General features: G+C 71.0%; 51 protein-coding genes, 1 tRNA gene and 1 riboswitch (2 of these 53 cut by a window edge). Of the genes, 30 read left to right on the top strand and 22 right to left on the bottom strand.

Going from position 1 to position 55,530, the window contains the following annotated elements; genetic code table 11:
- The 4 genes from ACFZDJ_RS40375 to ACFZDJ_RS40360 all read left to right on the top strand — a co-directional run.
- Window positions 1-299, top strand: partial view of a hypothetical protein gene (locus ACFZDJ_RS40375; RefSeq protein ID WP_168509069.1) — the 3' portion only. 19 nt of this gene lie to the left of the window's left edge; only the last 299 of its 318 coding nucleotides appear in the window; the start codon falls outside the window, past its left edge; it ends in the stop codon at window positions 297-299.
- Window positions 300-389: 90 nt separating this feature from the next.
- The gene (locus tag ACFZDJ_RS40370; RefSeq protein ID WP_391066610.1) at window positions 390-1,031 is read left to right on the top strand and encodes a hypothetical protein; all 642 of its coding nucleotides are present in this window, start codon (window positions 390-392) and stop codon (window positions 1,029-1,031) included.
- Between the two features lie 260 nt (window positions 1,032-1,291).
- Complete coding sequence (locus ACFZDJ_RS40365; RefSeq protein WP_390930121.1) at window positions 1,292-1,951, top strand: SurA N-terminal domain-containing protein; 660 nt, start codon at window positions 1,292-1,294, stop codon at window positions 1,949-1,951.
- Between the two features lie 192 nt (window positions 1,952-2,143).
- On the top strand, window positions 2,144-3,130 hold the full coding sequence (locus ACFZDJ_RS40360; protein WP_390930119.1) for a nucleoside triphosphate pyrophosphohydrolase: 987 nt from the start codon (window positions 2,144-2,146) through the stop codon (window positions 3,128-3,130).
- A gap of 62 nt (window positions 3,131-3,192) precedes the next feature.
- On the opposite strand, the gene ACFZDJ_RS40355 is transcribed toward ACFZDJ_RS40360, so the two are convergent.
- Window positions 3,193-4,404: a globin domain-containing protein gene (locus tag ACFZDJ_RS40355; protein ID WP_391066607.1), complete on the bottom strand. Its 1,212-nt coding sequence runs from the start codon at window positions 4,402-4,404 to the stop codon at window positions 3,193-3,195.
- A 202-nt stretch (window positions 4,405-4,606) separates the two neighbouring features.
- Between ACFZDJ_RS40355 and ACFZDJ_RS40350 the strand changes: the two genes are divergently transcribed.
- The 9 genes from ACFZDJ_RS40350 (at window position 4,607) to ACFZDJ_RS40310 (ending at window position 15,572) form a co-directional block, all read left to right on the top strand.
- A complete protein-coding gene (locus tag ACFZDJ_RS40350; RefSeq protein ID WP_391066604.1) occupies window positions 4,607-5,890 on the top strand; it encodes a cytochrome P450 in 1,284 nt (427 codons plus the stop codon).
- Between the two features lie 171 nt (window positions 5,891-6,061).
- Entirely contained in the window at window positions 6,062-7,084 is a 1,023-nt protein-coding gene (locus tag ACFZDJ_RS40345; RefSeq protein WP_391066601.1) for a transglycosylase family protein, read from the top strand.
- 183 nt (window positions 7,085-7,267) lie between these two features.
- A riboswitch (cyclic di-AMP (ydaO/yuaA leader) is annotated at window positions 7,268-7,431 on the top strand.
- Between the two features lie 4 nt (window positions 7,432-7,435).
- On the top strand, window positions 7,436-8,155 hold the full coding sequence (locus ACFZDJ_RS40340) for a transglycosylase family protein (RefSeq protein WP_391066598.1): 720 nt from the start codon (window positions 7,436-7,438) through the stop codon (window positions 8,153-8,155).
- Window positions 8,156-8,506: 351 nt separating this feature from the next.
- Window positions 8,507-9,793: a phosphopyruvate hydratase gene (gene eno, locus ACFZDJ_RS40335; protein ID WP_060897729.1), complete on the top strand. Its 1,287-nt coding sequence runs from the start codon at window positions 8,507-8,509 to the stop codon at window positions 9,791-9,793.
- A 101-nt stretch (window positions 9,794-9,894) separates the two neighbouring features.
- Entirely contained in the window at window positions 9,895-10,371 is a 477-nt protein-coding gene (locus ACFZDJ_RS40330) for a septum formation initiator family protein (RefSeq protein ID WP_067376151.1), read from the top strand.
- An 83-nt stretch (window positions 10,372-10,454) separates the two neighbouring features.
- Window positions 10,455-10,991 carry a DUF501 domain-containing protein gene (locus tag ACFZDJ_RS40325; protein WP_168501080.1) on the top strand — a complete coding sequence of 179 codons (537 nt, stop codon included), beginning with the start codon at window positions 10,455-10,457 and terminating at the stop codon, window positions 10,989-10,991.
- Window positions 10,992-11,121: 130 nt separating this feature from the next.
- Entirely contained in the window at window positions 11,122-12,063 is a 942-nt protein-coding gene (locus ACFZDJ_RS40320; protein ID WP_248296713.1) for a Ppx/GppA phosphatase family protein, read from the top strand.
- Window positions 12,064-12,551: 488 nt separating this feature from the next.
- A complete protein-coding gene (locus ACFZDJ_RS40315) occupies window positions 12,552-13,952 on the top strand; it encodes an NAD(P)/FAD-dependent oxidoreductase (protein ID WP_168509060.1) in 1,401 nt (466 codons plus the stop codon).
- A 318-nt stretch (window positions 13,953-14,270) separates the two neighbouring features.
- The gene (locus ACFZDJ_RS40310; RefSeq protein WP_391066593.1) at window positions 14,271-15,572 is read left to right on the top strand and encodes a class I SAM-dependent methyltransferase; all 1,302 of its coding nucleotides are present in this window, start codon (window positions 14,271-14,273) and stop codon (window positions 15,570-15,572) included.
- A 106-nt stretch (window positions 15,573-15,678) separates the two neighbouring features.
- Here ACFZDJ_RS40310 and ACFZDJ_RS40305 read toward each other — a convergent pair whose 3' ends face one another.
- Both ACFZDJ_RS40305 and ACFZDJ_RS40300 read right to left on the bottom strand, forming a co-directional pair.
- Complete coding sequence (locus tag ACFZDJ_RS40305; protein WP_391066589.1) at window positions 15,679-18,207, bottom strand: FtsX-like permease family protein; 2,529 nt, start codon at window positions 18,205-18,207, stop codon at window positions 15,679-15,681.
- A 335-nt stretch (window positions 18,208-18,542) separates the two neighbouring features.
- The gene (locus ACFZDJ_RS40300; protein ID WP_054237271.1) at window positions 18,543-19,313 is read right to left on the bottom strand and encodes an ABC transporter ATP-binding protein; all 771 of its coding nucleotides are present in this window, start codon (window positions 19,311-19,313) and stop codon (window positions 18,543-18,545) included.
- Window positions 19,314-19,728: 415 nt separating this feature from the next.
- Here ACFZDJ_RS40300 and ACFZDJ_RS40295 point away from each other — a divergent pair.
- The 3 genes from ACFZDJ_RS40295 (at window position 19,729) to ACFZDJ_RS40285 (ending at window position 22,268) form a co-directional block, all read left to right on the top strand.
- A tRNA-Leu gene (locus tag ACFZDJ_RS40295) sits at window positions 19,729-19,811 on the top strand.
- 204 nt (window positions 19,812-20,015) lie between these two features.
- Window positions 20,016-21,191: a 4-hydroxybenzoate 3-monooxygenase gene (locus ACFZDJ_RS40290; RefSeq protein WP_391066586.1), complete on the top strand. Its 1,176-nt coding sequence runs from the start codon at window positions 20,016-20,018 to the stop codon at window positions 21,189-21,191.
- 198 nt (window positions 21,192-21,389) lie between these two features.
- A complete protein-coding gene (locus ACFZDJ_RS40285; RefSeq protein ID WP_390930101.1) occupies window positions 21,390-22,268 on the top strand; it encodes a Bax inhibitor-1/YccA family protein in 879 nt (292 codons plus the stop codon).
- 105 nt (window positions 22,269-22,373) lie between these two features.
- Here the strand turns inward: ACFZDJ_RS40285 and ACFZDJ_RS40280 are convergent, their stop codons facing one another.
- Window positions 22,374-22,604 (bottom strand): DUF4287 domain-containing protein, encoded by a 231-nt coding sequence (locus ACFZDJ_RS40280; RefSeq protein ID WP_054237274.1) that lies wholly within the window; start codon window positions 22,602-22,604, stop codon window positions 22,374-22,376.
- A 103-nt stretch (window positions 22,605-22,707) separates the two neighbouring features.
- Between ACFZDJ_RS40280 and ACFZDJ_RS40275 the strand changes: the two genes are divergently transcribed.
- Window positions 22,708-23,019, top strand: a complete 312-nt coding sequence (locus ACFZDJ_RS40275; protein ID WP_168509055.1) for a hypothetical protein — start codon at window positions 22,708-22,710, stop codon at window positions 23,017-23,019.
- A 93-nt stretch (window positions 23,020-23,112) separates the two neighbouring features.
- Here the strand turns inward: ACFZDJ_RS40275 and ACFZDJ_RS40270 are convergent, their stop codons facing one another.
- The 3 genes from ACFZDJ_RS40270 to ACFZDJ_RS40260 form a co-directional block, all read right to left on the bottom strand.
- Entirely contained in the window at window positions 23,113-23,898 is a 786-nt protein-coding gene (locus ACFZDJ_RS40270; protein WP_391066583.1) for a hypothetical protein, read from the bottom strand.
- A gap of 285 nt (window positions 23,899-24,183) precedes the next feature.
- Window positions 24,184-25,404 (bottom strand): acetyl-CoA C-acetyltransferase, encoded by a 1,221-nt coding sequence (locus ACFZDJ_RS40265; protein WP_168509053.1) that lies wholly within the window; start codon window positions 25,402-25,404, stop codon window positions 24,184-24,186.
- A 346-nt stretch (window positions 25,405-25,750) separates the two neighbouring features.
- Window positions 25,751-26,776, bottom strand: coding sequence for an SGNH/GDSL hydrolase family protein (locus ACFZDJ_RS40260; protein WP_211118724.1), 1,026 nt, complete (start codon window positions 26,774-26,776; stop codon window positions 25,751-25,753).
- A 143-nt stretch (window positions 26,777-26,919) separates the two neighbouring features.
- Here ACFZDJ_RS40260 and ACFZDJ_RS40255 point away from each other — a divergent pair, with 143 nt between their 5' ends.
- Window positions 26,920-28,314, top strand: a complete 1,395-nt coding sequence (locus tag ACFZDJ_RS40255) for a cystathionine beta-synthase (RefSeq protein ID WP_385378860.1) — start codon at window positions 26,920-26,922, stop codon at window positions 28,312-28,314.
- Between the two features lie 495 nt (window positions 28,315-28,809).
- On the opposite strand, the gene ACFZDJ_RS40250 is transcribed toward ACFZDJ_RS40255, so the two are convergent.
- The 4 genes from ACFZDJ_RS40250 to ACFZDJ_RS40235 all read right to left on the bottom strand — a co-directional run bounded on the left by ACFZDJ_RS40250 (window position 28,810) and on the right by ACFZDJ_RS40235 (window position 31,606).
- Window positions 28,810-29,247: a hypothetical protein gene (locus ACFZDJ_RS40250; protein WP_168492341.1), complete on the bottom strand. Its 438-nt coding sequence runs from the start codon at window positions 29,245-29,247 to the stop codon at window positions 28,810-28,812.
- Window positions 29,248-29,400: 153 nt separating this feature from the next.
- Window positions 29,401-30,066, bottom strand: coding sequence for a carbonic anhydrase (locus tag ACFZDJ_RS40245; RefSeq protein WP_391066862.1), 666 nt, complete (start codon window positions 30,064-30,066; stop codon window positions 29,401-29,403).
- A 98-nt stretch (window positions 30,067-30,164) separates the two neighbouring features.
- On the bottom strand, window positions 30,165-30,710 hold the full coding sequence (locus ACFZDJ_RS40240; RefSeq protein ID WP_384908304.1) for a cysteine dioxygenase: 546 nt from the start codon (window positions 30,708-30,710) through the stop codon (window positions 30,165-30,167).
- The gene (locus ACFZDJ_RS40235) at window positions 30,707-31,606 is read right to left on the bottom strand and encodes an amidohydrolase (RefSeq protein ID WP_390930094.1); all 900 of its coding nucleotides are present in this window, start codon (window positions 31,604-31,606) and stop codon (window positions 30,707-30,709) included. The genes ACFZDJ_RS40240 and ACFZDJ_RS40235 overlap by 4 nt, the downstream gene beginning before the upstream one ends.
- A 237-nt stretch (window positions 31,607-31,843) precedes the next feature.
- Here ACFZDJ_RS40235 and ACFZDJ_RS40230 point away from each other — a divergent pair, with 237 nt between their 5' ends.
- Complete coding sequence (locus ACFZDJ_RS40230; RefSeq protein WP_168509049.1) at window positions 31,844-32,848, top strand: LacI family DNA-binding transcriptional regulator; 1,005 nt, start codon at window positions 31,844-31,846, stop codon at window positions 32,846-32,848.
- Window positions 32,849-33,155: 307 nt separating this feature from the next.
- Here the strand turns inward: ACFZDJ_RS40230 and ACFZDJ_RS40225 are convergent, their stop codons facing one another.
- The 4 genes from ACFZDJ_RS40225 to ACFZDJ_RS40210 are packed head-to-tail and all read right to left on the bottom strand — an operon-like array spanning window position 33,156 to window position 36,463.
- A complete protein-coding gene (locus ACFZDJ_RS40225; protein WP_391066579.1) occupies window positions 33,156-34,088 on the bottom strand; it encodes a glycine betaine ABC transporter substrate-binding protein in 933 nt (310 codons plus the stop codon).
- A gap of 14 nt (window positions 34,089-34,102) precedes the next feature.
- Window positions 34,103-34,774: an ABC transporter permease gene (locus ACFZDJ_RS40220; protein ID WP_060898941.1), complete on the bottom strand. Its 672-nt coding sequence runs from the start codon at window positions 34,772-34,774 to the stop codon at window positions 34,103-34,105.
- A gap of 1 nt (window position 34,775) precedes the next feature.
- Window positions 34,776-35,417, bottom strand: coding sequence for an ABC transporter permease (locus ACFZDJ_RS40215; protein ID WP_168509046.1), 642 nt, complete (start codon window positions 35,415-35,417; stop codon window positions 34,776-34,778).
- Entirely contained in the window at window positions 35,414-36,463 is a 1,050-nt protein-coding gene (locus ACFZDJ_RS40210; protein WP_391066575.1) for an ATP-binding cassette domain-containing protein, read from the bottom strand. Before ACFZDJ_RS40210 ends, ACFZDJ_RS40215 begins: the two co-directional genes overlap by 4 nt.
- 142 nt (window positions 36,464-36,605) lie before the next feature.
- Between ACFZDJ_RS40210 and ACFZDJ_RS40205 the strand changes: the two genes are divergently transcribed.
- The 3 genes from ACFZDJ_RS40205 to ACFZDJ_RS40195 all read left to right on the top strand — a co-directional run bounded on the left by ACFZDJ_RS40205 (window position 36,606) and on the right by ACFZDJ_RS40195 (window position 39,951).
- Window positions 36,606-38,300 carry an aromatic amino acid lyase gene (locus ACFZDJ_RS40205; protein ID WP_391066572.1) on the top strand — a complete coding sequence of 565 codons (1,695 nt, stop codon included), beginning with the start codon at window positions 36,606-36,608 and terminating at the stop codon, window positions 38,298-38,300.
- Window positions 38,301-38,389: 89 nt separating this feature from the next.
- Window positions 38,390-39,223, top strand: coding sequence for a MurR/RpiR family transcriptional regulator (locus ACFZDJ_RS40200; RefSeq protein ID WP_101408063.1), 834 nt, complete (start codon window positions 38,390-38,392; stop codon window positions 39,221-39,223).
- A 158-nt stretch (window positions 39,224-39,381) separates the two neighbouring features.
- Complete coding sequence (locus ACFZDJ_RS40195) at window positions 39,382-39,951, top strand: hypothetical protein (protein ID WP_097225659.1); 570 nt, start codon at window positions 39,382-39,384, stop codon at window positions 39,949-39,951.
- A gap of 23 nt (window positions 39,952-39,974) precedes the next feature.
- Here ACFZDJ_RS40195 and ACFZDJ_RS40190 read toward each other — a convergent pair whose 3' ends face one another.
- From ACFZDJ_RS40190 to ACFZDJ_RS40170, 5 genes are all read right to left on the bottom strand, one after another.
- Window positions 39,975-40,349, bottom strand: coding sequence for a hypothetical protein (locus ACFZDJ_RS40190; protein ID WP_054231414.1), 375 nt, complete (start codon window positions 40,347-40,349; stop codon window positions 39,975-39,977).
- 66 nt (window positions 40,350-40,415) lie between these two features.
- On the bottom strand, window positions 40,416-40,925 hold the full coding sequence (locus ACFZDJ_RS40185) for a roadblock/LC7 domain-containing protein (protein ID WP_384908321.1): 510 nt from the start codon (window positions 40,923-40,925) through the stop codon (window positions 40,416-40,418).
- A 38-nt stretch (window positions 40,926-40,963) separates the two neighbouring features.
- Window positions 40,964-41,695, bottom strand: a complete 732-nt coding sequence (locus tag ACFZDJ_RS40180; RefSeq protein WP_385383618.1) for a transcriptional regulator — start codon at window positions 41,693-41,695, stop codon at window positions 40,964-40,966.
- Window positions 41,696-41,838: 143 nt separating this feature from the next.
- Window positions 41,839-42,237 (bottom strand): hypothetical protein, encoded by a 399-nt coding sequence (locus tag ACFZDJ_RS40175; protein ID WP_054236907.1) that lies wholly within the window; start codon window positions 42,235-42,237, stop codon window positions 41,839-41,841.
- Window positions 42,238-42,516: 279 nt separating this feature from the next.
- On the bottom strand, window positions 42,517-44,013 hold the full coding sequence (locus ACFZDJ_RS40170) for a diaminopimelate decarboxylase (protein WP_391066569.1): 1,497 nt from the start codon (window positions 44,011-44,013) through the stop codon (window positions 42,517-42,519).
- A gap of 206 nt (window positions 44,014-44,219) precedes the next feature.
- On the opposite strand from ACFZDJ_RS40170, the gene hutU reads away from it, so the two are divergent.
- The 4 genes from hutU to hutI are packed head-to-tail and all read left to right on the top strand — an operon-like array spanning window position 44,220 to window position 49,685.
- Window positions 44,220-45,893, top strand: a complete 1,674-nt coding sequence (gene hutU / locus ACFZDJ_RS40165) for a urocanate hydratase (protein ID WP_060901824.1) — start codon at window positions 44,220-44,222, stop codon at window positions 45,891-45,893.
- Window positions 45,890-47,119 carry an allantoate amidohydrolase gene (locus ACFZDJ_RS40160; protein ID WP_390930079.1) on the top strand — a complete coding sequence of 410 codons (1,230 nt, stop codon included), beginning with the start codon at window positions 45,890-45,892 and terminating at the stop codon, window positions 47,117-47,119. The genes hutU and ACFZDJ_RS40160 overlap by 4 nt, the downstream gene beginning before the upstream one ends.
- Window positions 47,110-48,450, top strand: a complete 1,341-nt coding sequence (locus tag ACFZDJ_RS40155) for a formimidoylglutamate deiminase (protein WP_390930895.1) — start codon at window positions 47,110-47,112, stop codon at window positions 48,448-48,450. Before ACFZDJ_RS40160 ends, ACFZDJ_RS40155 begins: the two co-directional genes overlap by 10 nt.
- Window positions 48,451-48,485: 35 nt before the next feature.
- Window positions 48,486-49,685: an imidazolonepropionase gene (hutI, locus tag ACFZDJ_RS40150; protein ID WP_390930077.1), complete on the top strand. Its 1,200-nt coding sequence runs from the start codon at window positions 48,486-48,488 to the stop codon at window positions 49,683-49,685.
- Between the two features lie 66 nt (window positions 49,686-49,751).
- On the opposite strand, the gene ACFZDJ_RS40145 is transcribed toward hutI, so the two are convergent.
- Both ACFZDJ_RS40145 and ACFZDJ_RS40140 read right to left on the bottom strand, forming a co-directional pair.
- Window positions 49,752-51,260 carry a ricin-type beta-trefoil lectin domain protein gene (locus ACFZDJ_RS40145; RefSeq protein ID WP_391066565.1) on the bottom strand — a complete coding sequence of 503 codons (1,509 nt, stop codon included), beginning with the start codon at window positions 51,258-51,260 and terminating at the stop codon, window positions 49,752-49,754.
- Between the two features lie 213 nt (window positions 51,261-51,473).
- Window positions 51,474-52,382: a SigB/SigF/SigG family RNA polymerase sigma factor gene (locus tag ACFZDJ_RS40140; RefSeq protein WP_390930893.1), complete on the bottom strand. Its 909-nt coding sequence runs from the start codon at window positions 52,380-52,382 to the stop codon at window positions 51,474-51,476.
- Window positions 52,383-52,632: 250 nt separating this feature from the next.
- Between ACFZDJ_RS40140 and ACFZDJ_RS40135 the strand changes: the two genes are divergently transcribed.
- The 4 genes from ACFZDJ_RS40135 to ACFZDJ_RS40120 all read left to right on the top strand — a co-directional run.
- Window positions 52,633-53,001: an STAS domain-containing protein gene (locus ACFZDJ_RS40135; protein WP_168509036.1), complete on the top strand. Its 369-nt coding sequence runs from the start codon at window positions 52,633-52,635 to the stop codon at window positions 52,999-53,001.
- Between the two features lie 283 nt (window positions 53,002-53,284).
- Complete coding sequence (locus ACFZDJ_RS40130; protein ID WP_075027342.1) at window positions 53,285-53,800, top strand: ATP-binding protein; 516 nt, start codon at window positions 53,285-53,287, stop codon at window positions 53,798-53,800.
- 181 nt (window positions 53,801-53,981) lie between these two features.
- On the top strand, window positions 53,982-54,701 hold the full coding sequence (locus tag ACFZDJ_RS40125; RefSeq protein ID WP_391066561.1) for an LPXTG cell wall anchor domain-containing protein: 720 nt from the start codon (window positions 53,982-53,984) through the stop codon (window positions 54,699-54,701).
- A gap of 45 nt (window positions 54,702-54,746) precedes the next feature.
- Window positions 54,747-55,530: the 5' portion of a hypothetical protein gene (locus tag ACFZDJ_RS40120; RefSeq protein ID WP_391066558.1), read on the top strand. It continues 164 nt past the right edge of the window; the window shows 784 of its 948 coding nt (coding positions 1-784); it begins with the start codon at window positions 54,747-54,749; its stop codon lies off the right edge, out of view.

Genomic DNA, 55,530 nt, shown 5'->3' with positions numbered 1-55,530 from the left:
CGGCGGTCGTCGGACCGTCCGCCGTCCGTGCCGGGCTGGCGGCGCTTCCCGTCGTCAGCCTGGGGCTGTTGTGTCCTGTTCCGTCCCTCGTGATCGCCCTGCGGCGGGGCACCCGCGCGGACTGGGCGGTCTTCGGCGGGTTCTGCGCGGTGCTGGTGGCATGGATCATGCAGCTCTCGCTCACACCCGAGACCACCCACGGCCTCGAGTTCGCGGACGACGTGCTCCTGATCCTGGTGTCGATGGTCGGCGCGGCGGTGCACGCCTGGACGGTCTGGCCCCGGCGCGTCGGGTACTAGCGGCGCCCCGGCCGGACCGGCCGGAGCGGCCATACGAAGGCACGCAAGAGCGAAGAGCGCAGAGCGGAAGAGCGGAAGTACGGGAACCACGTGGTCAAGCGGGTCAGGCAGGTGCCGCAGGCGCAGCGCGCGAAGGCGGCACGCGACGCCACCCAGGAGTCGAGGCTCGCCGCCGGTGTGCGGGCGGTACTCCAGTGGCCGCGTGTACTGGGCGGCCGGGGGGTCGCGATGGTGGCGGGTGCGGTGATCGTCGCGGTCGCGGTCGCGGTCACCGGATACTTCCTCTCCCGCACCGACACGAAGCGACAACTGCCCGACACCCGGGCCCGCCACTACAAGGACGTCGACGCCTGCCTGCTGACCGGCAAGGACGGGATCACGGCCGGGACCACCGCGGCCGAGGTCTGGCAGGGCATGCAGGACGCGTCCCTCAAGACGCACGCACGCGTGAGCTATGTCCCGGTGACCGGTGAGCAGTCCGCGGCCAACGCGCGGCCCTACCTCAACGGCCTGCTCCAGCGGTCCTGCGATGTGGTCGTCGCGACCGGAAAGCCCGAGGTCACGGCGGCCACGCAGACCGCCCCGCAGCACCAGAAGGTCGACTTCGTGCTGGTGGGGGACGCCGGAGCCGACTCCACGGGCGCCAAGAACATCACCGTGACACGCGTCGGCGACGGACTGCGCGCCGAGGTCGCCGGGGTCGTCGAGCGCGAGGTCGAGGCGCGCGGTTAGCCGGGGACGCTACGACAGGACGCGAGCGGCCGTACGACCCGACGTGGCCGGTTGTGTGAGCGGACTTGATCGGTCGCACGAGTGGATGTGAACGGTCGTACGAGCGGACGGTGGCCGTCCCGCTCGTCACGGCGGCCGCGCCGGTATCCGAAGTCTCCGCGAATCGTTGGTCGAATGGCTGGCCGAGAGCCGGGCCACTGCCTACCATCGATCACCGCAAGACTTTGTGCACCGTCGCACAATCTCCTCGGGAGGTTTCCTTGCACCGCCGCCGTCGCACCGCGTTCGTCCTCTCCGCAGCGATCGTCGCCGCGGCCCCCCTTCTCACGGCGTGCGGCGGCGAGGCGCACCCAGGCGCCGCGGCCGTCGTCGGTGGCCGGCGGATCACGGTCGCGCAGTTGGAGAGCCGGGTCGACGAGGTGCGCTCGGCACAGCGGGCCGCCGTCAAGGACGAGGCCCAGTACGAGCAGGCCATCGCCAAGACCGGCAGCCTCACCCGCGACACCCTGCACACCATGGTCCTCGACCAGGTCCTCGACCGGGCCGCCGAGGACGCGGGCGTGAGCGTCACCCGCGCGGACACCCAGCAGATGCGGGCGACGCTGGAGGGCCAGGCGGGCGGTGCGAAGGCACTGGAGACGGCCTGGCTGCAGCAGTACGGGGTGGCACCCCGGCGCCTCGACGACAACCTCCGTACCGAGATCGAGGCCCAGAAACTCGCCGCCGCGCTCGGCGCCGACATGAACACCACCGAGGGCAAGGCCACGTTCTGGAAGGCCATGTCCGACGCGTCCAAGAAGCTGAACGTCGACCTGAACCCGCGCTACGGCGCCTGGGACGTCCAGAAGAGCAGCCGCGTCGATGTGAAGACGCCATGGCTGCGGGAGGTCACGTCGACCGGGACGCAGCAGACGGCGTAGTGGGTCAGCAGAAGTGCAGTAGGAGCGCGGCAGGAGTGCGGCAGGAGTGCGGCAGGAGTCCACTGGGCCGGTAGGTCAGCAGGCCAACGCCAGGTCCTCGCCTGGGGGTGGGGCTGTGGATAAACGGTTCGACTCCCTCCCAGCCTGTGGATAACTCCTGGGGCCGTCGGTGCCGTGGGTTACGTTCGTGGGGTGAACGCAACCAGCTCCGACGCCACCGCCCAGGTTCCCGACCCCGGCCGTATCGTCCTGCTCACCACCAGCCACCGCGTCGCCCCCGGGCTGCTGTCCTGGCCCGCCTGGCAGGTGCTGCGCGCCGCCGACCAGGTGCTGTGCGCGGACGGCGCGCATCCGCAGCTGCCGTATCTGCGTGAGGCGGGCATCGACGTCGACGAGGCGTCCCCCGATGCCCAGGACCTGGTGGACGCCTGCGCCGAGGGCCGCACGGTGGTCGTCGTCGCCACCGGCGAGGGCGAGCCGCGCCTCACCGACGGCCTGGCCCGCCTCGCCGGCTCCGGCCGCATACAGATGCCGGACCTGGAGCTGCTCCCGGCCTCGTACGACCTGCCGGGCGCCCGCCTCCTCGACCTCGTCCAGGTCATGGACCGCATCCGCGTCGAGTGCCCGTGGTCGTCCCAGCAGACCCACAAGGGCCTCGCGAAGTACGGGATCGAGGAGGCGTACGAGCTTGTCGAGGCGATCGAGGAGGGCGACCGGGACGAGCTCAGGGAAGAGCTCGGCGACGTTCTGCTCCAGGTCGTCTTCCACGCCAGGATCGCGGAGGAGGACGCCGAGGCACCCTTCTCCATCGACGACGTGGCCGGCGGCATCGTCACCAAGCTGATCCACCGCCACCCGCACGTGTTCGGCGACGAGACGGCCACGACCCCCGAGGAGGTCAAGGAGCACTGGCTGCGCACCAAGGCCGAGGAGAAGCGGCGGACGTCCGTGACGGAGGGGATACCGCTGGGTCAGCCGGGCCTGGCCCTCGCGGCGAAGCTGGCATCGCGCGTGCGCACGGCCGGACTTGAGGTCGAACTCCCCCGAGGCGAAGGCGTCGGCTACGAACTGCTGGCCATCGCCGCCCACGCGGAGGCCGAGGGGGTGGACCCGGAAGCCGCCCTGCGCGCGGCCGCGCGGGCTTACCGGGACGCGATCCGGGTGACGGAGACGGGCTGAGGAAGCGGAAGCGGGGAGGGGGAGGGAGGGGGGAGGGGGAGGGAGGGGGAGGGACCTCAGAGCTACCTGCCGGGGGCGCGGCTTGTCGGGTTGTGCCAGTTGGGGTGGGGACGGTCCAGGAGCCACTCCGCGGGGCCCAGGGGGCGGGGGCGGCTGGGGTCGGCGGGTGGGAGGAGGTCGTGGAAGATCTGTTCCGGCGGGGTGCCGAGGGCGGGGAGGGCCGCGGCGATCTCCTCGACGAGCTGGGGCGGGCCGGCGAGATAGACGTCGTGGCGGGCCCAGCCGGCGCGGTTGCCCAGCGCGGTCAGCAGCCGCTCGGTGGCCTGGGCCTTGGGGCGGCCGGGGGCAGGGGTGATGAAGGTGACGCCGAGGCGGGGTAACCGGGACTGGAGTCGTTCCACGGCCGACCGGTCGTAGAGGTACGAGGTGTCGCGGGCCACGAGGAACAGCCGGGTCTCGTGCGTGGCGTCGAGTTGCTGGAGCAGCGCCTTGACCGGGGCCCATCCGGTGCCGGCCGCGATGAAGGTCAGCGGCCGTTCCACCGGCGTCCGCAGGGTCAGGCCGCCGCCGGGTGCGCCGAGCCGCAGGACATCACCCTCTCGGGTCTGCCGGACCAGGGCGGTGGACAGCACCCCGTCCTCGACGCGGCTGACGTGCAGGTCGACGGTGTGGTCGGCGCGGGGGGCGTTGCCGAGCGAGTACGGACGCCAGATGCCCGGCAGGTGCGGGACGCTGACGCTGACGTACTGGCCGGGGGAGTAGCGCAGCCGGTGGTGCGGGCGGAGGGTCAGTACGACGAGGTCGTCGCCGTACCGGGTCCGGGACACGACCTCGGCGTCCCACCAGGGCGGTTCACCCTCGTGCTGTGCCTCCCACGCGCCCTGGAGCATGACGTTCGTGATCGCCCCGTAGGCCTCGGCCCAGGCCTTCTCGGCCTCCGCGTTCCACGCCGACCCCGCGACGGCGGCGAACGCGGCGATCAGGCTTGCCCCCACGGCGGCGTAGTGCTCCGGCTCGGCCAGGTACTTCCGGTGGTCCCGTCCCAGCTCCCGCAGATATCCCGGCAGCGTCGGATCCTCCAGCCGCTCCATCACATACGTGAGTGCCGCGAACAGCCGGTCCCGCTGTCGCTCCATGTCCTCCGGGAAGTCCAGGGGGAAGAGCCCGCGGACGTCCGGGTTGTGCCGGAAGAGATGCGAGTAGAAGTACTTGACCGCGAACTCGGCCCGTCTCTCGACGACCGCGAAGCTGGATCTGAGTATTTCGGGGTCCACGGCGCGAATTTAGGGAGGCGGCGAGCCGTGGAGTCAAACAGCAGCCGATTCAGGGATGGTCCGGGATGAAAGGGACGCGGCTTGCGTCACCCTCCCACCCCGCTCCCCTTCCCTCCGGCATGCCGCCTCGCTCTTCCCCGCTCTTCCCCGGCCCCTCCCACCGCCGTGCCGTCCTTCTCCTCCCGCCGGATACCGTCAGGGAGTGACCGATCAGCCGCCCCCCTTCAGCCCCGCTCCCGAACTCTTCACCTGGGAGTTCGCCAGTGATCCCTACCCCGCGTACGCCTGGCTGCGGGAGCACGCCCCCGTGCACTGGACGCGGCTGCCGAGCGGGGTGGAGGCCTGGTTGGTGACGCGGTACGCGGACGCCAAGCAGGCGCTCGCCGACGCGCGGCTCAGCAAGAATCCGGCGCACCACGACGAACCCGCCCATGCGAAAGGGAAGACGGGTATTCCAGGGGAGCGCAAGGCCGAGTTGATGACACATCTGCTGAACATCGACCCGCCGGACCACACCCGGCTGCGGCGGCTGGTCTCGAAGGCGTTCACGCCGCGACGGGTGGCCGAGTTCGCGCCGCGTGTGCAGGAGCTCACCGATCAACTGATCGACCAGTTCGCGCAGAAGGGTTCCGCCGACCTGATCCACGAGTTCGCGTTCCCGCTTCCCATCTACGCCATTTGCGACCTGCTGGGCGTACCCCGCGAGGACCAGGACGACTTCCGTGACTGGGCGGGGATGATGATCCGGCACGGTGGCGGGCCGCGGGGCGGGGTCGCGCGGTCGGTCAAGAAGATGCGCGGGTATCTGCTCGAGCTCATTCACAAGAAGCGGGGAGGCCTTCCGGATACGCCCGCGCCCGGTGAGGACCTCATCTCCGGCCTGATCCGCGCGTCCGACCACGGCGAGCACCTCACGGAGAACGAGGCCGCCGCCATGGCCTTCATCCTGCTCTTCGCCGGGTTCGAGACGACCGTCAATCTCATCGGCAACGGCACGTATGCCCTACTCACCCACCCCGAGCAGCGCGCGCGCCTCCAGAAGTCCCTCGCCGCCCATGAACGCGAACTCCTCGAGACCGGCGTCGAGGAACTCCTGCGTTATGACGGGCCCGTGGAACTGGCCACGTGGCGGTTCGCCACCGCGGCCGTCCGCATCGGCGGTCAGGACATCGCACCGGGCGACCCCGTCCTCGTGGTCCTCGCGGCTGCGGACCGTGACCCCGCGCGGTTCGAACGGCCGGACACGCTCGACCTCTCCCGCCGTGACAACCAACACCTCGGCTACGGCCACGGCATCCACTACTGCCTCGGCGCCCCGCTCGCCCGGCTGGAGGGCCAGACCGCGCTCGCCACTCTCCTCACCCGTCTCCCCGACCTTCAACTCGCGGGAGATTCGACCGATTTGCGCTGGCGTGGCGGGCTCATTATGCGCGGATTGCGCACGCTTCCAGTGGAGTTCACGCCTCCGGTACCGGTCTCGCGATAGCGGGCGACCATACACCCGCGGGCGCGGAAACCTGACGCACTCTCAACTCTGTGATCTTCACGTGATCTACGCTGCATCGACTTGTGACAAGCGTTCGGGTGCGGATACGTTCACTCGTCAACGCGACTCACACGTCGCGTAGTCACCTGCTGTCACGCGAAAGGCTTCCGCATGCTCTCCGGGAACGGCCGCCATCGTCGCCCCCGTCAGGCCCCGGCCCTCATCGTCGCGGCAGGAGTGACCGGATCCGCCATCGCGATCCCGTTGCTCGGTGCCACCAGTGCGAGCGCGGCCGACGGCACCACGTGGGACCGGGTCGCCGAGTGCGAGAGCGCCGGCCAGTGGAGTGCCGCCAGCGGCAACGGGTACTACGGCGGACTCCAGATCAGCCAGGCGGACTGGGAGAAGTACGGCGGTCTCACCTACGCGTCGAGCGCCGACGAGGCCAGCCGCTCGCAGCAGATAGCCATCGCCGAGAAGCTCCTCGACGACCAGGGCCTCACCCCCTGGCCGACCTGTGGACCGCTCTCCGGGCTGAGCAAGAACTCGGGCGACATCCTGGTCGACACGGGCGTGGCGAACGATTCGCCCAACGGATCGAATTCATCTGGTTCGTCCAGTTCATCCAGTTCATCCAGTTCATCCAGTTCGTCCGCGACTTCGACTCCGTCCGCCTCGTCCGGCTCGACGTCCGATTCGTCTTTGTCTGACTTGTCTTCGTCTGGTTCGTCCTCGAAGGCGACCGGGAACGCGACCAAGAACACGACGAAGGCCGACACCGGCGGCGATCAGGGAGCGGACAACTCCGACACGGAATCGACCAAGGGCGACAACTCCGGCAACTCCCGCCAGAGCGACGGCTCTTCCGGTACGTCCGAGAACGCGACGGCCGGCGCCGGGCGCCACCGCGGCGACAACGCGAACGAGAACACCACCGACAGCGCCGTGGACGGCCGTACCGACGACCCCTCAGGGCGGCACGCCTCGCGCGGCGTCGGCGCTTCCCGTGATGTCGTCGACGGCTCCTACGTCGTGCGCGCCGGAGACAATCTCTGGACCATCGCGGACGCCCTCGACCTCGAAGGCGGATGGGCCGAGCTGTACGACGCGAACAAGAAGACGGTCGGCGTCGACCCGAACCTCATCCTCCCCGGTCAGAGCCTTGCAGTTGGTGCTGAATCGGGCGAAAAGTAGGGGCAGTTCGCGTCATGGTTCGCTGTGTAATGTCCGGTTTGGCGCGAGTGAGAGATGGATCTCAAAGGCCCTGATCGTCTTTGGAATTCAGCCGATCGACTGCTTACGGTCATGACCGCTCGCCACAGCGGGCCCCGACGGTCGCCAACGCCGAATCCTGCCAACGGCCGTACGGGAACAGTCGACGCGTCAGCGCCGTAGGCAGGAGCGGGGGACCCAAGGTAAGTGCCGCACCCGGTAGTTGACCGGGAGTGGCTTGGGGTGAAGCCGAGCGCTCAGAGCGCACGGCCGGGCACTCACCCGCCCGAACCCGACAGCTCACCTCGCAGGCGTCGGTGAGGGGATCTCTCCATGCTGTTTTCCAGCAAGGGCAAGCACCGCCGTCCGACCGTTTTCAACCGGACGACCCGTGTCGCCACGCTCGCCGGTGTCACCGGTGTCGCCATCGCCGCTCCGCTGATGGCGGCCGGCAGCGCCTCCGCGGCCACCGCCTCCGAGTGGGACGCCGTCGCCCAGTGCGAGTCCGGCGGTAACTGGTCCATCAACACCGGCAACGGCTACTACGGCGGTCTGCAGTTCTCGGCCTCCACCTGGGCCGCGTACGGCGGCACCGCGTACGCCGCGACCGCCAACCAGGCCTCCAGGTCGCAGCAGATCACCATCGGCGAGAAGGTCCTCGCCGCCCAGGGCAAGGGCGCCTGGCCGACCTGTGGCACGGGCCTGTCGGGCGCCGCGTACACCGGCGGTGCGAGCGCCCCGTCGACCTCGTCTTCCTCGAACAGCTCCTCGTCGAACAGCTCGCCGAGCACCAGCGCCGCCACCCGCTCGACGGACACCGCGGCCTCCCGTTCGGCGTCCCGCCCGGCCGCCGAGAAGACCGTCTCCACCCCGACCGGCAAGAAGGTCAAGAAGGGTGACGGCGAGTACAAGGTCGTCAAGGGTGACAGCCTCAGCTCGATCGCCGAGAAGAAGAAGGTCAAGGGCGGCTGGCAGCAGCTGTTCAAGCTGAACAAGGACATCGTCGACGACGCCGACTTCATCTACCCGGGTCAGCGGCTTCACCTCGGCTGATGATCGGCAGCTTCGCCTCAGCTGAATGACAGGTCCCTCATAAAAGGGGTCTCCACGCTGGAGACCCCGATGAGGGTCACCCCCGTCCCCACGGGCCCCCCGCTCCGGTGCGTGTTCCCCCGTACGCGCCGGAGCGGGGTTTTTCGTATCCGGCGTTTCGTGCCCGGCGTTTCGTGCCGAGCGTTTTGTACCCGGATTTCGGTACCCGTTTTTGTTCCGTTCTGGAACAATGTGTACGTTCAGTTCTGCCCAAGGGGTGGGCGACCGGCTGGCCGATCCCCCCGAGGCGGTTAGGCTCATGTCGCGAAGCCATCACAGGCTCCGCGTACCCGCGTCACATCCCAGAAGGAGATGCTCGTGCCGTCCATCGACGTCGTCGTAGCCCGGGAAATCCTGGACTCCCGAGGCAACCCCACGGTCGAGGTCGAGGTCGGCCTCGACGACGGCAGCACGGGTCGTGCCGCCGTTCCGTCCGGCGCTTCCACCGGCGCCTTCGAGGCCATCGAGCTGCGTGACGGTGACCCCAACCGTTACGGCGGCAAGGGTGTCGAGAAGGCCGTCCTCGCCGTCATCGAGCAGATCGGCCCGGAGCTCGTCGGTTACGACGCCACCGAGCAGCGCCTGATCGACCAGGCGATGTTCGACCTGGACGCCACCGACAACAAGGGCTCGCTCGGCGCCAACGCCATCCTCGGCGTCTCGCTCGCCGTCGCGCACGCCGCCTCCGAGGCGTCCGACCTCCCCCTCTTCCGCTACCTGGGCGGCCCGAACGCGCACCTGCTGCCCGTTCCGATGATGAACATCCTGAACGGCGGCTCGCACGCCGACTCCAACGTGGACATCCAGGAGTTCATGATCGCCCCGATCGGCGCGGAGTCCTTCTCCGAGGCCCTGCGCTGGGGCGCCGAGGTCTACCACACCCTCAAGAAGGTGCTGAAGACCAAGGGCCTGTCCACCGGCCTGGGCGACGAGGGCGGCTTCGCCCCGAACCTGGAGTCGAACCGCGCCGCTCTCGACCTCATCCTCGAGGCCATCAAGCAGGCCGGTTACATCCCCGGTGAGCAGATCGCGCTCGCGCTCGACGTCGCCGCGTCCGAGTTCTACAAGGACGGCAAGTACGAGTTCGAGGGCAAGTCCCGCTCGGCCGCCGAGATGACCGAGTACTACGAGGAGCTCGTCTCCGCGTACCCGCTGGTCTCCATCGAGGACCCGCTGTACGAGGACGACTGGGCCGGCTGGAACGTCATCACCGAGAAGCTGGGCGACAAGGTCCAGATCGTCGGCGACGACCTCTTCGTCACCAACCCGGAGCGCCTGGCCCGCGGCATCGAGGAGGGCTCCGCGAACGCCCTGCTCGTCAAGGTCAACCAGATCGGCTCGCTGACCGAGACCCTGGACGCCGTCGAGATGGCCCAGCGCAACGGCTTCAAGTGCATGATGTCGCACCGCTCCGGCGAGACCGAGGACGTCACCATCGCCGACCTCGCCGTCGCGGTGAACTGCGGCCAGATCAAGACCGGCGCCCCGGCCCGCTCGGACCGCGTCGCCAAGTACAACCAGCTGCTGCGCATCGAGGAGATCCTCGACGACGCCGCGGTGTACGCCGGCCGCAGCGCGTTCCCGCGCTTCAAGGGCTGACACCCGCGGAGGGTCAAGCCTTAGCCAGTCGTACGTACGTCCCCGTACCCGGTCCCGTACCGTGTCCGGGGACGTACGCGCGTGTGAACGGGAGGCTGGACATGGCCGTGAAGGACCGGGACCGGTTCTCCACCGCGACCAGGCTGAAGCTGCTCGGCGAGCAGACGGCGGCCCGGGTCTACCGCTCGCAGACCAAGCGCCAGGCCCGCCGCTCGCGCCTGACCGGCCGCGCCGCGCTGCTGGCTCTCGTACTCTGTTCTCTGATCGTGGCCCTCGCGTACCCGATAAGGCAGTACGTGTCCCAGCGAGCCGAGATCGCCGATCTGGAGCGACAGCAGGAGCAGGCCCGCGCCCGGGTCGAACAGCTGCGCGACCTCAAGGCGCGCTGGCAGGACGACGCGTACGCGAAGCAGCAGATCCGGGAACGGCTGCACTATGTGATGCCGGGCGAGACCGGATACATCGTGATCGACCCGGACGCGGCGAAGCAGTCGCGTACGGATCTGGGGGTGGCAGCCCGCCCCTGGTACGCCAACGTCTGGGACGGCGTCGACAAGTCGGACCACTCCGACCGGTGAGCTGATGGCCGGTGACCTGACGACCGGTGACCTGACGACCGGTGAACCGGTGAATCGAAGAAGAAAGAGACTTGAGCACAGGCATGGAAACGCCCCCGCCGCCCACCCCGCGCACCGAGCCGACCGACGCGGACGTCGAGGCCTTCAAGCAACAGCTCGGCCGGCCGCCGCGCGGGCTGCGGGCGATCGCGCACCGCTGTCCCTGCGGTCAGCCGGACGTGGTGGAGACGGCGCCCCGGCTGCCGGACGGTACGCCGTTCCCGACGACGTACTACCTCACGTGCCCGCGTGCGGCCTCCGCGATCGGCACGCTGGAGGCAGACGGCGTCATGAAGGAGATGACGGACCGGCTGGCGACCGATCCCGAGTTGGCCGCCGCGTACCGGGCCGCCCACGAGGACTACATCGCGCGGCGCGATGCCATCGAGGTGCTGGCGGGCTTTCCGAGCGCCGGGGGGATGCCGGACCGGGTGAAGTGTCTGCATGTGCTGGTGGCGCACTCGCTGGCCGCGGGGCCGGGGGTGAATCCGCTGGGCGACGAGGCGATCGCGATGTTGCCGGAGTGGTGGCGCAAGGGCGCGTGCGTGGTGACGGCGGAGTCGCCGTCCGAGGGAGAGTGAGGGGGCCGCGCCCCCTCCTCCCGGCGCGTGTTCTGTCAGCGGGTGGGCGGGGGTTGAGCGCACAGTTCCCCGCGCCCCCGGACCGGTCGCACGCCGTCGAACCGAATTCACGAGCAGGAGACAACAACCGATGACCAGGGTCGCCGCCATCGACTGCGGTACGAATTCGATCCGCCTCCTCGTCGCCGACGCGAACCCGGCGACGGGAGAACTCGTCGAACTGGACCGCCGGATGACGATCGTCCGGCTCGGCCAGGGCGTCGACCGCACCGGACGCCTCGCCCCCGAGGCCCTGGAGCGCACCTTCGCGGCCTGCCGCGAGTACGCGGCGATCATCAAGGAGCACGGCGCGGAGCGACTGCGCTTCGTGGCGACCTCCGCCTCCCGCGACGCGGAGAACCGGGCCGAGTTCGTACGCGGCGTGCTGGACATCCTGGGCGTCGAGCCCGAGGTCATCACCGGTGACGAGGAGGCCGAGTTCTCCTTCGTCGGCGCGACCAAGGAACTGACGGGCCGGGACGACCTCGCCAAGCCCTACCTGGTCGTGGACATCGGCGGCGGGTCCACCGAACTGGTCGTCGGCGACGACCACGTGCGCGCCGCCCGCTCCGTGGACATCGGGTGCGTACGGATGACCGAGCGGCACCTCGTGCACGACGGGGTCGTCAGCGACCCGCCGACCCCCACCGAGACCGAGGCCGTCCGCGCCGACATCGAGGCGGCCCTCGACCTCGCCGAGCGGACGGTCCCGTTGCACGAGGCCCACACGCTGGTCGGCCTCGCGGGTTCGGTCACCACGGTCGCGGCCATCGCGCTGGACCTCCCCGCCTACGATTCGGCCGCCATCCACCACTCCCGGTTCCCGTACGAGAAGGTCCGTGAGATCACCGAGCGGCTGCTCGCCTCCACCCACGCCGAGCGCGCCGCGATCCCTTCCATGCACCCGGGGCGCGTCGACGTCATCGCCGCCGGCGCCCTCGTCCTGCTCGCGATCATGGAGCGGATCGGTGCGGCGGAGGTCGTGGTGAGCGAGCACGACATCCTGGACGGGATCGCGTGGTCCATCGCGTGAGGGGGTGACCGGACGGGGCCGAGGGGCGCCGTTTCCGAGTACGGCCTTGAAGTGAGGGAGTCTTTGCTACCCGCTGGTAGCCTCCCTTGAGCAGGTCGGATAACGTATGAGCGCGCCCGGGGGGCCATTCGGACCCTCTCGGCGACACGCCGCCGGAAAAGTTCGTGAAGTTCTTCACAAGGAATTCGGCCCTGTGGGGGGACGATGAGCCCGCTTGGGTGCTCTCGGGGGGCTCACCAGGCTCGGGAGGGTGCTCAACGGAGCGTTCCAGGAGTGTTTCCGGCGGGTGAAGCGGAGGGGTGGTTCGACCGGTTCGGACACCCGGAGCGGCAGCTCACGCGGTGTTGACAACGGTCGCCACTACACGGTGGTTCCCCCTCGCCGCCATGACCTGGGTCACGTGGGCGGCGCAGTGTAGCAGAGGCCCCACCCAAGCTTGTGAAGGGGCGCACGAGCGACCCTCCAGGGGCGGGTGGATACTCGATGGCATGAGCACCACGGAGCGTCCCAGGATCCTCGTAGTAGGCGGTGGGTACGTAGGCCTGTACGCAGCTCGGCGCATTCTCAAGAAGATGCGCTACGGCGAGGCGACCGTCACGGTCGTCGACCCCCGGTCGTACATGACCTACCAGCCCTTCCTCCCCGAAGCCGCCGCCGGCAGCATCTCCCCTCGGCATGTCGTCGTCCCGTTGCGACGCGTCCTGCCCAAGGCGGAGGTCCTCACCGGCCGGGTCACGACCATCGACCAGGACCGCAAGGTCGCCACGATCGCCCCCCTCGTGGGCGAGGCGTACGAGCTGCCTTTCGACTACCTCGTCATCGCGATGGGCGCGGTCTCCCGCACCTTCCCGATCCCCGGCCTCGCCGAACAGGGCATCGGTATGAAGGGCATCGAGGAGTCCATCGGCCTGCGCAACCACGTCCTCGAGCAGCTCGACAAGGCTGACTCGACCACCGACGAGGACATCCGCCGCAAGGCGCTCACCTTCGTCTTCGTGGGCGGTGGCTTCGCGGGTGCGGAGACCATCGGCGAGGTCGAGGACATGGCCCGCGACGCTTCGAAGTACTACACCAACGTGTCCCGCGAGGACATGCGCTTCATCCTCGTCGACGCCGCGGACAAGATCCTTCCCGAGGTGGGCCCCAAGCTCGGCCAGTACGGCAAGGAGCACCTCGAGAGCCGTGGCGTGGAGATCTACCTCTCCACCTCCATGGACTCCTGCGTCGATGGCCACGTCGTGCTGAAGAACGGCCTCGAGGTCGACTCCAACACCATCGTGTGGACGGCCGGCGTCAAGCCGAACCCCGTCCTCTCCCGCTTCGGCCTGCCGCTCGGCCCGCGTGGTCACGTGGACACCCAGACCACCCTCCAGGTGCAGGGCACGGACTACATCTGGGCCGCCGGCGACAACGCCCAGGTGCCGGACGTCGCCGCGCGCAAGGCCGGGGTCGAGAACGCCTGGTGCCCGCCGAACGCGCAGCACGCGCTCCGTCAGGCGAAGGTCCTCGGCGACAACGTGGTCTCCGGTATGCGGGGCTTCCCGCAGAAGGAGTACTCGCACGCCAACAAGGGCGCTGTCGCGGGTCTCGGCCTGCACAAGGGCGTCGCGATGATCGTCATGGGCAAGATGAAGATCAAGCTCAAGGGTCGTCTGGCGTGGTACATGCACCGCGGCTACCACGGGCTGGCGATGCCGACGTGGAACCGTAAGATCCGGATCTTCGCCGACTGGACGCTCGCGATGTTCCTCAAGCGTGAGGTCGTCTCGCTCGGTGCGATCGAGACTCCTCGTGAGGAGTTCTACGAGGCTGCGAAGCCGGCGCCGGCCGCGGCCGCCGCGGCTCCGGCCGTCGCCGCCAAGACCGAGGAGAAGGCCAAGGCCTCCTGACCTCCGGTCACCTGCTCGTCCCTGAGGGACCTCCCGCCATCCGTGGTGCGGGAGGTCCCTTTGGCGTTGTCCGGCTGCGGTCCGGTGGGGGCTGGTCGCGCCCACGCGGCGGGGCCGCACGATGTCACAGCCCCGCGCCCCTGAAAGCCTCGGGGCGCCCGGCGTTCCGGGGCGCGCGCCCCGTCCACCCTCCCGAAAGAACATGGCCGGTACAAGTATTTTGCTCAGCTGTAACGCGGAAGGGGGACTGCGCACGAGGCCAGTTGGTGTTTACGTGGTGTTGGAGCGTTCGGGAGTGTTGTCTCGGAGGTGTACGCCATGCAGGACGCCGCGCCGCGGCTGAAGAGCCTTGTCGAACAGTTGGTGGGGGCCCCGCTCCCGATCCGCATCCGCGCCTGGGACGGCTCGGAGGCGGGCCCTCCCGGCGCACCCGCCGTTGTCGTACGCAACCGGCGCGCCCTGCGCCGGCTGCTGTGGAAACCGGGTGAGGTGGGGCTCGCCCGGGCCTGGGTCGCGGGGGACCTGGGAGTGGAGGGCGACCTCTACACCGCGCTCGGCCTGCTGTCGGGGCTCGTCTGGGACCGGGGCGAGGACGCGCGAGGCGTCGCGCAGGCCCTGCGCGATCCGGAGGTGCGGGCCGCCGTCCGCGGACTGGTGAAGATGGGCGGCCTCCCGTTGCCGCCCAGCCCGCCCCAGGAAGAGGTGCGCAGGCGCCGCGGCCACCTCCACACCAAGCGCAGCGACCAGCGCGCCATCAGCCACCACTACGACGTGGGCAACGACTTCTACGAGATCGTCCTCGGGCCCTCGATGGTCTACTCGTGCGCCTACTGGGAGGACGGCGGCATCCTCGAGGACGCCCAGCGCGACAAGCTGGAACTCATCTCGCAGAAGCTCGATCTGAGGCCGGGTCGGCGGCTCCTCGACGTCGGCTGCGGCTGGGGCTCGATGGCGATCCACGCCGCCCGCGAGCACGGCGTGAGCGTCGTCGGGGTCACGCTCTCGCACGAGCAGGCCGCGTACGCCCGTAAGCGCGTCGCGGACGAGGGACTGACCGACCGGGTGGAGATCCGGGTGCAGGACTACCGGGACGTCGCCGACGGGCCGTACGACGCGATCTCCTCCATCGGCATGGCCGAACACGTGGGCGCCGAGCGCTACCTGGAGTACGCCGAGGTGCTGTACCGCCTCCTCAAGCCGGGCGGACGGTTGCTCAACCACCAGATCGCACGGCCGCCCCGGCGGGACGAATCGGCGTACGACGTCGACGAGTTCATCGACGCGTACGTCTTCCCGGACGGCGAGCTCGCGCCCATCGGCACGACCGTCACCCAGCTGGAACGCGCCGGGTTCGAGGTCCGCGACGTCGAGTCGATCCGCGAGCACTACGCCCTCACACTCCGCCGCTGGGTCGGCAACCTGGAGGCGCAGTGGGCGCGGGCCGTGGCGCTCACCAGTCCGGGCCGCGCCCGTGTCTGGCGTCTCTACATGGCGGCCTCCGCGGTCGCCTTCGAGCGCAACCGCATCGGCGTCAACCAGGTACTGGCGGTCAGGACCCCCGAGCCCTCCGGCGCCTCCGGAATGCCCCTGCGGGCCAGAACCTGGAACCCCGCCCACTGAACATCGCCGGTCGGCATCGACCGCTGACGCGGTCCGCCCGTGCGACGGCCGGGGCCCCGTTCCGATCCGGAACGGGGCCCCGACGTTCGTGACCGGTCCTGCGCCGCTACTCCGACTTGATCGCCGACAGCATGTTCAGGCGGGACGCCCGGCGGGCCGGCCACAGCGCGGCCAGCACGCCGACCGTCCCCGCGAGGAGCAGGAAGAGAGCCATCCGGCCCCAGGGCAGGACCAGCTCGTACGTCGACATGCTGCTGCCGACGAGCTCGCCGGCCGCCCAGCCGAAGAACACGCCCAGGCCGATGCCGAGCACGCCGCCGAAGAGCGAGATGACCAGGGACTCCAGGCGGACCATCCGCTTGATGCCCTTGCGGTCGAGGCCGATCGCGCGGAGCATCCCGATCTCCTGGGAGCGCTCGAAGACCGACATGGCCAGGGTGTTGATGACACCGAGGACGGCGACGATGACCGCCATGGCGAGCAGGCCGTACAGCATGTTCAGGATCAGGGTGAACATCTGCGCGATGCCGTTGGAGATGTCCTTCTTGTCCTGGACCTGGACGGCCGGGTTGTCGCCGAGGGCCTTCTCCAGCTTGTTCTTGGTCGCGTCGGACGTGCCGCCGGCCGTCTTCACCATGACCTGCATGTCGGCGACGTCCGTCAGGTGCGGGGAGAGCGTCGCGTTGTCGACCATGATGCCGTTGATCATCATGTTGCCGTGGTAGATCCCGGCGACGGTGAGGCGCTGCTTCTTGCCGTCCTCGTAGGAGACCGCGAGCTCCGAACCGGCCTTCCATCCGTGCGACTTGGCGGTGTCGTCGTCCACGACGACCTGGGTGCCGCCGACCTTGAAGGCGCCCTCGTCGAGCGTGAGGTCGGTGAGCTTGGCGATGGACTCGCCGTTGACGCCCGCCAGCAACTCGGACGTGCCGTCGATGCGCGAGGGGGAGGTGCGCAGGGGGCTGGTGTCGGTGACACCGTCGAGGCCGGCGAGGGTCTTCGCGACCTGCGGGGAGAGGGGGACGCCGTTCGCCATCCGCACGACGTAGTCTGCCTTGATCGCGGAGCTGGCCATCTTGTCGATCGACTTCTGCAGGCTGCCCGCCATCACCGTCATACCGGTGATCAGGGTGAGCCCGATCATCAGGGCGGAGGCGGTGGCGGCCGTACGGCGCGGGTTGCGCACCGAGTTCTGGCGGGCCAGCTTTCCGGAGACCCCGAAGACACGGAGCACCGGGGCCGCGGCCGCGATCAGGGGGCGGGAGAGCAGCGGGGTCAGCACGAAGACGCCGATGATGAGGAGGACCGCGCCGAGACCCATCGGGGCCTGGCCGTCCGAGCCGCTCATGGTCGTCGCGTACAGGACGACGGCGATGCCGGCCGCGGCGAACAGGGCGCCGATCGTGTTCCGTACGACCAGGGACTTCGTCGACGCCTGCGCGTGCACGCTGCTCATCGCGGCGACCGGCGGGATCTTCGCGGCGCGGCGGCCGGGCAGCCAGGCGGCCAGCATGGTGATGATGATGCCGACGAGCAGGGCCGTGGCGATCGTGCCGGGCGAGATCACCAGTGGGCCGTCCGGGACGGTGGCGCCGAGCGAGCCCATCAGCGAGCGCATGCCCGCGCCGATGCCGATGCCCGCGAGCAGACCCGCCACCGCGGCGACCGCGCCGACGACGAAGGCCTCGACGAGCACGGAGCGGGTGACCTGGCGGCGGGAGGCGCCGACGGCGCGCAGCAGGGCCAGTTCCTTGGTGCGCTGGGCGACCAGCATGGTGAAGGTGTTGGCGATGATGAACGTACCGACGAACAGCGCGATGCCCGCGAAGACCAGCAGGCCCGTCTTCATGCCGCTCATCGCGGAGGCGATCGCGCTCGCCTGGTCGTCGGCGAGTTGCTTGCCGGTGGTGGTGGAGGCGACGCCCTTGGGGATGACCTGGTCGAGGGCGGCGCGCAGGGCGGTCTGGCTGGTGCCGGACGCGGCCTTCACGTCGATCTCGTCGTACTCGCCGACGCGGTGGAAGAGTTGCTGCGCGGTCGCCGTGTCGAAGAGGGCGAGGCTGCCGCCGGCCGCGACGTTGCCGTCGTCGGTGGTGAAGACTCCGGCGACGGTGGGCTTGAGGACGGGGCCGTCGACGGACAGCCGTACGGTGTCGCCGACCTTGTAGCCCGCGCGCCTGGCGGTCTGCGAGTCGATCGCGACCTCGTTCTTGCCCTTCGGTGCGTGGCCGCTGGTCAGCGGGTAGCGGGCGTCCTTGGTGCCCCAGTAGTTGCCACCCTGCGACTGGAAGCCGCTGCCGACGAGTTTGCCGTCCTTGTCGGCTATCGCGGTGAAGCCGGTCACGACGCCCACGGTGGTTCCGGCGCCGGGGGCCTTGGAGGCCTTCTCGAGCAGTGCCTGCGTGAGCTTCTGCTCCTTGCCGACCTTGTCGCCCTTGTCGTCCTGGGTCTTGGGCTGGATGGCGACGTCGACCTGGTCGAAGCCCTTGGCGGAGCTCTTCTGGTAGGCGTCGGAGATGGTGTTGGTGAAGACCAGGGTGCCCGATACGAACGCCACGCCGAGCATTACGGCGAGCACGGTCATCAGGAGCCTGGCCTTGTGCGCGAGCACGTTGCGCAAGGCGGTTCGGAACATGGGGTTTCTCAGTCCAGAGGGAGAGGCGGTCGGCAGGTGGACGGTGTGGCTGTGTCTGCGGTGAGTTCTCTCGCCCCCGCCGCCCTTACCCGTCCCATCACCAGGGCTCCGCCCCGGACCCCGGGGGGCTTTCGGCTGCGGGCCGGTGGGGGCTGGGCGCGCAGTTCCCCGCGCCCCTGAAGGGGGCGCTGCGCGCATCTTTCAGCCCGTCCGGCGTTTGAGGACGAGGCCGTTCAGGCCGAAGGGGGGTCTGGGGGCGCTGCCCCCGGCGGGGTGGAAGGGGCGGAGCCCCTGGGATGGGACGGGTAGGGGCGGTGGGGGCGAGTTGCCCTCGGTCAGCTGGTGCGGCCCTTGGCGTCGAACTGCTTCATGCGGTCCAGGACGGAGTCCGCCGTCGGCCCGTACACCTCGTCCACGATCCGTCCGTCCGCGAGGAAGACCACCCGGTCCGCGTAGGCCGCCGCGACCGGGTCGTGGGTCACCATCACCACGGTCTGTCCCAACTCCCGTACCGAGTTGCGCAGGAAGCCCAACACCTCCGCACCCGAGCGCGAGTCGAGGTTTCCGGTCGGCTCGTCGCCGAAGATGATGTCGGGCCGGGAGGCGAGCGCGCGGGCGACGGCGACGCGTTGCTGCTGGCCGCCGGAGAGCTGAGAGGGCCGGTGGCTGAGGCGGTCGGAGAGACCGATCATCGTGATGACCTTGTCCAGCCACTCGCGGTCGGGCTTGCGGCCCGCGATGTCCATCGGGAGGGTGATGTTCTCCAGGGCCGTCAGCGTCGGCAGCAGGTTGAACGCCTGGAAGATGAAGCCGATCTTGTCCCGGCGGAGCTTGGTGAGCTGCTTGTCCTTGAGCGAGCCGAGCTCGGTCTCCCCGATGCGCACGGAGCCGGAGGAGAAGGTGTCGAGGCCCGCCACGCAGTGCATCAGCGTGGACTTGCCGGAGCCCGAGGGGCCCATGATCGCGGTGAACTCGGCCTGCCGGAAGTCGACGGAGACCCGGTCGAGGGCGACCACCTGGGTCTCGCCCTGTCCGTAGACCTTCGACAGTTCCGTGGCGCGGGCGGCCACGGTGGTGGCCCGGTCGGCGAGGGGCGTGCTGGTCACGGGAGGGTGCTCCTGTCGGGACGACGGCGTTTTTCGGGGACGTGTCCCATCCTCGCGGCCGTTTTGCGTCTTGGAGTCAGCCGCTGTTCCGGTTCAGGGGGGAGCCTCGGGTCGGACCGCGGACGGGTCTTGTCATACCTGGGGATGAGGGCGCGCCCTGAGTGCTCCCCGAGTGCTTCCTGAGCGCCGGCCGGGTACGACTCCTGTGGATGCGCCCGTTCGGACGGTGAAATTCCGTCATTCCGTATACGCGGGTCTGTGCCGCCCGAAAGGCTATTGGCAAGTGCGGATGGCCCGTACCGGGGGCTGATGCACCCTCAGACCTCAATAAAATAAGACAACATCGGTTCGCTCGTCCGTTGTTCGAGGGATGCGTCCCGATAGGCTCGGAACCTCGATGCGGAGCCCATGGCCTGCCCGGATGGTGGAATGCAGACACGGCGAGCTTAAACCTCGCTGCCCCTCGCGGGCGTACCGGTTCAAGTCCGGTTCCGGGCACCTCCGACCCTTCTGTCCTTTTGCGTCCCTCAGGGGCGTCTTCGGTGACTTCATCGTGAACCGTTGACAGCAAGCGCATGCCGTCGCAGACTCCCGTCAGTAAATGGTGAAGTAATTTTCACCAGGCGAACAGGTGCTGGACGAGCAAGCGCTGGGCGAACAAGCCGCGCTGCGGGTTGAGCGGAACGCGAAGGGGCGTGCCGGATGCGTACCACCGTCGGAATCATCGGAGCCGGGCCGGCCGGCCTGCTGCTGGCGCGGTTGCTGCACAACGCGGGGATCGACTCCGTAGTGCTGGAGAGCCGCGACCGGGCGTACGTCGAGCAGCGCCAGCGCGCCGGGATCCTGGAGCAGGGGACGGTGGACGTGCTGCGGGCCGCCGGGGCCGGCGGGCGGATGGACCGGGAGGGGCTGCGGCACGACGGGATCGAGCTGCGGTTCGCGCGGGAGCGGCACCGGGTCGACTTCCCCGCCCTGACCGGCGGCAGCTCCGTGATGGTGTACGCCCAGACGGAGGTCTGCAAGGACCTCATCGCGCTCCAGCTCAAGGAGGGCGGCCCGCTGCTCTTCGAGGCCGAGGCGCTGGCGGTGGAGGGGGTGCAGAGCGAGCGGCCGCGGGTCCGCTTCCGGCACGAGGGGCGCGAGGACGTGTTGGAGTGCGATTACGTCGTTGGCTGCGACGGCTTCTGGGGGGTGGCCCGGCAGGCGATACCCGCCGAGCACTCCCGTGTGTTCGAACGGACGTACCCCTTCGGCTGGCTCGGGATCCTCGCCGACGTGCCGCCCTCCCACGACGAACTGGTCTACGCCCGCCACGACCGCGGCTTCGCCCTGCTCAGCATGCGCTCGCCCGCGGTCTCCCGGCTCTACCTCCAGGTGCCCGAGGGCACGGACGCCGGTTCGTGGGCGGACGAGGAGATCTGGGACGAGCTGGAGCGGCGCCTCGAGACCGCCGACGGGTGGAGTCTGGAGCGCGGGGCCATCACCTCCAAGTCCGTCACCCCGATGCGCAGTTACGTCCACGAGCCCATGCGGCACGGGCGGCTTTTCCTCGCCGGGGACGCCGCCCACATCGTTCCGCCGACCGGCGCCAAGGGACTCAACCTCGCCGTCGGTGACGTGGTGACGTTCGCCCGCGCGTTGGTCCACCTGGAGGAGACCGGATCGGCGGAACGTCTCGACGCGTACTCCGAGACCTGTCTGCGCCGCGTCTGGCAGGCCGAGCGGTTCTCGTACGACATGACCATCCTGCTGCACCGCGCCCCGGACGCGACCCCCTTCGAGGACCGCGTCCAGCTGGCCCGGCTGCGCCGGATCGCCGCCTCGCGGGCGGCCGAGGCGGACCTGGCGGAGGGTTACACCGGGTTTCCTCTGGATTGATCGCCGCAGAGTCCCGAGACCCCGCCAGGCTAGGGCGTAAGGGGCCTGTCACGGCTTGGTACCAGTGCGCGCGGGCCGGGAGACACACGCGTACCTTGGCAGCGTGAGGGAAAGATCCTCCCCAAGCAGTAGGGTCAATCCTTTGCCTACCCATTACCCTTGAGCCAAGGCCACGCACGGTGGCCATGGAGGAGTGAGATGAGGAGCAGCAACCCGGTCTTCTCGCGACGGGGGTTCAGCCGCGACAACGGCTACGCGGGATTCAACGCGGCGCCGCAGGCCGGGGGACCCGCTGTCGGCACGCAGGCCAATCCGTACGCGCAGGGTGGCAACCCCTACGCGCAGAACCCTTACGCCCAGCAGGACCTGCAGCACGGCGCACCGCCGCAGGCCCCGGTCTCCACCGGCCGGATGACGATGGACGACGTCGTCATGCGCTCGGCCATGACGCTCGGCACCGTCACCGTGGGCGCGATCCTCGCCTGGGCGCTGCTTCCGGTGTCCAGCACCAGTTACGGGCTGGCCATCGGCGCCGCGCTCGTCGCGTTCGTCCTCGCGATGGTGCAGTCCTTCAAGCGCACGGCCTCGCCCGCGCTGATCCTCGGTTACGCCGCCTTCGAGGGCGTCTTCCTCGGGGTCATCAGCGAGATGTACAACAGCCGGTGGAGCGGCGCGCCCTTCCAGGCCGTGCTCGGCACCATGGCGGTCTCCGGAGCGACCCTCCTCGTCTACAAGGCGGGCTGGGTCCGTGTGACCGCGCGGTACGCACGCATCGGTATGACCATCGCGATCGCCTTCGTGGTCGTCACGGCGGTCAACCTGCTGCTCGTCGTCTTCGGCGTCGCGAGCGACGGCGGACTGCGCAGCATGGGCCCGCTGGGCGCGATCGTCGGCATCCTGGCGATCCTGATCGGCGCGTTCTTCCTGACCCTCGACTTCAAGCAGATCGAGGACGGCATCGCGTACGGCGCGCCGAAGGAGGAGGCCTGGCTGGCCGCGTTCGGCCTGACCATGACCCTCGTGTGGATCTACGTCGAGATGCTGCGGCTGGTCGCCATCTTCAGCGGCGACGACTAGCCGAGCCCATCGGCCGAACGGGCCGGTGACCGACCTGAAGGGCCCGCGAACCGACGGTTCGCGGGCCCTTTGCCATGGGGGATGCCTGGTCCTGGTGGTGCGCGCTCAGAGCAGTTTGCGCGCGGCCCTCCTCAAGTCGTACTCATGAATGATCGCCTTGGCGTGGCCGTACGCGAGGTTGTGCTCGGCGCGGAGCCAACTGACCTTCTCCTCGAAGCGGAAGAGGGCGGGGCCTTCGTCGACGGTGCGCAGCCAGTCGGAGACTTCACGACCGGTGCAGTGGGGAATGCGGGCGAGCAGATTGCGGTGGGTCTCCTGGGAGAACACTTGGGACATCGGCGCCTCCGGACGCAATGGGGTGTAAGCCGGTCCTTCACGCCACGGTGCCTGAGGGTTCGGTTGTTGGCAACAGTCCCGTCGCGGCGCGTAGTCTCGCGGCGTGCTTGATACGACGCCGCTGACCCGAGCCGTGGACCACTTCGCCGACCGGTTGCGGGCCGCCCCGCAGAGTCGCCTGCAACGGGGGGCCGCCGCGGAGGCGCTGGGGCTGGCCAGGGAGTTGGCGCGGTGGGCGCAGCGTGTGGAGGACCCCGCGGCGGAGCCTTTCGAGATGCCGGACGCGGGGATGTTCGCCGTCGCCGATCAAATCACCGTCGCGGCGCATGATCTGGCGGTCGTCCTGAGGGACGAGAAGGAGCTGGCGGAGGCGGTGGTGCTGGTGGAGGAGGCGCAGAAGAGAGCCGGGGTGTGACGCCGGACAGGGACCTGCAGTGACCTTGCGGGGACCTGCCTACAGGGATCTGCCTACAGGGACCCACAGGGGCTACGGGGACCCACAGGGGACTTACAGAGACGCTATGACCCTGTCCGCCAAGATGTAGATGTTCTCCTCGCCGCAGGCGAAGGTCAGGGCGTAGGCGCCGGAGATGCCGGAGCCGCCGAGGAGGACCGGGGTTTCACCGGCGCGCAGGGCAGCGGCCAGCCGTTCCGCGGTTTCGCGGTGGCCGGGGGTCATGCACAGGGTCGTACCGTCGGCGAAGACGTAGACGTCGAGGGTGCCGAGCGGGCCGGGGCGGACGTCCGCCAGCTCCGTGCGGGACTCGGCGAGCTCCTCCAGGCAGGACACCGTGCGCTCGTGGTCGTTCACGACGGGTGACTGGACCGGGACGAAGTCCGGGTGCGAGGGGTGACGGCGGCGGGCCGCGGCCAGTTCGGGCGAGTCACCCGCGTACTCGTCGGCGTCGAGGCCCGCCTCGGTGACCGGCTCCAGGGGCTCCAGGCTCACGAAGTCCGACTCGCGGGGCATGAACAGTTCGCTGTCGGGCAGACCGAGCAGCGAGGGCGCGTCCGAGGCGTCACGCGCCTCCTGGGCGGCCCAGAACGCCCGCGCCTCGGCGAGCTCCCGCTCCCGCTCCTCGGCGAGTGCCTCGGTGACGGCAGCGCGTATCTCGTCCGTGTCCGCGGCCGAGCGCGCCGCCGGTACGAGGCCGTGCGCGGCGGTCGTGGCGCGGCTCTCGGCCAGCTCGTTGTGCAGGGCCGCGATCTGCCGGCGCAGACCCTGCAGGGTGCGCAGAACGGCGACGCCCACGACCGCGGTCGCGGCGGTGGTGAGCAGCAAAGCAATCGGCATGGCGCTCACTGACGTACTCCCGGTTCAAAGTCGACCCCCCGACTTCCTACATCAGCTTGAAGGGCGGACCATCCTGCTGTCAGTGCGTAACGTCACGAATAGGACAGGACTTTGGCCCTCAGGTTTAGGCGCGCAGCGGCTCTGACCTGCGTAAATAGCTCTCCGAGGGGAGATAGGTCACATCTTGGGGGGGATTGGATCACAAATCGGCCCAGAGTCCCGGTGGTTACCGGGCTCTGGGCCGATTCGGTCACGCTGGGCTCGGCGGTGGTTACCCGTACGGAACTAGCTGAGGCGCTCGATGACCATCGCCATGCCCTGGCCGCCGCCCACGCACATCGTCTCCAGGCCGAACTGCTTGTCGTGGAACTGGAGGGAGTTGATGAGCGTGCCGGTGATGCGGGCGCCGGTCATGCCGAAGGGGTGGCCGACGGCGATGGCGCCGCCGTTCACGTTCAGCTTCTCCAGCGGGATGTTCAGGTCGCGGTAGGAGGGGATCACCTGGGCGGCGAAGGCCTCGTTGATCTCGAAGAGGTCGATGTCGTCGACGGTCAGGCCGGCGCGCTGGAGGGCCTGCTTGCTGGCCTCCACCGGGCCGAGGCCCATGATCTCGGGGGAGAGACCGGTGACGCCGGTCGACACGATGCGGGCGAGCGGGGTGAGGCCGAGCTCGCGGGCCTTCGTGTCGGACATGATCACGAGGGCGGCGGCGCCGTCGTTGAGGGGGCAGCAGTTGGCGGCCGTGACCATGCCGTCGGGGCGGAAGACGGGCTTGAGGCCCTGCACGCCCTCCAGCGTCACGCCCGCGCGCGGGCCGTCGTCCTTGCTGACGACCGTGCCGTCGGGGGTGGTGACCGGGGTGATCTCACGCTCCCAGAAGCCGTTCTTGATGGCTTCCTCGGCGAGGTTCTGGGAGCGGACGCCGAACTCGTCCATGTCCTGGCGGGTGACGCCCTTGATACGAGCGAGGTTCTCGGCGGTCTGGCCCATCGCGATGTAGGCGTCCGGGACGAGGCCGTCCTCGCGCGGGTCGTGCCAGGTCGAGCCCTCGGACTGGGCCACGGCCTCGGTGCGGGCCTCGGCCTCCGCGAAGAAGGGGTTGTGTGTGTCGGGGAGGGAGTCGGAGTTGCCCTTGGTGAAGCGGGAGACCAGCTCGACGCCGGCCGAGATGAAGACGTCGCCCTCGCCGGCCTTGATGGCGTGCAGGGCCATGCGGCTCGTCTGGAGGGACGAGGAACAGTAACGGGTGATGGTGCAGCCCGGGAGGTGGTCCATGCCCATCTGCACGGCGACGATGCGGCCGAGGTTGTTGCCCTGCTCGCCGCCGGGGAGGCCGCAGCCGAGCATCAGGTCGTCGATGTCCTTGGGGTCCAGCTCGGGGACCTTGGCGAGGGCGGCCTGAATGATCGTGGCGGTGAGGTCGTCCGGGCGGAGGTCCTTGAGGGAGCCCTTGAAAGCGCGGCCGATGGGGGAACGGGCGGTCGAGACGATCACGGCTTCGGGCATCACGGCTCCATGGGCGCTATGGGGTGGACGGGCGGGGCTGCTTGGGAAGTTACCCGCCCGTACCGCCCGGGTCACCGCTCCGGCGGTGTGACTAGGACCGCATTTCTAAGCGCTTGCTTTCCTCGCTCTGGCCGCGCGAGACGTTCAGGCGCGCGAGAACCCGGGGCGCAGCCCCGTCTCAGGGGCGCGGGGAACTGCGCGCCAAGCCCCCACCGGCCGGCAGCCGAAGAGTGTCGGCCGGGCGGGGAATCGGGGCGACGCCCCGCCCTGGGGGGCGCGGGGAACCGCGCGACCAGCCCCCACGCGCCCGCGGCGGCAGGACGCACCCCCGACGGCGCCCGGTGTCTCACGCGGACGGGGTCGGCGCGGGAGCCGGGTCCGTGGCGGGGACGCGCCGGCGCCGACGGCGCTTGAGGAGGGCCCACGGGCCCCGCGGCCCCGTGGGCATGGCAGCCGTGACCTCCGTGCCCGGCTCGGACGCCGCCTCCGCCGCGGCCCGCGCGACCGGCAGGAAGCCCTCGCGACGGGAGACGTCCGGGCGTTCCTCCTCGGCCGGCCAGAGGCCCAGCGCCGCGCAGACGGTGGGCAGGACGGCCATCGCCGCCGTCGCGTACCCCTCCGCCGAGGGGTGGTAGTTGTCGGGGCCGAACAGCTCGCGCGGATTCGCCTCGAACTCGGGGCCCAGCAGGTCGCCCAGCGAGACGGTACGGCCGCCCTGCTCGACCGCGCCGATCGTCTGCGCGGCGGCGAGCTGGCGCGAGGCGCGGCGGGCCAGCCAGCGCAGCGGCTGCTGGACCTGCTCGACCGTGCCCAGGTCGGGGCAGGTCCCGACGACGACCTCCGCCCCCGCCGTACGCAGCCGTCGCACCGCGGCCGACAGATGGCGGACCGACCGTGTCGGCGGCATCCGGTGGGTGACATCGTTGGCGCCGATCATGATCACGCAGACGTCCGGCACCCGCGAGGTGTCCGCGAGGGCGACCGCGACCTGCCGGTCGAGGTCGTCGGACTGGGCGCCGGGCAGCGCGACGTTGCGCATCTCGACGGGGCGTTCGGCGACCGCGGCGAGCCCGGACGCCAGCAGCGCGCCGGGCGTCTGGCGGGCCCGGTGCACGCCCTGCCCGGCCGCCGTCGAGTCACCCAGCATGGTCAGCCGCAGCGGCGGCCCGTCCTGCACGGCGTACGCGTACCCGTAGAGACCGTCGGCGCGGGGCGCGTGCGCGTGCCCGTTGCCCACATGGCGCTTCGCCAGCTGCACCTCGGCCAGCACCACCCCGACCGCCGCGGCACCGACCAGCCCGATCCCGCCGCCGCCGTACGCCGCGCCCGCCGCGATCCGCCGTGCCACCCTCGCCCTCGACAAGCTCGACATACGTCGCCGCCACCTCCTCGTAGCCGTACAACCACTGCTTGCCCCGTGGAGCAGGTCGGCCAATCTCAACGGCGAGTGAACCGTCACCCAGGGCCTTAGGCTGACGGGACCATTCCTGTTAAAACGCAGCTCCGGAGACAACGGTGCAATTCCACGACTCGATGATCAGTCTCGTCGGCAACACCCCGCTGGTGAGGCTCAACAACGTGACCGGGGGCATCCAGGCGACCGTCCTGGCGAAGGTCGAGTACTTCAACCCCGGCGGGTCCGTGAAGGACCGCATCGCCCTGCGCATGATCGAGGCCGCGGAGGAGAGCGGGGCCCTCAAGCCCGGCGGCACGATCGTCGAGCCGACCAGCGGAAACACCGGGGTCGGGCTGGCCATCGTGGCCCAGCAGAAGGGCTACAAGTGCATCTTCGTCTGCCCCGACAAGGTGAGCACCGACAAGATCAACGTGCTGCGGGCGTACGGCGCCGAGGTCGTCGTCTGCCCCACGGCCGTCGACCCGGAGCACCCGGACTCGTACTACAACGTCTCCGACCGGCTGGTCCGTGAGACGCCCGGCGCCTGGAAGCCCGACCAGTACTCCAACCCGAACAACCCCCTCTCGCACTATCACTCCACCGGCCCCGAGCTGTGGGAGCAGACGGAGGGGAAGATCACCCATTTCGTGGCGGGCGTCGGCACCGGCGGCACGATCTCCGGGACCGGGCGCTATCTGAAGGACGCGAGCGACGGCAAGGTCAAGGTCGTCGGCGCCGACCCGGAGGGGTCCGTGTACTCCGGCGGGTCCGGGCGGCCGTACCTCGTCGAGGGTGTCGGTGAGGACTTCTGGCCGACGGCCTACGACCGGACGGTCGCCGACGAGATCGTGGCCGTGTCCGACAAGGACTCCTTCCAGATGACGCGGCGGCTCGCGAAGGAGGAGGGGCTGCTGGTCGGCGGCTCCTGCGGGATGGCCGTGGTCGCCGCGCTGCGGGTGGCCGAGCGGCTCGGACCCGACGACGTCGTGGTCGTGCTGCTCCCCGACAGCGGGCGCGGTTACCTCAGCAAGATCTTCAACGACGAGTGGATGGCCGACTACGGGTTCCTGGAGGACTCCGGCCCGAGCGCGCGCGTCGCTGACGTCCTGAACGACAAGGCGGGCGGCACCATCCCCTCCCTCGTCCACATGCACCCGGACGAGACGGTCGGCGAGGCCATCGAGGTGCTGCGCGAGTACGGCGTCTCGCAGATGCCGATCGTCAAGCCGGGCGCCGGTCACCCGGACGTGATGGCCGCCGAGGTCGTCGGGTCGGTCGTCGAACGGGAGCTGCTCGACGCCCTGTTCACCCAGCGCGCCTCGTTGCAGGACCCGCTGGAGAAGCACATGTCGGCGCCGCTGCCGCAGGTCGGCTCCGGCGAACCGGTCGGCGACCTGATGTCCGTGCTCGGCAGCGCCGACGCGGCGATCGTGCTCGTCGAGGGCAAGCCCACCGGTGTCGTCAGCCGCCAGGACCTGCTGTCCTTCCTCGCCAAGGGCGGCGCCAAGCAGTAGGAGCCGATGGGCGTCCCGCGGGCAGGAAGGCGCCGGTCAGGGCGATTTCCGCAGGTGGCAGGAGGATATTTCCCGAAGTTCCCCTCCTGAGGGGGATCTTCCTGCCTTTCGGCAGGGAACTTCGCGGAAGTGGTACGAGCGCGTCACGTCCGCGCAGCACCCGCTTAACACGGGTCCGGCACATTAGTGGGTGTCGGCAGGGCGGGAGCGGCTCCCCGCCTCGGCCGACGCCAAAACGGCGCCAAGGACCTCCGGAGCGGCTCCCGGACCTCCATGGACGCCACGGACGCGCAAGCCCGGCCCTGACCCGGCCCGCGTCCCTCGCGGGGACCGCCGTCGTCCCGCCCCCCGGTAACGGGGGTGCGGCGGTCCCCGCGCAACACGTGGAGAGGGCCCGGCACCTGTCACAGGTGCCGGGCCCTTTCCACATGCACGCCGAAGTACCGCGCTCCAGGCCCCGCGTCCGCGGCATGATCCGCCGGACAGGACCTAGGCCTAGTCCTCCCAGTCGGAGCCCGACTTGCCCCGGCGGCGGCCGAAGAAGTTCGGGGTGACGCGCGCGGCCTGGACCACGTTGACGCCCACGATGCCGGCCCAGGCGACCAACAGGCCGGACAGATGCGCCACACCGCCGCCGATCGCGGACAGCGGGACCGCCAGGACCAGTGACACGATCCCGAAGCCGAAGCGCTCCCCCCACGAATCCGACGTCCCCTCCGGGGAGCGCGTACCGCGGGCCACCACCATCTGCTGCTCGGCCAGCTGCCGTCGTACCCGGCGGTCCACCGCGCCGTCGAGGCGCTGTTCGACCTTCTCCAGGAACGAGTCGACGAGCGCGGACTCGTATTCCTCGCCCAACTCCCTGCGTGCGTGCAGGGTGGCGTCGAGTTCCTTCTTCAGTTCGGCGTCGCCGCCCGCTTCCCTACCGGTCATGCTGTCCAGGTTAGGGAGCGACGGCCCCCGTGGCACTGGGGATAGCCCCCCTGTCGGGGCTGGGCTGCACCCCCGGTGGCGCAGCCGGGGCCAGTGCCCCGAGCGCGCCGGTCGCGTCGACCGCCGTGAGACCCGACATCCGCCGGACACGTTCTAGGGGAGGAGGGTGACCAGGCTGGAGTCGAGGTCGAACCGCGCGGCGGCCACATGCGCAGGAGTGAAGGCCGGGTCCGCCCGGATCGCGTCCCGGACCCAGGCCGCGTGCGCCCGCACGGTGTGGTCGGCCCAGTCCCCGGGCACCGCCCGGGTACGGAGCGCCGCGGGCGTGATCTCGTCCACCAGAAGGCCGAGATGGCCGGGCACGGGCGCCCCGGTACGGAGGTGTTCGAGCGTCGCCGCGACGGCCCCGCAGCGCTCGTGCCCCAGTACCAGGACGAGGGGGACGCCCAGCTCCTCCACCCCGTACTGGACGGACGCGAGGACCGCCTCGTCGAGCACCTGCCCTGCGGTCCTTATGCAGAGCAGGTCCCCGATCCCCTGGTCGAAGACCAGCTCGGGCGGGACGCGGGAGTCGATGCAGCCGACGACGACCGCGAACGGGTGCTGCCCGGCGGCGAGGACATGCCGCCGGGCGCGCTCCTCGTGCGGATGACGGGGACGTCCGGCGGCGTACCGCCGGTTGCCCGCGAGGAGTTCGTCGAGCGCCGCGCGGGCGGACGTAGGCCGGGAGCGGGGCGCGGCCGCGGCCGGAGTCGACGCGGTGGTGGTGAGTACGGAGGCGGTGGTCGCCGCCAGAAAGGCCCTGCGGTTCGAGGGCATGACGCTCCCCCAGGAGTTGTGCTTGTAGCGCCCCATCACCGTACGCACACGCACGCTCACCCTGAGTGTCGATTTGGTGATCCTTGATGGAATCGTCGTCAGATCATCGCTGCCCGGATACCGCCCCTTGATCCGGCGGCGGAGCTGTCCGCGGGGAGGTCCAGGGGCCGCAGTTCGTCCGCGTACGAGACGGAGATCCGGCGCATCAGGCCGTCTTCGGTGATGTCGTACTGGCCCAGGCGCCACAGCGGCGGCGAGTACGCGTGGATCGACACCGCGTCGTCGGTGGCGCCGGTGAGACGGTGGATGTGCTCGGGACCGAAGCAGAAGGACTCGCCCGTGCCGACGGTGACGGACAGATGGCTGCCGCCGATGCGCGGATTGGACTCGGTCAGCGCGCCCTGCACGACGCCGACCGCGCCGGAGGAGATGTCGTGGTCGTGCCAGCCGGTGTCGTTGCGCCGGGTCCAGCACAGCAGCCAGACATCGACGTACTCGTCGCGGTACAGCGACGCGTAGTGCCGCTCCTCGTCGGAGAACGCGACCTGTTCGCGCCAGAGTTCGGGACGGGTGGCGAGGTCGTCGACGAGGGCCTGGAGCTCGCGCTTGTCGAGCGTGCGGTCCGGCAGGGCCTCGTACGTCATGGGGTGGCTCCCTTCAGGAGGCGGGCGGGGTTGGCGGTGCGCAGGGCGTGGACGGCGGCGGCCGCGCCGAGGTCGGGGACGGTGGGGGAGGCGTAGGGGCGGTCGCTGCCGCTGACGACCACGTCGATGCCGACGGCCCGCACCAGCGCGTCCACGGCGCGCGTCCCGTACGACGAGGTCTCGTAGAAGGCGTCGAAGTCGACCTCGCCACGCCCGCCGCCGCGCGCCGCGAACCGTTCGCCGTGCAGCGGGGCGAGGCCCGCGAGGGCGGCGAAACAGACGCGCAGACGGGGGTGACGGGCGCGGCCGAAGGCGCGGAAGGCGAACCAGGACGCGTGCATCTGGTGGACGTACGGGACCAGCGCGGGCCACCAGGGCGGGGTGCCGGGGGTGGGCGGGGCCGTGCCCGGGTGGACGAACAGCGGCTTGTCGTGGCGGGTGAGGACGTCGAGGAGGGGCGCGCAGAAGTCCCAGCCGGCCGCGTCCAGCAGGGCGGTGGCGGGGAGCTGGAGGCCCGCGCAGCCCCGGCGGAGTTCGCGCTCGACCGCGTCCGGGTCTGTGTCCGGTTCCGCCAGGCAGGCCGAGGCCCAGACGCCGAAGGGGGCCGGGAGCGCGAGGGCGCCGTCGTGGAAGGCGGCGAGCAGCGGGGCGGCCTCGGCGGACGGCAGGTGTTCGATGCCGAGCGGGCTGGAGAGGGAGACCAGGGCCAGGTCCAGGCCGTCGGCGTGGGCGAGCGCGGTGCGGGCCGTGACGTCGTGGTCGGCCGGGTCGACCTCGTACGGCGGCTCGCCCGCCAGGTGCAGGGTCCAGCCGTCGAGGTACGGCGGTGCGGTGCGGGCGCGCAGCAGCTCGATGAAGGCGGGCGGCCAGATGTGCTGGTGGACGTCGGTGGGCACGCGGCGGTCCTTGCTGGGTGTACTGAGGTTAAGCGCTTCACTGATGCGATTAACTTAAGCGGTTAACAAGGGGGCGTCAAGCGTGCGGACGGGGCGGGAATGGGGTGCGGACGGGGCGCGGGCGGGGGTGGAGGCGGGGTGCGGGCGGGGGTCAGGCGGGGGTCGGCCGGAGGATCGGCCAGGGGCCGGCCGGGCCGTGCGCCCACAATGTGGACGCGTCCCGGTAGGCTTCCCGGCATGGCCAGGCCCAATAAGCGCACCACCCTCCGGGAGGTGGCCGAGGCCACGGGCCTCTCCACCGCCGCCGTCTCCTACGCCCTGCGTGGCAAGCACGTCTCGAAGGAGACCGAGGAACGGGTGCGCAAGGCCGCCGCCGACCTCGGCTACGAGGCGGACCCCATCGCCCGCGCCCTCGCCAGCGGTCGCACCAGCATGGTCGGTGTCCTCGCGGGCGACCTCCAGGACCTCTGGCAGCAGCAGCTGATGGCCGCCATCGGCCGGGAGCTGCTGGCCGGCGACCGCTACGCGCTGATCCTCGACGCGGGCGGTGACCCCGACCGTGAGCTGAAGCTCGCCAAGCAGCTGCGCGACCAGCGTGTCGACGCACTGCTGGTGTCGCCGGTGAACCCCTCGGCCGAGGGGTGGGCGGCGATCGCCGAGGCGTTGCCGGTGGTGGCCGTCGGCGACTCGCTCAGCACGGCCCGTACCGCCGGGCAGGTCATCTTCGACAACCGGGCCGGCATCGACTCGGTCCTGGAATATCTGTACGGGCTCGGTCATCGCCGGGTGACCGTGCTGACCCCGACCCGGCCGAGCACGCCGGACCGGCCCGCCGACGTGTACGTCCGCGAGGCCGCCGAACGGCTCGGGCTGCGTGCCGAACTGGTCCCCTGTCCGCAGGAGTTGGGCGAGGCCACGGTCGTCGCCCGACGCCTCCTGGACGGGCCCCGGCCCGCGACCGCCGTCTTCTGCTTCTCCGACTCACTGGCGTACGGGGTGTACGCCGCCGCCGCCGAGGCCTCGCTCTCCGTCGGCCGGGACATCTCCGTGGTCGGCTTCGACGACCACCCCGTGTCCCGGGTCCTCACCCCACCGCTGACCACGGTGGACTGGGGCCTCCCGGAGATCGCCGCGGAGGCCGCACGCCTGACCGTCGCGGCGATCGAGGGTAAACGGGTCCGGAAGAAGCGGATCCTGTGCGCGCCGACGATGAGCGAACGGGGCTCAGCGGTCCGGGTGTAACCCCACAAGGGTTTCGCCCCCGCCGCCCCCACCCGTCCCATCCCTACCTGAGGGCTCCGCCCCCAGACCCCCCGCCAGGGGCGCTGCGCCCCCTGGACCCCCGCACGGCCTGAACGGCCTCGTCCTCAAACGCCGGACGGGCTGAAGACGTGGGCCGGGGCGAGAGAGGCACGGCCTTTGGCCTCGCCCTCGAATGCCGGACGAACCCGGGGCTTTTAGGGGCGCGGGGAACTGCGCGACCAGCCCCCGCCCACCCGCGGCCGAAGAACCACCCACTGGGTCTGGGGCGCAGCCCCAAGGGAGGGAATCACGCCAGCTTCTTGCTCTTCAGCCACGCGTTCGCCACCGCGTCCGGGTCCTTCTTCTCCTTGTCCACCAGGCGGTTGAGCTTGGTCAGTTCATCGGAGGTGAGGACGTTGCCGAGGGTGGCCAGGGCCTTGCGGACCTTCGCGTCGGCCTTGCGGGAGGCGATGAGGGGGACGATGTGCTGGGAGGGGATCAGGTTGAGGGGGTCGGTGAGGACGACCCAGCCGTTCTCGATGACGTCCACGTCCGTGGTGAAGACGTTGGCGACGTCGATGTCGCCCTTCTTCAGGGCGCCCTTGACCAACGGGCCCGAGGAGTCGAGGGACTTGAACTCCTTGAACTCCACCCCGTAGCGGTCCTTGAGGCCCACCACACCGACGACCCGCTTCTTCATCTCGGCGGCGGCACCCAGGACCAGTTTGCCGTTGGCCTTGCGCAGGTCGGCGAGGGAGGTCAGACCGTACTTGGCCGCCGTCTCCTTGGTGACGGCGAAGCTGTCGCGGTCCTCGGCCGCCGCGTAGGGGAGGACTTCGAGGCCGCCGGGGAGCACGGTCGTCAGCGTGTTCTGCATCGCGCCGGCCTCGGTGTCCGTGGCCTTCGCGTCCAGGTACAGGAGCAGACTGCCCTGGTACTCGGGGAGGAGGTCGATGTCGCCGCCCTCCAGCGCGGGCACGACGATCTCGCGCGAGCCGAGGTTGGGGCGGACCTTCGTCTTGATGCCCGCGGCTCCCAGGACACCCGCGTACAGGTAGCCGAGGATCTGGTTCTCGGTGAAGTTGGCGGTGCCGATGGTCACGCCGCCGGCGCTGGATCCGGATCCGCCGCCGCTGCCGCCGCCGGAACCGTCCAGCGAGGTGATGCCGCTGCTGCATGCGGCCAGGGCGGGGACGGAGGCCGCGGCGAAGAGGCCGCCGAGCAGAGTCCTACGGTTCATGGTTCTTCGGCTCCTCAGTGGGCGGCGGTACGGCGGTGACGGAACAGGTAGCGCTGGAGTCCGGCCAGCGCGAGGTCGAGCACGACGGCGACGATCGCGACCAGCGCCGCCCCGCCGAGGACCTGGACGAGGTCGCGCTGCGCCAGGCCGTCGAAGACGTACCGGCCGAGGCCGCCGAAGCTGACGTACGCGGCGATCGTGGCGGTCGACACCACCTGGATGAGGGAGAGACGCAGGCCCGTCATGATCAGGGGGAGGGCGAGCGGGATCTCGACCTGGAAGAGGACCTGGTGGCCGCGCATGCCCTGCCCGCGCGCCGCGTCCTTGACCTCCGGGTCGACGGCGCTCATGCCGGCGTAGGTGTTGGTGACGATGGCCGGTACCGCGAGGACGACAAGGGCCACGTACACCGACCACAGGGACAGGCCGCTGACCAGGAAGACCAGGACGACCAGGCCCACGGTCGGCAGCGCGCGGCCGAAGGAGGACAGGTTGATGGCGAGGAACGCTCCCTTGCCGGTGTGACCGATCAGCAGGCCCAGCGGCAGCGCGATCGCGGCCGCGATGAGCGTGGCGAGGAGCGAGTACTCCAGGTGCTCCGCGATGCGGTGCGCGATGCCGTCGGTGCCGGCCCACTGATCGCCGCTGACCAGCCACTTGGCGAGGTTCTTGAAGAGTTCGTACATGTCAGGCTCGCCGCCTCGTCCACGGAGTGAGTACGTACTGGATCGCGACCAGCAGCGCGTCCGCGACCAGCGCGAGCAGCAGGGTCAGGACCACGCCGACGATCACCGGCGTCGGGAAGTTGCGCTGGAAGCCGTCCGTGAAGAGCTGGCCGAGTCCACCGTCGCCGATGTAGGTGGCGACGGAGACCAGGGAGATCGACATGACCGTCGCGATCCGCACGCCCGCCATGATCACGGGGAGGGCGAGCGGGAGTTCGACGGTGAGCAGGGTCCGCAGCGGGCGGGTGCCCATCGCCTTGGCGGCTTCCTTGGTCTTCACGGGGACCGAGTCGAGGCCCTCGACCGTGTTCCGGAGCAGGACGACCAGGGTGTAGACCGTCAGGCCGATGACCGTGGTGGTGCGGGTCAGGCCGCTCACCGGGAGCAGGAGGACGAAGATCGCGATCGACGGGATCGTGAACAGGACGTTCGAGAGGCCGAGGAGGACGCCGCGCAGGGCGCGCACCCGGTGGGCCACGACGGCCAGCGGGAGAGAGATCAGCAGGCCGAAGAAGACGGCCAGCAGCGCGGCCTGGAGGTGGGAGAGGGCGAGGGAGGCGAGGTCGTGGGTGTGGTCGCCTATCCAGGACCAGTCGACGGTCATATCGCCACGCTCGCGGTGCCGTGGGTGCCGTGCGCCTTGCTCGCGTGCTCATGGATGTCGTCGCGGGAGGTGACGCCGGTGAGCACGCCGTCGGCGTCCACACGTGCCACCAGTCCGGTGGGCGAGGCGACGGACTCGTTGAGCGCCGCCAGCAGGGAGTCGGTGTCCTTGAGCGGTCGTACGGGGAGTTCGGCGTCGTCCGCCGTCGCACGCCAGTGCCGCGGCTTGCGGGCCTCGTCGAGGACGAGGGTCCAGGCGCCGCCCTCGGGGGCCGGGCCCTGCGGTACGTCGGCGAGGTGCTGGAGCGAGAGGAGCTTCAGGCCCCGCTCGGCGCCGAGGAAGTCGGCGACGAAGTCGTCCGCGGGGCGGGCGAGCAGGTCGGCCGGGGTCGCGCACTGCACCAGATGGCCGCCGGTGCGGAAGATCGCGATCTGGTCGCCGAGCCGGACGGCCTCGTCGATGTCGTGGGTGACGAAGACGATGGTCTTGCTGAGCTCCTTCTGGAGGCGGAGCAGTTCGTCCTGGAGCTGGGTGCGGACGACCGGGTCGACCGCGCCGAAGGGCTCGTCCATGAGCAGGACGGGCGGGTCGGCGGCGAGCGCGCGGGCCACGCCGACGCGCTGCTGCTGGCCGCCGGAGAGCTGGTGCGGGTAGCGCTTGCCGGCGTCGGCGGCGAGACCGACGGTCTCCAGGAGCTCGGCCGCCCGCGCCCTGGCCTTCTTGCGGCCCCAGCCCAGCAGCAGCGGCACGGTGGCGATGTTGTCGAGCACCGTGCGGTGCGGGAAGAGGCCGGCCTGCTGGATGACGTAACCGATGGAACGGCGCAGTTCGGCCGCGTCCTGCTCGAGGACGTCCTTGCCGCCGACGCGGATGGTGCCGGAGGTCGGATCGACCATCCGGTTGATCATCCGCAGGGTGGTGGTCTTACCGCAACCGGAAGATCCGACGAGGACGGTCACGCCGCCTTCCGGCATCTCCAGAGAGAGGTCGTGGACTGCGGTGGTGCCGTTGGGGAAGCGCTTGTGGACCGTGTCGAACTGGATCATGAGGTGTCCCTTGCCCGGTCTGCATATCGTCATGCAGAGTTCTCTGTACCTGAATAGGTTGTCAACGGTCCGGTGTTAATCGCTGGTTACTTATGACCGCCAGGCAAGATCCAATGTCGGGATTGAGGGGAGTTTGAGCTCTATGTCGTCTCGGAATGCGGACACGCCGCGTGCGGTGGTGGCCGGTCTCACCGCCGGTCTGGTGGTGCTCGACGGGTGCAGCACCGGTGTCGCCGACATCGTGCGGCTCGCCGACGGGGCCGCACGGCCCGTTCCCGGCACCGAGGCGATGAAGCGCGTCGAGCAGTCCTGGGACGCCGCCCGGCAGATCGCCGCCACCGGTCGCGTCTACGGGCGCTCCACCGGCGTCGGCGCCAACCGGAACGAGGACGTGCCGACCGAGGCCGCCGCCGAGCACGGCCTGCGCCTGCTGCGCAGCCACGCCGGTGCCATCGGCGAGGAGCTCCCCGCCCGCCAGGTTCGGGCCATGCTCGCCGTCCGCGCCAACCAGCTCCTGGCGGGCGGAGCGGGCCTGCGGCCCACCGTCGTCACGGCTCTGTGCGAGGCCCTGGAGACCGGCGCGTACCCGGTCGTGAACGAGTTCGGGTCGGTGGGTACGGGGGACATCGCGGCGCTGGCCCAGGTGGGGCTGGCGCTGGTGGGGGAGCATCCCTGGCGGGGGCCGGACGGCTCACGGACGTCGTCCGTGTCGGCCGTACCGTCCGAGTCGCGGTCCCCGGAGCAGGGTGCGCCGCCCCAGGTACAGGCTCCGTCGGTCCAGGCCCAGGGGCTGTCGCCGCTCGGTCTCGGGGAGAGGGTGGCGTCCTTCGGGGAGGAGGTGTCGTCCGTCGGGCAGGGACTGCCCCCCGAACCCCAGCCCCTCGACAACAACGACGCCCTCGCCCTCATCAGCAGCAACGCCCTCACCCTCGGGCAGTCCGCGCTCGCCCTGGACGAGCTGCGGGGGCTGATCGAGGCCACACAGGTCGTCGCCGCGCTGTCACTGCTGGCCGTCGACGGATCGCACGAGGCGTACGCGGCACCCGTGCACGCCGCGCGCCCGCACAAGGGCTCGGCCGAAGTGGCCCGTCGGATGCGGGAGTTGATCGGAGCGGCGGACCGGCCCACCCCGCCGCTCGGGCGGATCCAGGACCCGTACGGCTTCCGGTGCGTCCCGCAGATCCACGGGCCCGCGCAGGACGCCGCGGACGCCCTCGAAGAGGTCCTGGTCGTCGAGATCAACGCCGCCGCCGAGAACCCCCTCATCTCGCCCGAGGACATGGCCGCGTACCACCACGGCGGCTTCTACCAGGCCCAACTCGCCCTCGCCCTCGACCACTTCAGACTCGCCGTCACACAGGTGGCGCGGCTGTCGACCTCCCGGCTCTCCACCCTCAACGAACCCGCCTACACCCGCCTGCGCCCCTTCCTCGCCGACCACGAGCCCGCGTCCTCCGGCGTGATGATCCTGGAGTACGCCGCCGCGGCCGCCCTCGGCGACCTGCGCGCCTTCTCCGCGCCCGCCTCGCTCGGCCACGCTGTACTCTCCCGGGGCGTCGAGGAACAGGCGAGCTTCGCCTCGCTCGCCGCACGGCAGACACTGCGGGCGTGCGGTGCCTACCGTCTCGTCGTGGGCTGCGAACTGGTCTCCGCCGTACGGGCGCTGCGCCAGCGCGATCTGCGGCCCGACCCGGAGCTGCCGGTCGGACGGGCGATGGAACTGGCCGAGTCCGTGCTCGGCCTGGACCAGACCGACCGGCCGCTGACGGACGACGTGACGGCGGCGGCCGCGCTGCTCGACCGGTTCACGGACATCTGGAGGGGGAGCGAGTCATGAGCGTGGACAGGAGCATGGACGTGAGCGCGGAGGCGAAGGCCGGGGTGAAGGCCGACGTGAAGGCCGGCGTGAATGCCGACGAGAGTGTGATGGACAGTCCCGCCGGGCGGCTGCAGGCGCTCTTCGAGGGGCACCGGCTGACGCCCACCCAGCGGCGCATCGCGCACAGCATGGTGCGCAGCGCCGCCGACGTGCCGTTCCTCTCCAGCGTCGAACTCGCCGAACTCGCCGGGGTCAGCCAGCCCTCAGTCACCCGCTTCGCGGTCGCGCTCGGCTTCGACGGCTACCCGGCGCTGCGCAAGCACCTGCGCGAGGTCGCGCCCACCGAACAGTCGGCGACCCCGGGCTCGTACAACGAGTACCAGCAGGCCGTCGAGGCCGAGATCGAGAACCTGAAGCACCTCGCCGAGGTGCTCGCCGACCCGCGCCCGGTGCAGCGCGCCGGACGGCTGCTCGCCGCCTCCCGTCCGCTCCCGGTGCTCGGACTGCGCGCCGCCGCCTCCCAGGCGTACGGCTTCGCGTACTTCGCCGCCAAGGTCCACCCGGACGTACGGCTGCTGCACGAGGGCGGCACCATGCTGCACGACCGCATCGACGCGGCCGTGCACGCCGGAGCCACCGCCCTGCTCTGCTTCGCGCTGCCCCGCCACCCGCGCGAGGTCGTGGACTCGCTCGCCTACGCCAAGGGGGCCGGGCTGACGGTGGTGACGGTCGCGGACTCCGCGTTCGCGCCGGTCGCCAAGGTTTCGGACCTGCTCCTGCCCGCCGCCGTCGGCACCGGGCTCGCCTTCGACACGGCCTGCTCCCCGATGCTCCTCGGGCGCGTCCTTCTGGAAGCGATGTGCGACGACATCCCGGACGCCCAGACGCGGCTGGAGGAGTTCGACGCGCGGGCGGCGGCCAGGGGCCTGTTCGTGGAGTAGCCGCGGTCCCATGCGGGGGTCGGGGTTCGGCGGAGCAGTCACGGTTCGGTGGAGTGGCCCCGCTTCTCAGACTCGTCTCACCTTCGCTCGTTAGCGTGCGCGCCCAAAGACGCTGAAGACGCAAGCAGCCGAAGACGCAAGCACGGGAGGCGGAGAACGTGGCGCGCGGAGGACAGGGCCTGGCTCGGGTGGCCGTCGTGGTGAGAGCCGGGGCGGCACCACTGTGGTGGTTCGGGGTGTTCGCGGCCGGTATCGGGGTGCTGTTGCCGGGGCTGACCGGACGCCGGATCGGGGTCATGGCCGGGGCCGCGCTGTTCATCCTCGCGGCGGTCGTGGTGGCGTACACCCGCAGGAAGCGGTACGCCGCACTCGTCCGCTCGGCCGCACGCGCGAGCAAGCAGGACGTGCTCCAGGACCGGGCCGTGACGGTACGCAACTGGCGCCGGGGCCATCGCTGGTGGCTGCTGCTCGCCTTCGTGGCCGCGCTCGGCAGCTCCTTCGCGGTGCCCGCCGCGGGCGGCATGCTGCTCGCCGGTGCGGGCGTCGGGCTGTGGCTGAAGGCCGGCTGGCTCGGGCGCCGGGAACGCGCCGAGGAGGCGCTGATCTGGGTGCGCGTCGACTGGCTCGGCCGACGTGCCGGTGCTCCCGCCGGAAAGCCGGTCAAGGCCTGCCGGAGCACCGGAGTGGCGGCCGGCGACGCCGCGCCCGGCGGAGCGCGACGCCGCTGACCCGAGGCGGCGACTGGGGGTCGCTACACCTCGAGGTCCGCCTCGATCCTCTTCAGCTGGTGCCGGGCCATCGCCAGGTTGGACCGCTTGGCGTCGAGGACCAAGTACAGGAAGAGCCCGTTGCCGCCGCGCCCCTTGATCAGCCGGATCAGGTGGTACTGGTCGGACAGCGTGATCAGGATGTCCTCGATCTCGCCCTTCAGCCCGAGGTGCTCCATGGTGCGGATCTTGGCGCGGACCACGTCGGTGTTGCCGGCCGCCGCCACGGTGAGGTCGAAGCCCTTGCTGCCGCCGATCGTGCCCAGCGCCATTCCGCTGGTGTAGTCGACGAGGGCGGCTCCGGTCGCACCCTCGATGGAGGCGAGTGCTTCCTTCAGCGCGGTTTCGGTGTTGGTCATGGTGTGGTTCTTCCTTTCGGGTTGTCGGCCCGACTTTTCGGTCCGACTCTCGGTCCGACTCTTCGGTCAGCTTTCCGATGTGGTGGGGGTGTTGGGGGTGGGGGTCGGGGGCGTGCGGGGCGTGCCGCGCGCCGTACGGGTGCGCGTCGGCATGGAGGCGGGCCGCGCGGGAGCCCGCGCCGGGGCGACCGGTTCACCGCGCGCCGTCGCGGCCTCCACGAGCTCGCCGATCCGGGTGCCGGAACGGCGCCCCTCCAGATGCAGCCGGCCGACATTGACCCGGTCCTGGGCCAGCAGCGTCAGCACGGCGGAGCCGCCCGCCGCGTACGTCGCCACATAGCCGTCGACGCCGCGCACCAGCAGTTCGCGGAACTCGCCCTGCCCGGTGGCGTCCGCCATCCGCACGGCCACCCCCAGCGCGGCCGCGGTGAGCGCGGCCACGCCCTCGGGCTCCACTCCGGGCGTGTCGTGGGCGAGTACGAGTCCGTCGACGCTGGCCGCCAGCGCACCGGTCAACTGGGGCACGCGGGCCCTCAACCGGTGCAGCTCGTCGAGGACTTCGGGTTCCGCCGCCATCAGCAGTCTCCTCTCGGCACGCTGTCGCAGCGCGCGGATCACAGGGCCTCCAGCGCGTCTCGGAGCCGGCGCAACAACGCGACGTCGGGATCGGCGGAAGACTGGGTGAGCACCTTGGGCAACGGCGCACGCTCCGGCGCGTTCGCCGCCGTGACGAACCCGGCCGCGGCCAGCCGGCGGACGTCGACGAGGGTGTGGAACGCGGGCCGCCCCAGGGCGAGCGAGATGTCCGACGCGGTCCGCAGACCGTCCACCCGGCCGAGCACGGCCCACTGGCGCAGGGGGACCGACGGCTCGGCGGCGCGCCGGGCGCGCGCCAACGGGGCGGTGTCCGTCGCCGGGTCGGGCCAGACCCGGTGCAGCAGCTGGCGGCGGCGCAGCGTCTCACGCTCCACCGCGGCCACGGACACGGGACGCACCGGACCGAGCCAGTGCGCGGCCCCGTACCGGAACCGGGCCGGAGTGCTGCTCGGCCCCAGCACGAAGTACGCCGCGTCGTACAGCGCCCCGAGATGGCACAGCTCCAGCGCGCCCTCGGCGATCCGGCCGCGCTCGACCAGGAACCGCCCGACCCGCCGCCGCGCCCCGGCCTCGGCGACCGCCTCCCGCCAGGACTCGGCCGCCAGCACTCCGCGCGCGGTGAGCAGCACGTCGAGCGAGGGGGTGGCGGGGCTCTCGGCGTGCACGACCTCGCCGTCACAGAGGTAGAGCACCCCGCGCTCACGCACCAGCACGCCGGTGGCCCGCTCGGCGGCGAGTCGGCTGAGCATGGGCGAGAGGCCGACGGGGACCGCCGCCCTGTCGGTGTCGGTGTCGGTGTCGGTGCTGGTGTTGGTGTCGTTGTGCTTGTCGTGGTCTTGGCCGCTGTCCTTGCGCACGGCGAGTTCGAGTGCGGGCGGTGTTCTGACCGTCGTCATCCCAGCACCAGCCGTCCTGCCATCTCACCGAGCCGGATCCGGGCCAGCGCGAGATTGCCGTCCGCCCGGTCCAGCCACAGATGCAGGAACACGCTGCTGTCGAACGTGGTCCTGACGAACCGCAGCAGGTGGTAGCTGTCACGGTTGCTGACGATCAGGTCCTCGACCGGGGTCTCCTGCTCGGACCAGTCGGACCCGTCGGACGGGGCGAACGCCTTGTGCTCCGCGGCGAGCCGGGCGAGCTCGGCCGCTTCCGCCGCGGTCGTCTCGTGGTCACCGCCCGGGGCGTCCCCGACCGTGCCCAGGGCCAGCCCGCTGGTCCAGTCGACCACCGCGGCGCCCCGGGCACCGGGCAGTCGCATGGCTTCCAGTAGGCACTCGTCGATTCCGGGCACCACGTATCCCCTCCCGCCAAAGGGTTCGGCCGAGTGACGCCGAAGTTACGCAACGTGTGCGCTACGGGTGAGGGATCTGGCATTTTCCTGTGGAACATGCGCGCGGTGGCTAAGGTGGGTCAACTGACCATATTTTCAGCCCTCTTGGCGCTGTTCGGATGCTGGTGAGAGCGTTGTGAAGGCGCACCGGAGGGCGCTCGCAGGTCCACAGGGGTGCGCGGCGAGGCCAGGCACGCCGTGTTCTATTTCGGGGCGCCGGGTGCCGCCGGGTGCCGGGTGCTACAGCGCCGTGAGCGCTGTCGGCCGCGCGCCGCCCGACTCGGCGACGATCTCCTCGACGCCCTGCGGCTCCCGTACGACCGCGAACCGCACGTCCGTACTCCTGCCGCCGTCGCGGTTCCCGCCCTCGACCGACGCGAAGCCGTAAACGCCCGGCCGGGCCAGGGAGTTGTACGCGTAATGGTGGGCGAAGTAGTACGCGCCCGTGTCCAACGCCGCCGCGTAGTCGCCCTGTTCGAGCAGCGGGAGCGCGCGCCCCTCGGCGAGCAGGTCGCCCGCGAAACAGGCGGGCCCCGCGATGTCCTGGACGACGTCCGGCCCCGCCTTGGGGTACCCCAACGCGTCGTACGCGGCGATCCGCAGCGGCCAGGACCCGGGCGCGTACACCGTGCGGGTCGCGATCTGCACCCCGGCGTGCGTGACCGCGACCGGCCGGCCTCCGGCGGACTTCGCGTACTCGACCCGCGCGACCACGGTCCCGTGCTTGGCCAGCAGCGACCGCCCGAACTCGGTGACCAGCCCGTACCGCCCGTCGAAGAGCCCCGGCACCGCCTCGGCGAGCAGCCGTGCGTACTGCGCGTACGTCGGGGTCGTGACGTCGGAGCCGAAGTTGACCGGCAGTCCGCCGCCGATGTCGAGCGTGTCGATCTGCTGCCGCCCGACACGCCGGTTGATCTCCTCGGCAAGCGCGTACGTCTCCGCGATCCCCCGTGCCATCAGTGAGAGCGGAATGCCCTGCGATCCGGTGTGCGCGTGCAGCCGGGTCAGCCACGGCCGGTCGGCGTACGCCTGGACGATCCACTCCCGGGCGCCCTCGTCGCGCAGCGCGACCCCGAACTTCGAGGTTGCCGTCGCCGTGGACAACGCCTCGATGGAACCCCCGCCGACCTGCGGGTTCACGCGGATTCCGATGGGGGAGCGGGGGTGTAGCGGTGATCCCGCGGGACCGCCGTTCGGCCCGTCGGGCAGGTCCCCGACCAGGTCGTCGATGCGATCCAGCTCCTGCGGGTTGTCCGCGTTGACGGCGATGCCAAGTGCCAGCGCCTCGCGCAGTTCGGCGATCGTCTTGGCGGGTGAGTCGAGCACGGTCTCGGAGGGCGGCACGCCGGCCGCCCGTGCGAGGGCGAGCTCGCCGGGGCTCGCGACCTCCGCGCCGATGCCGTGCTCGTGCAGCAGCCGCAGTACGGGCACCAGCGGGGTCGCCTTCACCGCGAAGGCGTGCAGCACGGGTGTGCCCGGCGCCGTCACCGCGTCGAAGGCGGCCCGCAGTTCCGCCACCGAGGCCTTGATGCCGGGAACGTCGAGGAGGGCGATGATGGGGGCCTCGGGCCCCAGCAGTCCATGCTCCACGGCGGCCCGGACGGCATCGTCGCGCCGCGCCACGCGATCGGAGCCGGACTCGCCCCCGCCCGCCGAAGGCGCCCCACCCGAAGGCGCCCCGGTCGCCGAAGCCCCACCCGAAGGCGCCGCCACTGAAGAGATCCCGGTCGAAGGCATCCCGGTCGAAGGCGTCCCCGCCGAAGACACCCCGGTCACTGCCGCCCCATCGCTCACTGAATCCTCCGTCGTGTCCCTGTCTGTACCCATACATCCCAGCCAAACATCCGCGCCACGCCCCCGCTGGCCCACTCATCTATTGACTAGCTCTATTCAAGAAGTCAGGATGTGAATATCTACTGCAACAGTCCGCTGGGAGGCAGACCATGTCAGGACCCCGCCCCGTCCGAGCGCCGCGCGGTACGGAACTGAGTGCCCTGGGATGGCAGCAGGAAGCCGCCCTGCGGATGCTGCAGAACAACCTCGACCCCGAGGTCGCCGAGCACCCCGACAAGCTCGTCGTCTACGGCGGCACCGGCAAGGCCGCCCGCGACTGGCGCTCCTTCGACGCCATGGTCCGCACGCTGCGGACCCTCAAGCAGGACGAGACGATGCTCGTCCAGTCCGGCCGCCCCGTCGGCGTCATGCAGACCCACGAGTGGGCCCCGCGCGTCCTCATCGCCAACTCCAACCTGGTCGGCGACTGGGCGAACTGGGAGGAGTTCCGCCGTCTGGAGGCCCTCGGCCTCACGATGTACGGCCAGATGACCGCCGGCTCCTGGATCTACATCGGCACCCAGGGCATCCTCCAGGGCACCTACGAGACCTTCGCCGCCGTCGCCGCCAAGAAGTTCAACGGCACACTCGCGGGCACCATCACCCTGACCGCGGGCCTCGGCGGCATGGGCGGCGCCCAGCCGCTCGCCGTGACGATGAACGACGGCGTCGCGATCTGTATCGACGTCGACCCGCGGGCCATCGAGCGCCGCATCGAGCACCGCTACCTGGACGTGAAGGCCGACTCCCTGGAGCACGCCCTCCAGCTCGCCGTCGAGGCCCGCGACCAGCGCAAGCCGCTCTCCATCGGCCTCCTGGGCAACGCCGCCGAGCTGCTGCCCCGCATGCTCGCCGAGAGCGCCCCGATCGACATCGTGACCGACCAGACCTCGGCCCACGACCCGCTGGCCTACCTCCCCATCGGCATCGACTTCGACGACATGGCCGACGCGGCCGCCAAGGACCCGGCGGGCTTCACCACCCGCGCCCGTGAGTCCATGGCCAAGCACGTCGAGGCGATGGTCGGCTTCATGGACGCCGGCGCCGAGGTCTTCGACTACGGCAACTCGATCCGCGGCGAGGCCCAGCTCGCCGGATACGAGCGGGCGTTCGCCTTCCCCGGCTTCGTCCCCGCCTACATCCGCCCCCTCTTCTCCGAGGGCAAGGGCCCCTTCCGCTGGGCGGCCCTCTCCGGCGAGGCCTCCGACATCGCCAAGACCGACAAGGCGATCCTCGACCTCTTCCCCGAGAACGAGTCCCTGCACCGCTGGATCAAGCTGGCCGGTGAGCGCGTCCACTTCCAGGGCCTGCCCGCCCGGATCTGCTGGCTCGGCTACGGCGAGCGCGACAAGGCCGGCGAGCGCTTCAACGACATGGTGGCGTCCGGCGAGCTCGCCGCGCCCCTGGCCATCGGCCGCGACCACCTCGACTGCGGCTCCGTCGCCTCCCCGTACCGCGAGACCGAGGCCATGCTCGACGGCTCCGACGCGATCGCCGACTGGCCACTGCTGAACGCCATGGTGAACGTCGCCTCCGGCGCCTCCTGGGTCTCCATCCACCACGGCGGCGGCGTCGGCATGGGCCGCTCCATCCACGCCGGGCAGGTGTCCGTCGCCGACGGCACCAAGCTGGCCGGCGAGAAGATCCGCCGCGTGCTCACCAACGACCCCGGCATGGGCGTCATCCGGCACGTCGACGCCGGGTACGACATCGCCGAGTCCGTCGCCCAGGAGCGCGGCGTGCGCATCCCGATGCGCGAAGGCGACGAGGGCGGCGCCGCGTGACCTTCCACAGCATGTGGGCGGAGCTGCTGCCGGTCGGCCGCAGCTCCGCCTCCGGCGGCTACCGCCGCTTCGCCTGGACCGGGGCCGACGCCGACTGCCGGGCCTGGTTCCGGGCCCAGGCCGAGTCCCGTGGGCTGCGCTACGAGCTGGACCGCAACGGCAACCAGTGGGCCTGGCTCGGCGACCCCGCCGAGGGCGACGCCGTGGTCACCGGGTCCCACCTGGACTCCGTGCCCGACGGCGGGGCCTTCGACGGGCCCCTCGGTGTCGTGTCGTCCTTCGCCGCCCTGGACGAACTGCGCGCCCGTAAGGCCGAGTTCACCCGTCCCCTCGCCATCGTCAACTTCGGCGACGAGGAGGGTGCCCGCTTCGGACTCGCCTGCGTCGGCTCCCGACTGGCCGCCGGACAGCTCACCGTCGAGCAGGCGCACCGGCTGACCGACGGCGACGGCATCACGCTCCCGCAGGCCATGGAGCGCGCCGGACACGACCCCGACACCATCGGTCCCGACCCCGAGCGCCTCGCCCGCATCGGCGCCTTCGTCGAACTGCACGTCGAGCAGGGCCGCGCCCTCGACCTCAGCGGCGACCAGGTCGGCATCGCCAGCGCCATCTGGCCGCACGGCCGCTGGCGCTTCGACTTCCGGGGCGAGGCCAACCACGCGGGCACCACCCGGCTCGTCGACCGCCGCGACCCGATGCTGTCGTACGCCGAGACCGTGCTCGCCGCCCGCCGCGAAGCCCAGCTCGCCGGTGCCGTCGCCACCTTCGGCAAGATCTCCGTCGAGCCGAACGGCGTGAACGCCATCCCCTCCCTCGTGCGCGGCTGGCTCGACTCCCGCGCCGCCGACCAGGCGACCCTCGACACGGTCGTCACCGGCGTCGAGAAGGCCGCCCGCGAGTACGCGGAGGCCCAGGGCGTCGAACTCGACGTCGTCCGCGAGTCGTTCACCCCCGTCGTCGAGTTCGAGCACGCCCTGCGCGACGAGCTCGCCCGCATCCTGGGCAAGGACGGGGAAGGGGCCGCGGGACTCACGGTCCCCGTCCTGGGCACGGGCGCCGGACACGACGCCGGAATCCTCTCCGGGACCGTCCCGACCGCCATGCTGTTCGTACGCAACCCCACGGGTGTCTCGCACTCCCCGGCCGAGTACGCCGCCGAGGACGACTGCGTGGCCGGGGTGACCGCACTCGCCGACGTACTCGAAGGGCTGGCCTGCAGGTGACGCAGACGTACTGGCTTGAACATGCCTGGCTCGACACCCACGTCGAGCCGGGCGTGGCCCTGGACGTGACGGACGGCCGGATCACCGCCGTCCGCGAGAACACCGCCACCCCGCCCCCCGGCGCCGAGATCCTGCGCGGACTCACCCTCCCCGGTCTCGCCAACGCCCACTCGCACGCCTTCCACCGCGCTCTGCGCGGCACCGTCCAGGTCGGCTCCGGCACCTTCTGGACCTGGCGCGAGATCATGTACTCCTTCGCGGACAGGCTGACCCCGGACACGTACCACGCGCTCGCCCGCGCCGTGTACGCGGAGATGGCGCTCGCGGGCGTCACGGCCGTCGGCGAGTTCCACTACGTGCACCACACCCCCGGCGGCACCCCGTACGCCGACCCGAACGCGATGGGCGAGGCGCTCATCGCGGCCGCGGGCGAGGCCGGAATCCGGATCACCCTCCTCGACACGGCCTACGTGTCCTCCGGCTTCGGGCAGCAGCCCAACCACCACCAGCTCCGCTTCTCCGACGGCAGCGCCGAGGCCTGGGCGGAACGCTCTTCACTTCTCAAGGATCGTGATCACGCACGGATCGGTGCGGCCATCCACTCCGTACGGGCCGTGCCCGCCGGACAGCTGGCGACGGTCGCGCGCTGGGCCGGGGAGCGGCGGGCCCCGCTGCACGTGCATCTGTCGGAGCAGACGGCGGAGAACGACGCCTGCCAGGCCGCGCACGGATGCACCCCGACGCGGCTGCTCGCCGACCACGGCGTGCTCGGCCCCCGCACGACCGGCGTCCACAACACGCACCTCACGGACGAGGACATCGCGCTGCTGGGCGACTCCCGGACGGGCACGTGCATGTGCCCGACGACGGAACGGGACCTGGCGGACGGCATCGGCCCCGCCGTCGCCCTCCAGCGAGCCGGCTCGCCCCTCTCCCTCGGCTCCGACAGCCACGCCGTCATCGACCTGCTCGAAGAGGCCCGCGCGATGGAGCTGAACGAGCGCCTGCGCACCCGCACCCGCGGTCACTGGACGGCGGCCGCCCTGCTGCGCGCCGCCTCCGCCGACGGCCACGCGGCCCTCGGCTGGCAGGACGCGGGCATCCTCGAAGCGGGCGCGCTCGCCGACTTCACGACGATCGCCCTCGACTCGGTCAGAACAGCGGGGCCGGTGCCGCGCCTGGGCGCCGAGACGGCCGTATTCGCGGCGACGGCGGCCGACGTACGGCACACGGTCGTGGGCGGCCGGCATGTCGTACGAGACGGAGCGCACGCCCTTGTTCCCGATGTGCCGCAGGCCCTCGCGCAGGCAGTCGAAGCCCTGCGCGCCTAGAGACGACCGCCGAACTCCGCCCCCACGAGGACGCCATGAGCAGCATCACCGGCACGACCACCGGCACGACCACCGTCATCACCAACATCGCCAGTCTGGTCACCAACGATCCCTCCCTCGGTGACGGCTCTCCCCTCGGTCTGATCCAGGACGCGGCCGTCGTCATCGAAGGCGACCGCATCGCGTGGACCGGTGACTCAAGAAAAGCACCCGCCACTGACAACCGGGTCGACGCCGGTGGCCGGGCGGTGATCCCGGGCTTCGTGGACTCCCACTCGCACCTGGTCTTCGCGGGCGACCGCACCCAGGAGTTCAACGCCCGCATGTCGGGCCGCAGCTACACGGCGGGCGGCATCCGCACCACCGTCGCCGCCACCCGCGCCGCCAGTGACGAGGACCTGGAGCGCAACCTCACGCACTACCTCCACGAGGCCCTGCGCCAGGGCACCACCACCTTCGAGACCAAGTCGGGCTACGGCCTCACCGTCGAGGACGAGGCCCGCGCGTTGCGCATCGCGGCGGCGCACACCGACGAGGTCACCTACCTCGGCGCGCACATCGTCTCCCCGGACTACGCCGACGACCCGGCCGCGTACGTGGCCCTGGTGACCGGCGAGATGCTCGACGCCTGCGCCCCGTACGCCCGTTGGGTCGACGTGTTCTGCGAGAAGGGCGCCTTCGACGGCGACCAGGCCCGTGCGATCCTCACGGCCGGCAAGGCCAAGGGCCTGCATCCGCGCGTCCACGCCAACCAGCTCTCGTACGGCCCCGGCGTCCAGCTCGCCGTCGAACTCGACGCGGCGAGCGCCGACCACTGCACCCACCTCACGGACGCGGACGTCGAGGCCCTGGCGAACGGCCGGACGGTCGCGACCCTGCTCCCCGGCGCCGAGTTCTCCACCCGCGCCGAGTGGCCGGACGCCCGTCGCCTCCTGGACGCGGGCGTGACCGTCGCCCTCTCCACCGACTGCAACCCGGGCTCGTCCTTCACCTCCTCCGTACCGTTCTGCATCGCGCTGGCGGTACGGGACATGGGGATGACCCCGGACGAGGCGGTCTGGTCGGCCACGGCGGGTGGCGCGGCGGCCCTGCGCCGCACGGACATCGGCCGCCTCACCGTCGGCGCCCGCGCCGACCTCGCCCTCCTGGACGCGCCCAGCCACGTTCACCTCGCCTACCGGCCGGGCGTACCGCTGGTCACCGGCGTCTGGCGGCGCGGCGTACGCGAGCTCTGACGCAGGGGTTACGAGGCCGGGGTTACGAGGCCGGGGTTACGAGGCCGGGGGTCATGACGCCGGGGGTCACGAGGCCCCCGCCCGCCACCGCTGACTCGTACCCCCACCGAGCGGCAGCAGGGACAGGCCGTCCCCGCCGCTAGGCGTGACCGCGGTCTCGACGGCGATGGACGGGCGGATCACGCCGTCGTCGTCCACGGTGAACCTCAGGTTCTGGCCGTGGCTGCCGTCGATCGAGCCGCAGTCCCAGATCCCGACGCCGTTGTCGACGGAGCCGCGGCTGTCCAGACAGAGGTCGGAGTCGGCGTACGACTGCAGGACGCCGCGCCCGGAGTCGACCCGCCACCGCTGGGTGCGGGCCGAGGTGCAGGGGGCCGTGACGACGTCCGTGCCCTGCGTCAGGTCGCCGTCGCGGATGTCCAGGCACAGGCCCGAGGCGACGTTCACGACCTGGGCGTAGTCGCTGCCCGGCGGGTAGGCCGGGGCGGGCGTGGGGGACGGCGTCGGACTGGCCGATCTCGACGGGGAGGGGCTCCGCGTCGGGGAAGGGGACTTGCTGGTCGCGGAGGGCAGCGGGGCCGGGGGCGAGGGGGTCGCCGAGACGGTCGCCGTCACCGTCACCTGCGGCAGGCTCGACGGGGTGGTGACCGAGCCCGCCGTGTTCTGGGACGGCGAGCCGCCCGACGACAGCACGACGAACAGCAGCGGCACCAGGGCGACGCCGAGGGCCGCCGCCGAGGTCAGGACGAAGCGGCGGGACGGCGGCCAGGGCCCCGACGAGGCGGGGACGCCGGGCCGGGGCTCGGCCGCCTCGCTCATGACGTACGCCGTGCCCGCCCACGGCAGCAGTCCCTCGGCCAGGGCGGTGCGCGGATGGTCGCGCAGGGCGGACAGCTCCTCGTACGCCGTCGTGCAGTGCGCGCAGTGCGCCATGTGGGCGTGCAGGTCGGGGCTGGAACGGGGGTTGTCCGGCCGCAGCGACTCCTCGATCAGCCGCCGGAAGTCCCCGCAGCGCGGGTCGTCGGAGGCGGCGAGCCGGGACTTCAGACAGGCCTGGCCCAGGGCCTGCAGCGCGGGCTGCCCGCCGTACGTCACGTCCTCACGGGTGAGGCCGAGCAGGACGGCCGCCCGGTCGGCGGGCTCCTCTTCCACGACCCCGTACCAGAGCAGGCCCTGGGTACGGGACGGGAGGGACTGGAACGGGGCGAGCATGGGCGGCACGGGCCCGCCGGGGCCGGCCGCGCTCAGCACGAGGAGCAGACCGGGGTCGAGGCCGGCGGCCCGTTCGTCCCTCGCCCACGAGGCGGCCACCTGCCCCGCCAGCAGCAGGAGCCGGTGGCGCCAGGGGACGCTCGGGTTCGAGCCGCGCGCCGTCTCCTGGGCCGCCAGGGTGAACGCCTGCGCCGCGAGCTGCCGCGCCGCCGACTCGCTGCGGGTGCACAGGCGGGCGTAGGCGAGGACGGACGGGCGGTGCCGCTCGCGGAGTTCCTGGAGGGCCGGATACGCGCTGTCGGTGTCGGCGCTCAGCAGTTCGGTGAGCCGCGTGTCGGACGCGCCCGCGTCGTCCTGAGCCATGTGTCGGCCTCCTCGTACCCCGTGCGGTCACTCGCTCCCGTCCTGACGTACCAGCCAGTTTGGAGTGCTCATAGTGACGGGGGTGGCCCTTTGAGGAAAGAGGGAGGAAGGAAGGCGCAAGAAAAAAAGCGGTCCGGCGCCGTCGGCGCCGGACCGCTCTCAGCTGAAAGAGAGAGGTGCCGGAGGGGGCAGGGAGCGGTCACTCCCCGACCGTCACTCCTCGACCGTCAGTGCCTTCCGCAGTCGCACCAGCGTCCGCGACAGCAGTCGCGACACATGCATCTGCGAGATCCCGAGCTCGTCACCGATCTCGGACTGCGTCATGTTGGCGACGAAGCGCAGCGAGAGGATCTGCCGGTCGCGCGAGGGGAGTTCGGCGATCAGGGGCTTGAGGGACTCCACGTACTCGATGCCCTCGAGTCCGTGGTCCTCGTAGCCGATGCGGTCCGCGAGCGCGCCTTCGGAGTCGTCCTCCTCGGGCTGGGCGTCCAGCGAACTGGCCGTGTAGGCGTTCGAGGCGGCCATGCCCTCGAGGACCTCGTCGTTGGTGATGCCCAGGCGCTGCGCCAACTCGCCCACCGTGGGTGCCCGGTCGAGCTGCTGGGCGAGTTCGTCGCCCGCCTTGGCCAGGCCGAGACGCAGTTCCTGCAGTCGGCGCGGTACGCGCACGGACCAGGAGGTGTCGCGGAAGAAGCGCTTGATCTCGCCGATGATGGTCGGCATCGCGAAGGTGGGGAACTCGACGCCGCGGCTCAGTTCGAAGCGGTCGATCGCCTTGATCAGGCCGATCGTGCCGACCTGGATGATGTCCTCCATCGGCTCGCTGCGGGAGCGGAAGCGGGAGGCGGCGAACTTGACCAGCGCGAGGTTGAGCTCGACCAGCGTGTTGCGCACGTACGAGTAGTCGTGGGTGCCTTCTTCGAGGGACTCCAGCCGCTCGAAGAGGGTCTTGGACAGGGCCCGTGCGTCCACCGGTCCCACCTCGTCGTACGGGGGGATCTCGGGAAGTCCGTCGAGTCCGTCGAGTCCGCTGGTTCCGGTTTCGTCGAGACGCTCCTGGCGTTCCGGAGAAGGTGTCGACGTCGCCGTCTGGGTCTGCGATCCGTCGAGCCGGGGTGACATGGTGTCCTCCATCGTTCTCGGCATATGGCCGCCGATGCCAATGCGTGCACTGCGGTGTGCGGCGCCTCCGAAGCCGGCCGTGTCGAATAGGTGTCGCTACTAGCCCTACCCGCTTTCGCGCGCCGCCCGCAAGTGCGTTACGTGATGAAATGTCCATTTTCGGGGGGTTGTTCGGGTGTCGGGGATCGTGTGGAAGGCGTAGTGTTCGAGTGCGTACATCAGCAGTCGCGACGCTCGGGAGAGAGACGGCATGGACCGCCAGACGGTCGGCAGCGCACAGTCGGGCCGGCTTCTAGTCGAGGTGCGGGAAGAGGGCTCAAGCGCCGTCGTGACCCCCGCGGGTGAGTTGGATCACCACACGGCTGAATTGTTGCGTGAGCCACTCGATGACTGCCTTGACAAGGGGCACTCGCGACTGGTCGTGGACTGCTCGCGACTGGAGTTCTGCGACTCCACCGGGCTGAACGTGCTGCTCGGCGCCCGGCTGAAGGCCGAGGCCGCGGGTGGCGGAGTCCACCTGGCGGGGATGCTGCCGGTGGTGGCCCGGGTCTTCGAGATCACCGGGGCGGAGGCCGTCTTCACCGTCCACGAGACGCTCGATGCGGCCCTGGCCGACTAGGCGGGGCGGTCGGGGCCCCGCCTCGGCATGCTCAGGAGTCCCCCTGCGATCGCGGCGTCGCCCGCGTCACACCATCCCCGTCGAACAAAGGGGGTGTTCCGACGGATCGGTCGGGCAGGAGACATCCTGACTATGTCGGCAACAATCGGTGGGAACGTCGTAGGTGATCGTCGTAGATATTCGTCCGGAAGGCCCTGAGTGCGGAAGCACCCGCGGCGCGTACCACATGCTGAGTGCTGAGTCTTGAATCGTGAAACTGGTGAATCGGTGAGGTGAAGCGCTGATGAGCACCACCCGGCCTTACTCGCCGGGCGACCGCGGCCCGGAGTCGGGCGACGGCGGCGCTTCCGGGGCACCTGGGGGCGGCGGCCTGGCCGTCCCGTCAGGGGGGCGTCAGGCCCGCAGGCTGAGCTTCGACGGCGAGAGCGGCGTCGTGCCGCTCGCCCGCGACTTCGCCCGCCAGGCGCTGCACGCGTGGGGCTGGCTGCCCGCCGCGAGCGCCGACCAGCGGGCCGCCGCCGAGGACGTCCTGCTGGTCGTCTCCGAACTCGTCACCAACGCCTGTCTGCATGCCGAGGGTCCGGACGAGCTCCGGATCGCCTGTGACAACAAGGTGCTGCGCGTCGAGGTCTCCGACCGTGGCGCGGGCCAGCCCGCCCCGCGCACCCCGCACCGTGCCGGCCGCCCCGGCGGCCACGGCATGTTCATCGTGCAGCGGCTGTGCCTGGACTGGGGAGTCGTACGCACCCCGGGGGTCACCGGCAAGACGGTGTGGGCGGAACTCGGAGCGCCCGCGTAGTCCCACCCGATCCCGGGTGCAACTCCCACCTTGGGTTACCCGCGGTTCGAACCCTTCTTCGCACGTTGCCGAACGCGCGCCGGATCTCCTCGGATCCGGCGCGCACTTTGTCTTCCCTCCACAAGGGACCGGGCGTACCTTGACGGCCGATCTGATGTTCCGTCAGGAATGAGGCCCCGAGGTGTCGTACCGGACGTACCAGAAACGAACCGCCGCGCTCGCGATCGCCGCGGCCCTGGCCGGCTCGGCGGTGCTGATGGCCGCCCCCGCCGCCGAGGCCAGCGTGGTGAACGTCAACTACCAGTGCAAGACGCCGATCGGCGACAAGAGCGCCGTCTCGCCCATCGACATCAAGAGCGTCAAGAGCGGCAGCGCCTACAAGCTCACCATGTCCTGGCAGAAGGGCGTCTCCTCCAGTCCGGTGGAGCTCGGCAAGGGCGCGATGAGCCCGAGCGCCGTGATCAAGGTGGGCGGCGCGGACAGCGGCACGGTGGCCGTGAGCGGCCCCGCCAACGCGGCCGCGATCCCCGCCAACACCCCCATCAAGATCAGTGACTTGTCGGGTACGTACACGCCGAAGAAGACCGGCAAGGTCACCTTCACCGCGGGCGTGCTCACGATCAAGGCGCTCGGCACGACGACCACCTGCACCCCCACGAACAACCCCGGGCCGTCACTGACCCTCGACGTCACGGCGGCGGGCGGCGGTTCGGGAAGCGGCGGATCCAGCAGCTCGGGCGGTTCGACGGGCTCGACCGGCACCGACTCCGGCGGCCGGCTCCCGCAGACCGGTCCCGCCGACTCGGCGATCGCCCTCGGCACGCTCGGCGGCACGGTGCTGCTCGCGGGCGCGGCGGGCACGCTGTGGCTGACCCGCAGGCATCAGACGACCCGCCGCTGAGGGCGCCGCGCCCCCGTACGACCGTACGACCAGCAGGAGCCGCCGATGCCGTACGCCCCCGTCCTCCGCTGTGCCGTCGCCGTGCTGCTGTCGGCCGCCGCCCCGGTGGCCGCGGCCGACGACGGCTGGTCCCTCGCGCCGTCCGCGAGCGCGCCGGAGGGGCGGCCGTACGTCTACGCGGAGGGCGCGCCCGGCACGGTGCTGCAGGACTCCGTGTCCGTGCTCAACCCGGGCGCGCGGCCCGTGACCGTGCGGCTGCGCGGCGCGGACGCCGACAACACCAAAAACGGCGACCTCACCGTGCGCGCGGCCGGGAAGTCCACGGACACGGGCGCGTGGATCGCCTTCGCCGGAGACCGGGACGGCCGCCGGGTCCCGGTGCGCACGCTCTCGCTGCGGGTGCCCGCGCACACCCGGGCCGACGTGCCGTTCACCGTGAGTGTTCCGGCGGGCGCGACGCCCGGCGACCACCCCGGCGCGATCGTGGCGGGCGCGGGCGGCCGGTCCTCGGCGGTCCGGGTCCAGCTGCGGGTCGGCGGTCCCGCGGTGTCGGCGCTCACGGTCGAGCACGTCGCCGTGCACGGCGGGCGCATCTCCTACGAGCTGGTCAACCGAGGCAACACCGTGCTCACCCCGAAACTCGCGGTACGCGCCGACGGCGTCCTCGGCCGGGCCCTGGACCGCGCCCCTCGCACCCTGCCGCTCGACCTCCTGCCCGGCCGCCGCGTCACGCTCACCGAACCCTGGCGCGACCCCCCGGCGCTGGACGCGGTCGACGTACGGCTGACGGTGACGGCGGCGGGCGGGGCGCGCGCCACGGCGTCCGCGT

The organism is Streptomyces sp. NPDC007896 (genome assembly GCF_042959425.1).
GTDB lineage: Bacteria > Actinomycetota > Actinomycetes > Streptomycetales > Streptomycetaceae > Streptomyces.
The sequence above is the reverse complement of the archived record's forward strand: the minus strand, read 5'-3'. Positions and strand labels throughout refer to the sequence as shown.

What these genes read in the sequence shown, in the direction of transcription:
- ACFZDJ_RS40305 (WP_391066589.1), bottom strand. Translation starts at nt 18,207, where the DNA reads ATGTTCCGAACCGCCTTGCGCAACGTGCTCGCGCACAAGGCCAGGCTC.
- ACFZDJ_RS40225 (WP_391066579.1), bottom strand. Translation starts at nt 34,088, where the DNA reads ATGAACCGTAGGACTCTGCTCGGCGGCCTCTTCGCCGCGGCCTCCGTC.
- ACFZDJ_RS40310 (WP_391066593.1), top strand. Translation starts at nt 14,271, where the DNA reads ATGCAGGACGCCGCGCCGCGGCTGAAGAGCCTTGTCGAACAGTTGGTG.
- ACFZDJ_RS40180 (WP_385383618.1), bottom strand. Translation starts at nt 41,695, where the DNA reads ATGCTCAGCCGACTCGCCGCCGAGCGGGCCACCGGCGTGCTGGTGCGT.
- ACFZDJ_RS40285 (WP_390930101.1), top strand. Translation starts at nt 21,390, where the DNA reads ATGAGGAGCAGCAACCCGGTCTTCTCGCGACGGGGGTTCAGCCGCGAC.
- ACFZDJ_RS40325 (WP_168501080.1), top strand. Translation starts at nt 10,455, where the DNA reads ATGGAAACGCCCCCGCCGCCCACCCCGCGCACCGAGCCGACCGACGCG.
- ACFZDJ_RS40145 (WP_391066565.1), bottom strand. Translation starts at nt 51,260, where the DNA reads ATGGCTCAGGACGACGCGGGCGCGTCCGACACGCGGCTCACCGAACTG.
- ACFZDJ_RS40170 (WP_391066569.1), bottom strand. Translation starts at nt 44,013, where the DNA reads ATGCCTTCGACCGGGATCTCTTCAGTGGCGGCGCCTTCGGGTGGGGCT.
- ACFZDJ_RS40200 (WP_101408063.1), top strand. Translation starts at nt 38,390, where the DNA reads ATGGACAGTCCCGCCGGGCGGCTGCAGGCGCTCTTCGAGGGGCACCGG.
- ACFZDJ_RS40280 (WP_054237274.1), bottom strand. Translation starts at nt 22,604, where the DNA reads ATGTCCCAAGTGTTCTCCCAGGAGACCCACCGCAATCTGCTCGCCCGC.
- ACFZDJ_RS40215 (WP_168509046.1), bottom strand. Translation starts at nt 35,417, where the DNA reads ATGACCGTCGACTGGTCCTGGATAGGCGACCACACCCACGACCTCGCC.
- ACFZDJ_RS40260 (WP_211118724.1), bottom strand. Translation starts at nt 26,776, where the DNA reads ATGTCGAGCTTGTCGAGGGCGAGGGTGGCACGGCGGATCGCGGCGGGC.
- ACFZDJ_RS40210 (WP_391066575.1), bottom strand. Translation starts at nt 36,463, where the DNA reads ATGATCCAGTTCGACACGGTCCACAAGCGCTTCCCCAACGGCACCACC.
- ACFZDJ_RS40130 (WP_075027342.1), top strand. Translation starts at nt 53,285, where the DNA reads ATGAGCACCACCCGGCCTTACTCGCCGGGCGACCGCGGCCCGGAGTCG.
- eno (WP_060897729.1), top strand. Translation starts at nt 8,507, where the DNA reads ATGCTCGTGCCGTCCATCGACGTCGTCGTAGCCCGGGAAATCCTGGAC.
- ACFZDJ_RS40190 (WP_054231414.1), bottom strand. Translation starts at nt 40,349, where the DNA reads ATGACCAACACCGAAACCGCGCTGAAGGAAGCACTCGCCTCCATCGAG.
- ACFZDJ_RS40270 (WP_391066583.1), bottom strand. Translation starts at nt 23,898, where the DNA reads ATGCCGATTGCTTTGCTGCTCACCACCGCCGCGACCGCGGTCGTGGGC.
- ACFZDJ_RS40135 (WP_168509036.1), top strand. Translation starts at nt 52,633, where the DNA reads ATGGACCGCCAGACGGTCGGCAGCGCACAGTCGGGCCGGCTTCTAGTC.
- ACFZDJ_RS40315 (WP_168509060.1), top strand. Translation starts at nt 12,552, where the DNA reads ATGAGCACCACGGAGCGTCCCAGGATCCTCGTAGTAGGCGGTGGGTAC.
- ACFZDJ_RS40140 (WP_390930893.1), bottom strand. Translation starts at nt 52,382, where the DNA reads ATGTCACCCCGGCTCGACGGATCGCAGACCCAGACGGCGACGTCGACA.
- ACFZDJ_RS40250 (WP_168492341.1), bottom strand. Translation starts at nt 29,247, where the DNA reads ATGACCGGTAGGGAAGCGGGCGGCGACGCCGAACTGAAGAAGGAACTC.
- ACFZDJ_RS40245 (WP_391066862.1), bottom strand. Translation starts at nt 30,066, where the DNA reads ATGCCCTCGAACCGCAGGGCCTTTCTGGCGGCGACCACCGCCTCCGTA.
- ACFZDJ_RS40220 (WP_060898941.1), bottom strand. Translation starts at nt 34,774, where the DNA reads ATGTACGAACTCTTCAAGAACCTCGCCAAGTGGCTGGTCAGCGGCGAT.
- ACFZDJ_RS40205 (WP_391066572.1), top strand. Translation starts at nt 36,606, where the DNA reads ATGTCGTCTCGGAATGCGGACACGCCGCGTGCGGTGGTGGCCGGTCTC.
- hutI (WP_390930077.1), top strand. Translation starts at nt 48,486, where the DNA reads ATGAGCAGCATCACCGGCACGACCACCGGCACGACCACCGTCATCACC.
- ACFZDJ_RS40345 (WP_391066601.1), top strand. Translation starts at nt 6,062, where the DNA reads ATGCTCTCCGGGAACGGCCGCCATCGTCGCCCCCGTCAGGCCCCGGCC.
- ACFZDJ_RS40240 (WP_384908304.1), bottom strand. Translation starts at nt 30,710, where the DNA reads ATGACGTACGAGGCCCTGCCGGACCGCACGCTCGACAAGCGCGAGCTC.
- ACFZDJ_RS40265 (WP_168509053.1), bottom strand. Translation starts at nt 25,404, where the DNA reads ATGCCCGAAGCCGTGATCGTCTCGACCGCCCGTTCCCCCATCGGCCGC.
- hutU (WP_060901824.1), top strand. Translation starts at nt 44,220, where the DNA reads ATGTCAGGACCCCGCCCCGTCCGAGCGCCGCGCGGTACGGAACTGAGT.
- ACFZDJ_RS40230 (WP_168509049.1), top strand. Translation starts at nt 31,844, where the DNA reads ATGGCCAGGCCCAATAAGCGCACCACCCTCCGGGAGGTGGCCGAGGCC.
- ACFZDJ_RS40185 (WP_384908321.1), bottom strand. Translation starts at nt 40,925, where the DNA reads ATGGCGGCGGAACCCGAAGTCCTCGACGAGCTGCACCGGTTGAGGGCC.
- ACFZDJ_RS40320 (WP_248296713.1), top strand. Translation starts at nt 11,122, where the DNA reads ATGACCAGGGTCGCCGCCATCGACTGCGGTACGAATTCGATCCGCCTC.
- ACFZDJ_RS40340 (WP_391066598.1), top strand. Translation starts at nt 7,436, where the DNA reads ATGCTGTTTTCCAGCAAGGGCAAGCACCGCCGTCCGACCGTTTTCAAC.
- ACFZDJ_RS40290 (WP_391066586.1), top strand. Translation starts at nt 20,016, where the DNA reads ATGCGTACCACCGTCGGAATCATCGGAGCCGGGCCGGCCGGCCTGCTG.
- ACFZDJ_RS40330 (WP_067376151.1), top strand. Translation starts at nt 9,895, where the DNA reads ATGGCCGTGAAGGACCGGGACCGGTTCTCCACCGCGACCAGGCTGAAG.